This window comes from Rouxiella badensis (genome assembly GCF_026967515.2).
GTDB classification, from domain to species: Bacteria; Pseudomonadota; Gammaproteobacteria; order Enterobacterales; family Enterobacteriaceae; genus Rouxiella; species Rouxiella badensis.
Genome location: NZ_CP114062.1, coordinates 229,689 through 287,359 on the forward strand (window position 1 = coordinate 229,689; position 57,671 = coordinate 287,359).

Genomic DNA, 57,671 nt, shown 5'->3' on the forward strand with positions numbered 1-57,671 from the left:
TGATAAAATAGTGCTCGTTGTTGACGCGCGCCAGATCGATATCCGTCGCACGGCCCTGAACGGCGAGCTTCAGCGCCTGATCCATCTCAATTGGGATGCTGCAACTGGTGGCAAAGTCATTGGCGGTGCCAAGTGGAATAATCCCCAGGGCAGGGCGCGAATCCGTTGAATGGGTGATAAGGGCGCTCGCGACTTCGTTGATGGTGCCATCACCTCCGCCGGCAATCACCGTTTCAACGCCGAGCTCAATGGCTTCAATCACGTAGCGTGCGGCATCGCCGTGCTCCCAGGTGACGCGAACGGCAAGCTCTACGCCTTCTGCTCGCAGGTTGTACACCGCCTCGCGTAGGGCTTCATTGCTGGCACCTTTTCCATTTATTATCAGCATTGCCTGTGTCTGAACCTTCATTGCACCCTCCATGCTTAATTTTGCCTATGGCTATAAAGTAAATGATTATTGTTACTAATAGCCATAAGAATTTTCAAGGAAAAGCGCCAACAGGCCTGAGATTAATGGTAATGATTGCGCAGTAATTAAACAGCTGAGCCATTAACTATTAATATATTTTTAAATTAGCAAGGTGTTAATTAATTATTAATGAGGAGGGAAAAACGGGATAAGGTACAAATAAAATAGTGCCAGCTCAAGGGTGTTTGAGCCGGCGAAGAGGTGGTGACTGTTTTATACGGTTTTTTTCCATTCGGGTCTTGCTGCGGGAAATATATTAACCCGAAAGGCCGAAGCCGTATTGTGATCAAATTCTAGTTTTTGCATCTAAAGTGGAAATAAACACCGCATTGAAACGGTGTTTATTGATTTAATTAAAGGTTTGGATTACGGGTATTAGTATTATCCAGCAGATTCCTTAATAGAATCGCGAAGGCCAAAGGCATTTCCTGCGGCACCGGCAAATAAACAAAGTGGCCGTTTCCCGGTGCGACGTCGATGTCTTCCCCTTTCTTGTTATGCATCTGTTGTATGAAAAACTGCACGTTACCTTCGGGGGTCATGATTTCGATGCTGTCGCCGACCGAGAAACGATTTTTGACGTCAACCTCGGCCCAGCCTTCGTTACGCCCACTGCCGCGTTGTCCGGTGAATTCGCCGGCAAACTGCTGTCTGTTGCTGACGGAGAAACCATAGTCGTAATTCTGCTGCGCCTGATGCACGTGACGACGAAGAAAACCCTCGGTGTAGCCGCGATGGGCGAGGCCTTCTAGCGTGGTGAGCAGCGTCGGGTCAAAGGGCTTACCGGCGACGGCATCGTCAATGGCGCGGCGGTAGACCTGCGCCGTGCGGGCACAGTAATAAAACGACTTGGTGCGACCCTCAATTTTTAATGAATGCACGCCCATCTGCGTCAGGCTGGCAACGTGTTCGATGGCCCGCAAATCTTTGGAGTTCATAATATAGGTGCCGTGCTCGTCTTCGAACGCACTCATGTGCTCACCCGGATTGAGGGCTTCCTCGAGCATAAATACGCGGTCCGTTGGTTGCCCTGCGCCTAAGGTTGGCGTGACCGTTTCAATTTGCTTAATGGCGACAGGCGGGTGCTGGTGGACGATATTGCCGACCTCATCCTCTTTGCCTTCCTGAACCTTGTATTCCCAGCGGCAGGCGTTGGTGCAGGTCCCCTGATTCGGATCGCGTTTATTGATGTAGCCTGAAAGGAGACAACGGCCGGAATACGCCATGCAAAGCGCGCCATGCACAAACACCTCAAGCTCCATTTCAGGAACCTGCTTGCGGATCTCGGCTATCTCCTCCAGCGACAGTTCACGAGAGAGAATGACGCGGCCGAGCCCCATCTGCTGCCAGAATTTGACCGTTGCCCAGTTTACCGCATTGGCCTGCACCGACAGGTGTATCTCCATCTGTGGAAAAGCCTCTCTCACCATCATGATCAGGCCCGGATCTGACATGATCAATGCGTCAGGCTGCATGTCGATCACCGGCTGGAGATCGCGCAGAAAGGTTTTCAGCTTGGCATTGTGCGGCGCGATGTTGACGACTACGTAAAATCTCTTGCCCAGCGCATGCGCTTCGGCGATACCGAGCGCCAGATTCTGATGATTGAATTCGTTATTGCGGACCCGAAGGCTGTAGCGCGGCTGACCGGCGTACACGGCGTCGGCACCGTAGGCAAAGGCGTAACGCATATTCTTGAGCGTACCGGCGGGCGAGAGGAGTTCTGGGGTTAACATGGCGAGTCTCTATGGCTATTGTCTGATTTCAGGTCAGGGCCGCGACGATAGACGCTGCGGGGGAGAAAGGCCGGAATTGTAGCGATGAAAATAGCGAAGAGAAGTAGGGGATTAAGGCTATTTGCGGTTGGAATGATGCAGATCAACTTCTTTAAAACTATTGACGCTGCCTTTACGGGGCAGCGTCGTATTTCACACCGAGTTTCACACCAAGGTGCTCAAGTTTAGCTAGTGATGAGTCGTCAGATCGCGAATGTCCGTACTCGGACCATTTTGGACTACCGACTTCATGCCCTTTTGAGCAGCACTTGCAGCTGTGTACATTTCACTGACGCCAATGACCTGATGATTTTTTGCCCGCAGCACAAAATAGTGCTGCCCGTCTTTACTGGGCTTGATCTCATATTGTCCTTCGTCGGCGGCATTGATTTGCACAGAAGTAATTCCATTCTCAGCAGACGCTTTGCTGGCGTACATTTCGCTGCTAAGGATAACTTCTCCGTTACCGGCCTTCAGGTTAAAGTGAAACTGTCCGTTCTTCGCTTTTTTAAGATCATAGTGACCCGTCGCCATAAAGGTACCTCCAGTAGTTGAATAATCCATCACTCATTATAGCCAATGGTTAATTTTCAACCGCAGGAAAAACCCGTTACTTTAGATTTTCAGATGAATTTGTGACATATGCAGCAGACTTATGTTAACCGACAAGGATCTGCTTCCCATCGGTAGCCTACCCCATAGACGGCGCGGATAAACGCCTTGTCACCGTCGATAGACTCCAGCTTGCGGCGAAGATTTTTGATGTGGCTGTCGATGGTCCTGTCGGTCACCACGCGGTAATCATCGTACAGATTGTTTAGCAACGCTTCACGAGTGAACACGTAGCCCGGTTTTATCGACAGCGTCTTGAGCAGGCGGAATTCGGCGGGAGTCAGGTCCAGTTCAACGCCCTGATAATGTGCCTGGAAACAGCCTTCGTCGATGTGTAGCCCTACGCCGTCGGCCATCGGTTCGTTCGGGCGGTAGCAGCGACGCAAAATGGTTTTAACGCGTGCCACGACTTCGCGCGGGCTGTAAGGTTTGCAGATATAGTCATCGGCACCTATCTCAAGCCCGAGCAGGCGGTCGATCTCTTCGGTTTTCGCCGTCACCATCATGATTGGAATATCAGAAAACTGCCGGATATCACGGCAGATACTAAGCCCGCTGCTGCCGGGCAGCATCAGGTCAAGCAAGATCATGGTCGGTGGATTGCTCTGCACCAGCGGCACCACGTCGTTGCCGTTGGTCAGCCACTCGGTGGCATAGCCCGCAGCCTGTAGGTAATCCACCAGCAGTTGGCCGAGCTTGGGTTCATCTTCAACGATCAAAATTTTAAGCGGTTGTGCTTCCGCATGGGCGAATTCATTCATTACATTCTTTGTCCGCTAGGAAGTGAAAGTGGCAGCTGCAGGATAATCCTGATGCCACCCGTTGGAGAATGCTCGGCTCTGATTTTACCTCCGTGGGCCTCGACGATGTTCTGGCAGATAGCCAACCCGAGACCGGAACCGCCACTGGCGCGGTTACGCGATCCTTCTGTACGGTAAAAACGCTCAAATATCCGCAGAAGCTGCTCTTCGTTCAGCCCCGGTGCGCTGTCCTGAAAATAAACCTGTAGGCACTTGTCACGACGGGTGGCGATAATATCCAGACCGCCACCTGAATCAGTATAGCGCAGGCTATTTTCAAGCAGATTATTAAACAGTTGGGAAAGCCGATGCGGATCGCCAAATATCGGCGCCTTGTCGGGCAGCGTGCTGGTCAGATGCAGCTGCTTGGCGTGGAAGCGTTCGCGAAAGGCGGCCTCGGCCAGTTGAATCAGATGCACGGCGTCGGTCTCTTCCTTGCGGTAGGCCAACGCGCCCGCGTCGGACAGCGACAGCTGGTAGAGGTCGTCAACCAGCTTGGTCAGGATGGCGACCTCGGACTGTAGCGAGGCCAGCGACTCCATTGACATTTTCCTCACGCCGTCCTGTATTGCCTCGAGCTCACCGCGCAGCACCGCCAGCGGCGTGCGCAGCTCGTGCGAGATATCGGCCATAAAGGCGCGCCGCATCTGCTCATTTTTTTCCAGCGTCATCGCCAGTTGGTTAAAGTCTTGCGCCAGCTTGCCGAGTTCATCCTGAGTGCCCACCTCGACCCGGCTGCTGAAATCACCGGCGGCCAGCTGATGGGTGCCTTTGACCAGCCTTTTCACCGGCGCCAGCATGCCGCGCGAGAGCAGCCAGGTGACGGCGGCGGCAAGCAGCGTGGTGAAACCCATGATTATCCAGCTGGTGCGTCTCTGCTGCTGGTCAAAGTTGATGTCGGCATTGCGGGTCAGGCGCTCGGCGGGGGTGGAGACTACGGTGCCAATAAGCTCGCCTTTGACCCTCATTTGTCGCCCGGTGCCGACCAAATCGGGCGGGATATCCGACTCGGAACCGGCGATGCGCTGATTGCTGCTGTCGAGTATCCAGAATTTTGTCCGCCAGCCGACCGGTGGCAAAATCTGACTGTTTTCGTCGTTCTGGTCGAAGGTGTGCATCATCTGGTAGACGGCTTTATCGTTATTTTTAACGAAATCCCAGTTGCCGTGCTGCTCGTACTGCTGCTGAAGATAGTCGGCGATCATCTCCACCCGCTGCTCGTTGCCGTGGCGGATATAGTCGATGAAGCCCCGCTCGAAGCTCATTCGAACGCCCCAGTTCATGGTGACCATCACCAGACTGCTGGTGAGAAAGATGGCCAGAAACAGCTTGGCGGTGATACCTGGTTTCATGATTTTCTCGCTGGGTCGGAGGAGGCCGTGGCGTTGTGGCGGCGATCAAGGATGACGTTGGTTTGCGATTCGTCCGGTACGCGCAGGAAAATCCACGCTGGGAAGGCAATGATAAGCGTCATGCAGAAATAGCAATAAATGAAGGCGCTTTGCATCGCGTCGCTGCCGGGGTCTATCTGCTGATGGGCAAACAGGCCAATCAGAATGCCGGCTACGCTCACCCCCAGACTCATGGAAAGCTGCATAATCATCGACAGCAGGCTGTTACCGCTGCTGGCAAGACGCGGCGGTAAATCTTTGAGCGTCAGCGTATTCATCGATGAGAAGCGCAGAGAGTTGACCATGCCCTGGAAGAACAGCACCACCGGGATCATCCAATAGGCGCCGTAAATGGCGACCAGCGGCATGCAAAGGGTTATTACAGAAAGCAGCAGCGTGGCACTCACCAGCGCCCGGCGATAGCCGAGCTTATTGACCAGCCTGACGACAATACGTTTCATCCCCATGCTGCCGAGCACCATCGGGATCATCATTAGCCCCGCGTGGAACGGGGTAAAGCCCATTCCCAGTTGCAGGAATACCGGCGTCATAAACGGCAGCATGCCGCTGCCGATGCGGCCGAGGAAACTGCCGGTTAGCCCAATGGAAAAGGTTTTGGTGTGAAACAGGCGCAGCGAAAAAAGCGCCGAGAGATTGCCGCGCGCGTGCAGCCAATAAGCGCCGAGCGCCGCCGCACCGACGATGACCAGGGCGACCAGCGTCAGCGGCGAAAGGCCCAGGCCTTTGTTTCCTTCCAGCGCCAGCGTGAGGGTTGCCATGCAGACCGCCAGCATGACAAAGCCGCTGATGTCGAAGCGCCGCGTCTGCATCTTGTAGTTTGGCATCAGCGTGAGCGTGGCGATAGCGCCTGCCAGCCCCACGGGCAGGTTAATCAGGAAGATCCAGTGCCAGCTGGCGTACTGCACCAGAAAACCGCCGAGCGCCGGGCCCATCAGCGGGCCAATCTGTCCGGGCAGGGTGACGAAGGTCATGGCCGCCATGTATTCACTGCGTGGCACTATCTTGAGTACCGTCAGCCGCCCGACCGGCACCATCATCGCACCGCCGACTCCTTGCAGCACGCGCGACATCACCAGCTGTTGCAGCGTGGTCGACTGCGCGCAGAGCAGTGAGCCGAGGGTAAACAGCACGATGGCCGAGAAGAACACCCATTTGACGCCAACCTTGTCGGCCAGCCAGCCGCTGGCGGGCAGCATCACCGCCACGGTGAGCACGTAGGCAACCACCACGCTGTGCATGTGTAGCGGGTTCACGCCGAGGCTTAAGGCCATCGAAGGCAGGGCGGTGTTGACGATGGTGGTGTCGAGGGACTGCATAAAGAAGCCGAAGGCGACAATCCATAGCTGCCAGCGCACTGAAATAGGTAGGGTGGTTCCTGTAGCCTCAGTCATCGATTTGTCGTGCCCAATAATAAATAGTGCCTAAATTGAGGTTATTGCTCACTGCGTTGATTCAGCTTTTCTGGCTTACCGAATACCCGTGGAAATAGACAGAGAATAAAAGCATAAGCGGATAGAGCACCCGCGTCGACCCTAGAAATCCGGACTTTTACGTTAACGCCTTCCTTGGCGGACTTCATTCAACGTTCTGATTCGTTGATTTTTTATTTTAGCGAGCAGAAATCACCTTCACATCGTTGCACAGTTTAGCGAATCTCGGGGGTGAAAAAATGGAGGAAATAAGGAGTCCCTTTCATTCTGTGACAATAAAACCGGGTGATGATGACTGAGTATTATCGGCTCAAGGTGCTAAGGTTAGTACTGTGATTTGCAGGCTAATCAAATTCTTCATTCATAGTAAGTCATCAGAAAAAGGAGAGCATGATGAGTAAAAGAGAATTGGGTCGTTCCGGTATCCAGGTTCCTTTGCTGACCTTTGGCGGCAACGTATTTGGCTGGACTATCGACCAATCGACCTCTTTCAGCGTTCTTGATGCGCTTTTGGAACACCAACTTAATTTTATCGATACTGCCGACGTATACTCTCGCTGGGCCGAGGGTAATCAGGGCGGTGAGTCGGAGACCATCATCGGTAACTGGCTGAAGAAGAGCGGCAAGCGCGATAAAATTGTTCTGGCGACCAAGGTGGGCATGGAGATGGGCGACGGTCAAAAAGGCCTGTCCCCGAGCTACATTAGACAGTCGGTTGAAAACTCGCTCAAGCGTCTGCAAACGGACTACATCGACCTGTATCAGGCGCATAAAGATGACGAAGACACTCCGTTAGCCGACACGCTGGCCACTTTCGATGAACTGATCAAAGAAGGTAAGGTTCGTGCCATCGGCGGCTCCAACTATTCGGCGACCCGCTTCGCCGAGGCGCTGAAAGTTTCCAAAGAGCAGGGTCTGGCGCGTTACGAGACGCTGCAACCCGAGTACAACCTCTACGACCGCAAAGACTATGAGTCAGGTCTGGAGAAAGTGGTGACCGACAATGACGTTGGCGTGATCAACTACTATTCGCTGGCGAGCGGATTCCTGTCGGGTAAATACCGCAGCAAGGAAGACGCCACTAAGAGTAAGCGCGGCGGCGGTGTGGTTGAAAAGTACCTTAACGATCGCGGGCACAAAATCATTCAGGCGCTGGATGAAATTTCCGAGAAACACCGCGCGTCTCCGACGCAGGTTTCGCTGGCCTGGCTGATTGCGCGTCCGAGCATCACCGCGCCTATCGTGAGTGCCACCTCGTTGAAGCAGCTTGAGGATCTCTCTCTGGCCACCAAATTGAAACTCGACAAAGGCGACATCGAGGCTCTGGATAAGGCCAGTGCCTGGAAGTAATGCCTGGTTTTGACCGGTTAGCCGGTTAATAAACAAGAAAAGCGCCGACGTGAGTCTGGCGCTTTTCTTTTATCAGGCGGTCGGTCGCTGTTAACGGAACAGCGTTTGCGCCCAGCGCGCCAGACCGGCGGTAACCGAGCCAAAATCGTTGCCCCCGACCAGCGGGATACCCGGCAGCTGTTCCTGCAATGCTGTACGCAACAGAGGTGAGCGCGCACTACCGCCGGTCAGATAGATGACGTCCGGCTTGATGTCGCTGCTGGCAAGCGCAAGGCTGACCTGCTCCTGAATGCGTTCCAGCGGCTGCGCGATGGCTTCGCTGAGCTGCTGTTGGCTGATGCTTTCCGCCAGACCCGACTCGATAAAGTCCAATGCGGCGGTAACGCTCTGGCGTTCGGACAGCGCAATCTTGCTCTCCTCCGCCGCCCGCACCAGACGGTAGCTCAGGCGCTGCTGGTGGACCTTCAGCAGGCGTTTAACCTGATCGGGATTCGCCGCATCACGGATCATGTCGCGAAGCATACGGCCGTTTGCCACGCTGTAGAAATCTTGCTGCGCGGGAACGTCGTTGGTGGCAACCGCATTCCAGAAGGGCAATGACGGCATCGCGATGCCTTTCTGTGATTCGCTGCCCATGCCAAACTGCGGGGTCAGCTGTTTGAAAGCGGTCATGATGTCCAGATCGTTACCGCCTACGCGGCAGCCGCTATGGCCCAGCAGGCTGTGCTGACGCTCAGCCTTGCCGCGCCAGCTCGGTCCCATCAACAGCACGGAGCAGTCGGTGGTACCGCCGCCGATATCGACCACCAGCACGGTTTTGTCTTCGGTCAGCGTAGCCTCAAAGTCCAGACCCGCTGCGACCGGCTCGAACTGGAAGGCCACATCGCGGAAACCGGCACGCGCCGCGGCACGTTCAAGGATACCCTGCGCCTGACGGTTGGCTTCTTCGCCACCCATACCCTGGAAGTTGATCGGGCGACCAATCACGGTCTGCTCGATGGTCTGCTGTACCACCGATTCGGCCTGGCGCTTGATGTGGAACATCATGGCGCAGACCAGGTCTTCAAACAGAGCTATCTGCTGCGGCTTAAGGCCGTTGGCCCCGAGGAACGACTTCGGCGATCGCACGAAGTAAACGTCTTCCGGATCTTCCATATAGGTCGCCAGCGCCTGTAGACCGAAGTGCACGCTGTTGCTATTGACCTGAATATCTTCTTCACGGTTGAAGCTCATGCTGCGGCGCAACAGCTGCTGATTCTCATCGCTGCCCGTTGGTACCTGCCAGTGACGATGCAAGCATTCACTGACTGCTTCACGCGTCGGTGCACAAAGCATGGAAGGCAAATAAGCATCGCCATTTTCTAACGCCAAAAGTTCTGCGTCGTTGTCACGCATCACGGCGACGGAGCAATTCGCCGTACCGTAGTCAAATCCAATAAACATCACGGTTCCCCATGCCAAAGAAGGGGGGCGACTTTACCGGAGTCGTTGCCGGCAGGCAAGAAGGAAGTAGGAGATAAAGAGGGAAGAAGGGTTGTTAACAAATGACGGATAAAAAAGACCCCGGCTGCGAACAAATTAGCGGCATTTTTTATCGCCGATGATTTCATTGCTCAAATAAACCGCCTATATTATTTAACTTGATAAAACAAAATATTCACAATTAACGAATAACTCTAACCCTATCGTCCGGTCATATTTCATTAAAGGCTGTTGACTAAGACAATCTTTAGCTAATGATGACTCTACGGCGCTGATGCAGGCCTTCGCGCCGCGTAGGCTACATTTATTAATCTGTCTGATGTTAACCATTTATTAAGGACTTCCCGGTGGCCAACGCAAAATATCTCCTTCCTTATAATCCTCCTTATGACTGGGGCTGGATGACCGCCTTTCTCGGGGCGAGGGCGCTCGCAGGCATTGAACAGTTTGACGACCAGGGGCCCGAAGGTTTCAGCTATAAAAGAACGCTGGCAATAAAGGAAGAGGATTTAAGCGTCAGCGGCTGGCTCAGTTGGCGGCCCCGGGAAAGCCTGCACGCCGTTGAGCTGGAGGTCTCTCCTTCTCTCGTGCCACACATCGAGACGGTAAAACGAAGAGTGCGCAATCTGCTGGATTTGGACGCTGACCCACAGGCCATCGCGCAGGCACTGGGGCCATTAGCGGAAGAGGCGGCGGGGCTGCGCTTGCCCGGCTGTATCGACAGCTTCGAGCTTGCGGTCCGCGCCATTCTTGGCCAGCTGGTCAGCGTCAAGATGGCGGCAACCTTCTGCACCAGACTGGCCAGGCTGTGCGGCGAGACGGTTGATACGCCCTACGAAGCGTTGACGCACTTGTTTCCCACCCCGGCCCGCGTAGCAGCACTTGAAGTGGATGCGCTGCGCGCCCTCGGCGTGCAGGCCAAGCGTGCGGCATGCCTGATTAATCTGGCAAAATCGATAGAAAACGGGGAGTTGCCGCTCTACGGCATTACCGATGCACGGCAGGGGATGAAGCAGCTGCTGGCGATGCCGGGGATCGGCGGCTGGACCGCCAGCTACATTGCTATGCGCGCCTGGGGCGAGAGAGACCTCTTTTTACACAGCGACTATTTAATAAAGCAGCGGTTCCCAAATATGACGCCTGGAACAATAAATCGCTATGCCGAAATTTGGAAACCCTGGAGAAGTTACGCTACGTTACTTATTTGGAATAGCCCGAATTGGAAACCAGAATAATCAATTGTTAAATTTGATGGTAATAAATGTTATCCCATGATGTCTGTAAGGATGCAGTTATTAAATAAATGAAATCCTATTTACATCGTCAGGATTTGAAATCAAAAAACCGCACAAAGTGGCCGAAAGTTTTTTAACATTTTAAAGAAATACACGTACAATTCATACGAACCGAAATTGTCTCTACTGCATTAGGCTAAATGTGTCTTTAATCCTGATCAATTCTTCTCGAAGTTTCTCACCTGCGTGGTGGGGTATCTTCGCGATCCTCATATTAATGCTGACGCCAGCGATCTCCCGATCTCTGGACCACTTTAGTATGGGCGCTGCGAAAACGTCTGTCGCGACGGGTTCGGTAGAGAGCTTTGTATCAGGGGCAAATAGAGTCATTGCAACCGGTATGAAGGACCATCAGTCATCAATCTCAGAACAACTCAGCCGCATGCAAATGCAGTTGAACGCGTCGGCGAATGATGTCTCGGTGCATGAAGATTTACCTTGCTCTCATTGTGCATTAATTGACCAGTTGTCTATAATTAGCTTGGGAAATGTAATGCTTCAGTGGTCGGGTAATCTCAGTGCTTTCGTACCCAGAGAACATTTCGATTCTCCGCTGTTGAGCTTCTTTAAACAGTTGGAGTTTCAACCCCGCGCTCCACCGTTTTAACTGATCACCTGCGTTTATACATACAGACATCGTGTTTTACCCGTGGCTCGCCACAAAAATTTGATTTTATTTTAGTCTCTTGGTTATTGGGTGCTGCTTTGGCATCTGGACTGCTGTGACTTTTTTTCGAACAAACTGACTGTCTGTCTTATGAAACTTTCTATGCAATCTGAGGTAATGCCATGTTTGGCTTAACTGCACTGGATCTTGCAAGGACCCAGTTCGCCTTTACAGTGTCGTTTCACATTATTTTCCCGGCGATCACCATAGGTTTGGCGAGTTTTCTGGCTGTCCTTGAAGGGCTCTGGCTAAAAACTAAACAAGATTCCTATCGTGATCTGTATCATTTCTGGTCCAAAATCTTCGCCGTAAACTTCGGTATGGGCGTGGTTTCTGGTCTGGTCATGGCCTATCAATTTGGTACCAACTGGAGTGGATTCTCTGACTTCGCGGGTAACATCACCGGTCCCCTGTTGACCTATGAAGTACTGACCGCGTTCTTCCTGGAGGCTGGCTTCCTGGGCGTTATGCTGTTTGGTTGGAATCGTGTTGGACCTGGTCTGCACTTCTTCTCCACCTGCATGGTTGCTCTGGGAACTATCATCTCAACCTTCTGGATCCTGGCGTCGAACAGCTTCATGCACACGCCGCAGGGTTATAGCATCGTTAACGGCCTGATTGTTCCAGTTGACTGGCTGAAAGTTATTTTCAACCCGTCATTCCCGTACCGCTTGTTCCACATGAGTATTGCGGCGTTCCTGGCATCTGCATTCTTCGTGGCTTCTTCTGCTGCTTACCACCTGCTGCGCGGAAACAACACGCCTGCAACACGTAAAATGTTCTCCATGGCAATGTGGATGGCGCTGATCGTGTCTCCTATTCAGGCAGTGGTGGGCGATGCGCACGGACTGAACACCCTGAAATACGAACCTGCTAAAATCGCAGCGATTGAAGGCCACTGGGAAAATCCAGATGACAAGCCATCTCCGCTGGTGCTGGTAGGCTGGCCTGACATGACCGCCGAAGAGACTAAGTACAAGATTGAAATTCCCGATCTCGGAAGCATCATCCTGACGCACAGTCTGACCAAGCAGATCCCTGCGCTGAAGTCATTCCCGAAAGAAGACCGTCCTGACTCTACCATCATCTTCTGGACATTCCGCATCATGGCGGGTCTGGGTATGCTGATGATCCTGTCTGGCTTCGTCGGTCTGTGGATGCGTAAACGCGGTACCCTTTACACCAACAAAACCTTCCTGCGCTTCATGCTGTGCATGGGACCTTCTGGTCTGATTGCTCTGCTGGCGGGTTGGATCACCACTGAAGTGGGTCGTCAGCCTTGGGTTGTTTATGGTCTGCAACGTACCAAAGACGCTGTTTCAGCGCACGGTGTTGTACACATGAGCATTACCCTGATTGCCTTTGTTGTTATCTATTGCTCAGTATTTGGCGTCGGCTACGGCTACATGATGCGTCTGATCAAGAAAGGTCCTCAGGAGCACGAAGGCGAACATCATGAAGATGGTGGCCCGGGTAAACAACGTACCCCAGCTCGTCCTCTGTCTGCTGTAGATGAAAAATTAAGTTAAGGAGCTGATAATGGGTATCGATTTACCGTTGATCTGGTTCGTCATTATCGTATTCGGCATCATGATGTATGTCGTTATGGATGGTTTCGATTTAGGTATTGGTCTGCTGTATCCGTTCGTTAAAAAGAGCGAAGACCGTGACGTTATGATGAACACCGTTGCCCCTGTTTGGGACGGCAACGAAACCTGGCTGGTGCTGGGTGGTGCGGGCCTTTATGGTGCGTTCCCACTGGCTTACTCGGTCATCCTTGACGCGCTGGCCATGCCGCTGACTATCATGCTGTTTGGCCTGATCTTCCGTGGTGTTGCCTTTGAGTTCCGTTTCAAGGCGAGCGAAGAGAAGCGTCACATCTGGGACAAATCCTTCATTTGGGGTTCCGTAATAGCGACCTTCTGTCAGGGTGTGGTTCTGGGCGCCTTCATCGACGGTCTGCCGGTGGTTAACCGCGTCTACGCTGGCGGTGCGATGGACTGGCTGACGCCGTTTACCGTGTTCTGCGGGCTGGGCCTGATTGTTGCCTACGCTCTGCTGGGTTGTACCTGGCTTATCCTGAAAACTGAAGGCAGCCTGCAACAGCGTATGCATGACCTGGCTAAGCCACTGCTGTTCGTACTGCTTGCAGTATTGGCAGTCGTCAGTATCTGGACGCCAATGACTCACGCCGACATCGCACACCGTTGGTTCAGCACACCTAACTTGTTCTGGTTCCTGCCAGTGCCTGTTTTGGTTCTGCTGGTGTCCTTCTTTATTGTGAAAGCGGTTAACCGTAATGCACACTACTCGCCGTTTATTCTGACTCTGGTACTGGTATTCCTGGGTTATAGCGGTTTGGGTATCAGCGTATGGCCAAACATTATTCCACCGTCCATCACTTTCTGGCAGGCCGCTTCGCCACCAGCAAGTCAGGGCTTCATCCTGGTGGGTGCGCTGATCATTATCCCAATCATCCTGTTCTACACCTTCTGGGGCTACCATGTGTTCCGCGGCAAAGTCACGCCGGACCAGGGTTACCACTGATAACGTAGTGAAGTTATGATTAAAGGGGCAGGGCGAGCCTTGCCCCTTATGTTTAAAAGATTGGAGGACTGAATGAAAAGTCTTATTACAATTCAACAGATGGATGACAAAACCGTTCCGGCGAAAAGCGTCTCCTTCTGGAAAAAGATTTCCTGGTTAGTGCTTATCTACGGCGGCAGCGTTTTAGCCCTTTTAGTCGTGGCCAGTGCCTTCCACATCCTGATGTTCGCAGCCGGTATGAAAACCCACGGCTAACCCGCCCTGAGTGCGTGTTCGGGAAAGTTAGCTGCGAGTATGTTGGGATAGACCACATCGCTCCCTGAATTTCAGGGAGCGGCTTGTAAGCGAATTAAAGCAGGAAGATTGTCGCCAGTCCGAGGAAGATAAAGAATCCGCCGGTGTCAGTGAGTGCCGTAATCATCACGCTGGAGCCCAGCGCCGGGTCACGCCCGAGTCGCACCATCGTCAGCGGAATCAACACCCCCATCAGTGCAGCCACCAGTAAATTCAGCACCATTGCTAACGTCATGACTGCGCCCATCGCCATATTGCCGTACAGCAGCCAGGTGACGACACCCATCAAACCGCCCCAGATAAGCCCGTTTATCAAGGCTACGCCAAGTTCCCTCAACAGCAGGAACGGCATATTGCTTAACTGAACCTGATGCAGCGCCAGTCCGCGCACGATCATCGTAATGGTCTGATTACCGGTGTTGCCGCCGATACCGGCAACGATGGGCATCAGCGCCGCCAGCGCGACCAGCTCGGAAATCGTGTGCTCAAACAACCCAATCACCCTTGAGGCAACAAAGGCGGTACACAGGTTAATGGCGAGCCACGCCCAACGATTTTTCACCGCCTTGCCGACCGGGGAAAAGACGTCTTCCTCCCGGCTGATACCGCCCATACGGCGCAGGTTAGCGTCTGAATCTTCGTTAACGAAATCAACAATCGACTCGACCGTCAGGCGGCCCATCAGCTTGCCTTTCAGGTCTACGACCGGAGCGGTTATCAGGTCGTATCGTTCAAAAGCGCTGGCCGCGTCGTCGGCTTTGTCGTCTGGGCTGAAAGTGGTCGGATCGTCGTTCATGACCTCCTCAACCCGTTGCAGCGGCGCATTGAGCAGCACGGTGGTCAACGGCAGTTCACCCAGCAGCAGGTTATTGCGGTCGGTGACGAACAGTTTGTCGCTGCCTTTAGGAATGATTTTGCGAAAGCGCAGATAACGTTGCACGGCGGCAAGCGTGACGTCCGGGCGAATAGTCAACAGCTCGAAATCCATGATTCTGCCCACCGAGCTCTTGCCGAATTTCATCACCTCGCGGACTTTGTCACGCAGGCGGGGCTCCAGCGAGGTGAGGACGCGGCCGGTCAGGTCACGCGGCAGGTATTCGGCCAGATAAACCTGATCGTCGAGATCCAGATAGGCGATGGCGCGGAGCAGGTCTCTGTCGCTCATCTCCTCAATCAGGCTGTCCCATACGGTTTCCGAAACCTCGACCAGCGCCTTGCCGCGCACCGAGGGTTCGACCAGACTCCACAGCGCCAGACGCTGGTGTTCAGGCAGAGCTTCAAGAATATCGGCGAGGTCGGCGGCGTGCAGGGTGGCGACGCTGGCGCTAAGATCCGCGGTTTGGTCCATCAGCAAGGTGTTGCGCGGGTCTGTGGTTTTTTCGCCGAGAATACTGTCGGCTAAATCATCATTATTAAGCAGTAAATCAAGGATATGGTGACGAACTTCCGCCAATTTCTGAGAGTGGTTCTGCGGTTTTGCTGCTGACATTCAGAGTCCTTCTGCTATCTGTAAACAAAATTGCTGGGGCGAAATACCAACAAAATGACCAACAATTAGGGCGCTTTTTCTGACGAGTCTTGTGACGAAACGTGTGTCACGGGTTGTTCAATCTGGGCCTGCTGCTGATTTTTATGATGGGAATAGGACCCGATCGCGGCATAGATGAGGCGACCAAACAGGATAATAAAGCTGATCGTCAGAATAATTCTGGTCATCTTGATGTTGTATTTTTTACGCATAGTGGCTTCTTTAGTCTATCTGAAGTGGGCCGATGAGCTCCGAAATAGTAAAACAATGGTCTCTATAATGTATGTTTAATATATAGCAGAATGCCAGGATCATCTAGCTAAAACGGACCGTAGAGAGTGGTATTTAAAATATATATAAATAGCAGCCTTATTTTTCCCTTATATTTATTTTAAGGGGAATTTTACTCCTTAGCTTGATGAATCTTAGTTCTTTGTTTTTTAAACATAAAAAGTCTAAGGATTTTATTTAATTTAAATGAAATTATTTTTATTGATCGTCATCAAGAGGGAGGGGCTAGCTTGTATTTAAAATGAACAGATTATTACCTCTATAATACATGATTAATTCATTATGGCCCGACTGAGTAAAAAGTTAATAACGCCGAACGGGTCTTCCTGTCGCCGGTGGGGAATTTCCCTGCTTTGTGCTTTGGCCATTATTCCTCTTGCCTCTTGGCTTTCTGCCATGCTGTTGCTGGACGATGGGCGCACTTACCTGCTGTATTTACCGCTGGCGGCCTGCGTCGCACTGCTGATGATATTCGACTGGCGTGCGCTGCCGGGGATCGCTTTGGCACTTTTTTTACGCGACTTCTTTGATCTCGAGGCTAAGACAAGCCTCATTTTGACGCTGGTCTACCTGCTGCCCCTTTGTCTGGCCTGGGCTGGATATCGCTTTCATACCCGCAGGCGTGCAACCGCCTCCTTCGGCCTGCTGTATCATTCCTTCCCCAGACTAATCTGGCTAGTCATCATCCTGCCGACCCTATTTATTATCATTTTGCAAATGGTTGTCGAGAGCGGAAGACTGCCCGATTATTTAGGGCTGGCGGATAAAAATGTGATGACGCTGCGCACCTTGATAAATTATCAGGGAATAATGCTCGGTATTTCGCTGTGCGGACATCTTTTTTATATGCTGCTGCGCGTCGCCTGCAAGCCGTCTTATTGGCGCGTACTGTGGCAGAAATTTACCCGCCAGCGCGCGGTTGATATTCAGGTCACCGAATTTATTCTTTGGGCATCAACCCTGGTGTTACTGGTGATTTTACTTTGCACCCGCAGTTTACATGATGATCCTGCTGACATGTTGCTGGGTGATTACACACTGACCCTATTATTACCGGTTATGCTGTTGGGTGCGAAGCGATATGGCTATCATTTTATTACGCTGGTCTGGTCAATAGCGCTGATCATATTATTCAAACATTATCAGGGGTTTGTTGATAACAGCGATCTGCTTAATCATCTGACCTTTATTTCTGCTCTGATGTTTGGCTTTACGCTGTGTCTGCTGCTGGTCTCGGCAAGTGCGTCTCGTGAGCGTATTTTAATGCGCAAGGTGAGTCAATTAGCGTTGCTCGATCCGGTTGTCGGTCTGGCCAACCTGCGGGCGTTTAGCCGCGACGTGAAGCTTTTTCCGCGCTCCGTGCTCTGTTTCGTCCGCGTGGCGCAGATGGACGTGCTGAGCAAAAACTATGGCATGCGGTTACGCATTCAGTTTAAACAGCAGCTGGTCTTCGCTCTGCGTCCCTACCTGCAACCGGATGAAGGCATCTATCATTTACCGGGGCACGATCTGGTTCTGCGCCTCAATCCTGAAGGAGCACAAGACAAACTCGAACAGCTTCAGCAGTGCATCAAAAATTTCCGTTTGATCTGGAACGGTCTGCCGGTGCATCCCAATATTGGCCTCGCATGGTGCCTGATTTATCCGCCTGTGGTGCATTTGCATAGCCTGCTCGGCGAGCTGAGCGGCATCGCCGAGGTCTCACTGGTGACCGGTGAGCTGGAGCATAAAAAGAGCGAGTACAGTCAGATGCAGGCCGATATTGAAACTAAAGTCGAGCTGCTGCATTTGATTCAGCGCGCATTGGACGAGGACAGGTTTGTGCTGCTTGCCCAGCCGATTAACGGCGTCCGGGGGGATACTTATCAGGAGATTGTTCCAAGCCTGTTGGGTAACGATGGCCGGTCGATTCCCGACGACTTATTCCTGCCCGTTGTGCAGGAGTTTGGCCTAGACTATCAGCTGGATATCTGGGTCATTAAGCAGGCGCTGGCGTATATCGACCGTCAACGAGCGCAGTTGCCCAGCATGCGAATTGCGTTAAAAATTTCATCCTCTACGCTTTATCGTCCCTCATTTTGTCAGGAGTTCAAGCTACTGATGACCCAGCATCAGGTTGAGCCTTATCAGATTTTGCTGGAGATGAAAGAGTCCTGCCTGTTGCAGGATATTAGCTACGTGATGAAGGCCTTCAGAAATCTGCGCCAGTTTGGTTGCCGTATTGCGCTTGACGGCTTCGGCAAAGGTTACACTACCTACGATCGCCTGAAGCAGGTCGAGGCGGATGTGATTAAGGTAGACGGCAGCTTTGTCCGTCACATGCTCACCGACGCCTTAGACAAGTGCGTTATTACCTCAATCTGCCAGGTGGCGCGGGTTAAACGCATGGCGGTGGTGGCAGAACAGGTTGATAGCGAGGAACAGCAGGAGGCATTGCGCCAGATGGGCGTCGATTATATGCAGGGGGAGTGGGTGGGGCAACGACAGCCTTTGTCACAGCTTCTTGTGCCTGAGACGTGGGTCAATCCGTAGTGCGTCAGCCGTGCACGGCCACATCAATGGCACCGCGCACGGCCAGGAGAAGAGCGCTTACTTCTGCTCTTCTTTCTTGTCTTCTTCTTCGTCTGCCTCTTCTTCCTCGAGCATCAGCTTCCAGCCGGTTACGTCGCTCCAGTAGTTCTGTTCACGCTCAAAGTCTAACAGCACCAGGTTGTTCTGCGCCATGAATCCGGCAGGGAAACACAGCGTCCAGTGGTTGTCGTCGGTGTGCAGACGCAGGGTTTCAGGCTGCGTGGTGGACTGACGCTGGTTATTGAGCAACGCGCCCAGACGCAGCAGCTGAATCAGCGGCAGGTAGTGCTTTTTCTTGAACAGGTTCAGGCGCGGCAGGTCATCAAGGCGGATTGCCTTGCGCTGGAAGCGAACCAGCGTCGCCAGCAGCGTCTGCTGCTCCTGAGTGAAGCCCGGCAGGTTCGAGTTCTGCAGGATATAGGCAGAATGGCGATGCATGCCGCTGTGGTTGATACCCAACCCAACCTCATGCAGCATCGAAGCCCATTTGAGCAGCGACTCGAGCTGCGGCTGCGCCAGACTCGGGTTTTGCGCCAGCCATTGGGTGTACAGCGTTTCTGTCGTTTCCAGAACGCGACGAGCCTGTTCGCGGTCAATGTTATAGTGGTCGGCGAGGCTTTTCGCGGTCCGGCTGCGGATATCCTGATGACGGAAACGGCCTTCCATTTCATACAGCACGCCTTCTCGCAGCGCGCCGTCGGAGAGGCGCAGCTCTTTAATAGCCAGCGCATCGAACACGCCGCAGAGGATGGCCAGACCCGGTACAAATACCGACTGGCGGTCTTCCGACAGTCCCGGCAGGCTCAGGGCGCTGAAGTTTTTGTACTTCATCACTTCATCGGCCAGCATTTCCAGACGCTCGGCGGTGATAAGCCCGTCTTTTTCGCCCATCTCGACCAGCACTTCGTGAGTCGCTTTAATCGTCCCCGATGCGCCTAGCGCGTACTGCCAACCCTGCAGGCGGTACTGCCATGCCAGCGTCTCGAGCTTTTGCGCTGCCGCGAGGCGCGCACGCTTGAAGTTGCTGCGGTTAATCTCGCCGCCGCGGAAGAACAGCTGCGCGAAGCTGACACAGCCCATGCGGCGGCTCTCGGCCAGCAGGGGTTCGAAGTCTTCACCAATGACCAGCTCGGTTGAACCGCCGCCAATATCGATGACCAGCTTGCGCCCTTTTTCAGGCTGCGTGTGTTCCACGCCCATGAAGATCAGACGGGCTTCTTCCTGACCGGAAATAATTTCAATTGGATAAGGGATAACCTCGGCGGCGCGTTGCAGGAACTCTTCGGCGTTCACTGCCTGACGCAGTGAGTGTGTGCCTACGATGGTCACGTTGTCGCCGGGAAACCCCTGCAAACGTTCCGCAAACAGCGCAAGACAGTCGAGACCACGCTGAATAGCCTCCTCACTGAGAACGTTGTTGCTGTCTAGGCCATCGGCCAGATGGACGCGCTGCTTCAGTCGCCCTAATACCTGAAGTGCGCCGTTAACGACGCGGGCTATCACCATATGAAAACTGTTCGATCCCAGATCGATAGCGGCAATTTCCTGTGGCTTGGCGGTCATTGGGCTGTTTAACGGCATGGGTGTCTTGGCTCCAAAATCATCGGGCTTGCTCAGTGAGTGGTTTTTTGATTTTCATTTTCGAACGCGTGCAAATAGTCATAGATCGCCACCTGCGCACGCACTTTGCGACGATTTCCGCGTGGAACATAACGGTTACTGAGATCTTTATCAATAATTCTCGCTTTCACCGTGTCACTAAATTGGATTGCCAGCAGATCCAGCACGCGCTGCTTCAGACGAGGATCGAGCACGGCGACGGCAACCTCAATGCGGTAATCGATATTTCGCGTCATCCAGTCAGCGGATGAAATAAACACCTTCCGATCGCCTTTATTTTCAAAAACATAGACCCGGTCATGTTCAAGGTACCGGTCAACGATACTGGTGACCTGAATGTTTTCACTGACGCCGGGCAGATTCGGTACCAGAGAGCACATACCGCGGATCAACAGACGGATTTTGACCCCGAAATTAGAGGCAGCGTAGAGTCTGTCAACCAGGCCTTTATCGACCAGATTATTGATTTTTAGAGTGATCCCTGCTTTTTCACCGGCCTGCGCATTGGCAATTTCCTGATCGATAAGGCCGTACAGCATGCTGCGCGAGTTTTGCGGTGAAACCATCAGATGTTCAAAGGTGACCGGCCGATACGGATTCTCGATGAAGTTGAACACGCGGCGCACTTCATTGGTGATTCTTGAGTCGGCGGTCAGTAGCGAATAGTCGGTATACAAACGGGCCGTTTTTTCATTGAAATTACCGGTCCCAATATGAGCATAGCGGACAATTTCGTCATCTTCGCGTCGGGAGATAAGAAATAGTTTGGCGTGAATCTTCAGGCCCGGCGCGGAGAAAATAACGTGCACACCGGCTTCAGTCAGACGTTTGGCCCAGTGAATATTGGCCTCTTCATCAAAGCGCGCCTGCAGCTCAACCACCACGGTGACTTTCTTGCCGTTGTGAGCCGCGTGGATCATCGACTCGATGATGCGCGAGTCTTTAGCAACGCGGTAGATGTTTATCTTGATGGACAGCACGTTAGGATCGAAGGCCGCCTGACGCAGCAATTCGAGCACGTGTTCGAAGGTGTAATAAGGGTAGTAGAGCAGCACGTCCTGCTGGCGAATTGCGGCAAACCCGTTACGGAATTTGTCAAACCACAGATGACGCAGGCGCGGCATCGGGCGATAGACCATATTGGCCTTGCCGACGTTCGGGAAGCTGATGAAATCTTTGAAGTTGTGGTAACGACCGCCGGGTATGACTGAGTCGTAGTTCGAGATACCGAGTTTTTCACGCAGCAGCTCAACCATCTCGTCGGGCATATCGCGCTGATAAACAAATCGCACCGGCTCGGCGGTTAAACGCTGCTTCAGGCTCGACGACATCAGCTCGAGCAGGCTCGACTCCATTTCCGTCACCAAGTCATACTCGGCGTCGCGGGTCATCTTCATTGAATAGGCGTTGAGCGTGTCGTAGTCGAAGAAACCCTTGAAGATATCGTCCAGGCAGTAGCGCAGAATGTTGTCGAGCAGAATCATCGGTTTGCGGCGGCGCGGGGCTTCCGGCGGCAGGTTGACGAAACGTGGAACTTTGTCGGACGGGATTTCGAGCAGCGCGTAGTCAATCTTCTCGCCGCGAATAATCTCTACCGCCAGATAGGTGTAGTCGTCCTTCAGGAACTGCACCAGATTGGTTTCCTGATTGACCAGAATAGGGGTAATGTGCTGACGGAGATGATGCTTGAAGTACTGGCGTAGCCAGGCTTGCTGATTTTCGGAAACCTGGCGCTCGTTGATTAGAAATATTTGGTTGCGTGCCATTTCCAACAGCAGGTCGTTATAGAGGCTATCGAACTCTTGATCGATACGCATCACCTTGGCCTGGATTTTCTTCAGCAGATGGCGCGAGGCACCAATAAAACCCTGCTCTTCGCTAATCAGTATCCGGCGCTTCAAATCGGCAAAGCGGACCTTATAGAACTCATCGAGATTGTTCGAATAAATCCCCAGAAAACGCATTCGTTCAATCAGTGGATTAGTCTTGTCTGCCGCTTCCTGCAAAACTCGCTCGTTAAAAGATAACCAGCTCAATTCCTTGTCTATGTACAGTTTTTCCTGACCCATTTTCACTCCGTTCATTTAGCCTGAAACCTGGCCCATCAAGACGCATTTTGAGCCTGCGCTGCCTTTTGGGAGAGGGCCTAGTATCTTCTTGCATTATTGCGAGAGATTGACAAGAAAGTCCAAATAATTCCCAACAAATCCATATCGTTTGGAAATGTTGGGAACAGGAAAAGAAGGGCGGTGAGAGTTAGAGAACGCCGGCACCCAGCGCTTCAACAGCAGGTTTTTCTGCAGCTTTGGTTTTATAGCGAATTAAAAACTCAGGCTGGAAGATACACATGCGGATCACGCTGCGATATTCGCCGTTGACGAAGAATTCGTCCCTCAACTCAGCTTCGACTTCGAAACCCAGTTTTTTATAAATGTGGATCGCCTTTTCGTTCTCTTTATCAACAATCAGATAGAGCTTGTAGAGGTTGAGAACGGAAAACGCATAGTCCATCGCCAGACGGGCCGCTTCGCTGGCAAAGCCTTGCCCCTGATGATTGGGGTCGATGATTATCTGGAACTCAGCACGGCGGTGGATGTGGTTGATTTCAACCAGTTCGACCAACCCGACGCGGGTGTTCTCAAATTCGGTAATAAAGCGGCGTTCGCTTTGGTCATGGATATGTTTAGCGTAGAGATCTTCAAGTTCGACGTAGGCTTCGTAGGGTTCTTCGAACCAGTAGCGCATGACGTTGGCGTTATTATCAAGACGGTGTACAAACACCAGATCGTCTTTTTCCAATGGACGGAGTCTGATGCGGGAGGTGCTGAACATGGGATTCCTTAATGTTCTGTTTTTGGGAGTCTATCTATTATAAAAAGCTAAATTGTGCAGTTTAGGCGCGATTATAGCCGAGTTTTTGCACAATTTATAGGCGTAAAAAAACCGGCCATAAGCCGGTTCTAAGAAACACTCGATACAACAGCAGCAGAATCAATCGGCGGCGTGCCCTTCCACAGGCAAAATTTGCCCGTCCAGAATCGCCTGTCCCTCGCGCAGCGATAAGCGTCCGTCCACAAACCAGCTGATGACCAGCGGGTAAATGTTGTGCTCCTGAGTCTGTACGCGCTGATTTAAATCTTCAGCGGTATCGTCTTCAAAAACAGGGACTTTCGCCTGCAAAATCACCGGTCCACCGTCAAGCTCCTGCGTTACGAAATGCACTGAAGTCCCATGTTCGGCATCATTGTTGTCGATGGCCTTTTGATGGGTGTGCAGTCCGGGATATTTCGGCAGCAGAGAAGGGTGGATGTTCAGCATGCGCCCCGCGTAACGCGCTACGAAGTCATGGCTGAGGATACGCATGTATCCGGCCAAAACCACGAGATCGGGCTGATAGGCGTCGATCTCTTCGGCAAGCGCGGCGTCAAACGCCTCACGGTTGGCATAGGATTTTGGATCGAGCGAAAAGGCGGGGATCCCCGCCGCCTGCGCGCGTTCAAGACCATATGCCGACGCTTTATTACTGAAAACGGCACTGAGGGTTGCGTTGACTCTTCCCTGCTGGCAGGCGTCAATCACCGCCTGCAGGTTGCTTCCATTCCCGGAAACCAGAACTACTATCCTCTTCATCTCAGTACCCGTCGCTTCGAATATTACTTAATGATAACGCGTTCTTCTGAGTCGGAAGCCTTGATGCTACCGATAACCCAGGCCTGTTCGCCGTTGTCATTGAGCAGGGTCACGGCCTGTTCTGCCAATTCTGCAGGCAGGGCGACCAGCATGCCCACGCCGCAGTTGAACGTGCGGTACATTTCGTGGCTGCTGACGTTACCATTTTGCTGCAACCAGCCGAACACGTCCGGCCATTTCCAGCTTGATTCGTCGATAATCGCCTGGGTGTTGTCTGGCAGCACGCGTGGGATATTTTCCCAGAAGCCGCCGCCGGTCAGGTGGCAGATCGCGTGAACTTCTACGTTTTCAATCAGGTTAAGGATTGATTTTACATAGATTTTGGTCGGCTCAAGCAGGTGATCGGCCAGAGGTTTGCCCGCCAGATCGGTGGTCAAAGGATCGGCCTTGCTGACTTCGAGAATTTTGCGAACCAGAGAGTAGCCGTTTGAGTGCGGGCCACTTGATGCCAGCGCAACCAGAACGTCGCCGTCCTGCACTTTGCTGCCGTCAATAATTTCTGATTTTTCAACCACGCCGACGCAGAAACCTGCAACGTCGTAATCATCGCCGTGGTACATGCCCGGCATTTCTGCGGTCTCACCACCGACCAGTGCACAGCCAGACTGCTTACAGCCTTCGGCGATGCCGGTGATGACGCTGGCTGCGGTATCCACATCCAGTTTGCCCGTCGCATAATAGTCCAGGAAGAACAGGGGTTCTGCGCCCTGAACAACCAAGTCGTTAACACACATCGCGACCAAATCGATACCGATGGTATCGTGGCGTTTTAAATCCATTGCCAGACGCAGCTTAGTGCCAACGCCGTCGGTCCCCGAAACCAGTACGGGTTCACGATATTTTTGCGGCAGCGCGCACAGGGCACCAAAACCACCCAGTCCGCCCATGACTTCAGGACGACGAGTCTGTTTTACTACACCTTTAATGCGGTCTACCAATGCGTTACCTGCATCGATGTCCACACCTGCGTCTTTATAGCTGAGAGAGGTCTTTTCGGTCACTGCGGAATCCCCACGACGTATGCGTTTTGTGGTTGTTGAAAATGGAGCGGCCTAATTCTAACAGCGCAGGCAAACGTTTGCGAGGGGTCTCGTTATGTTTCTCTATCTATACTCAGATTACGGCAAAAAATGACATTCAACGTCTAATGCGCAAATCCATTGATCCACATCAGTCTATTGGCGCTGGCGTTGAAAATAAAAGGCGTTATAATCACGCGATTTTTTTGGTCAGCAGCCTTAGGAGAGAAAGAAAATGAAGATCGTTGAAGTGAAACACCCGCTGGTAAAACACAAGCTGGGACTGATGCGTGAAAATGATATCAGCACTAAACGCTTTCGCGAACTGGCTTCTGAGGTAGGGAGCTTACTGACCTACGAAGCGACCGCCGATCTTGAAACCGAGACAGTGACCATCGAAGGATGGAACGGCCCGGTTGAAGTTGATCAGATCAAAGGTAAAAAGATCACCGTTGTGCCAATCCTGCGCGCGGGTCTGGGCATGATGGAAGGCGTGCTGGAGCACGTACCGAGCGCACGCATCAGCGTGGTCGGCATTTACCGTGATGAAGAAACCCTGCAACCTGTTCCTTACTTCCAGAAGCTGGCTTCTAATATAGAAGAACGCCTGGCGCTGGTCGTTGACCCGATGCTGGCAACCGGGGGGTCGATGATTGCGACCATCGACCTGCTTAAGAAAGCGGGCTGCCAGAGCATTAAGGTGCTGGTGCTGGTTGCGGCCCCGGAAGGGATTGCCGCGCTTGAGAAAGCGCATCCAGACGTTGAGTTGTACACCGCCTCCGTAGATAAAGGATTGAATGACAAGGGATACATCATTCCTGGCCTCGGAGACGCGGGCGACAAGATATTTGGTACCAAGTAAGCAATAGCCGACTGAGAAGTCGGCTTTTTTTTACTCGTCATACTTCAGGCAGCAGATGCGCTGGCTGCAACCCGGAGTCTGGCGAGTAGAAATGCAATAATCATGAGATTAATTATTTCACAGAGGATCGGTCCATGACCCGTCGTGTTATTGGGGTAAGCGAACGCCTGCCTCTTTTGCAAACTATCCCCCTAAGTCTTCAGCATCTGTTTGCCATGTTTGGCGCAACCGTGCTGGTGCCCATTCTGTTTAAAATCAATCCGGCAACGGTGCTGCTGTTCAATGGCATCGGCACCTTGCTCTACCTGTTTATCTGTAAAGGTAAAATTCCCGCCTATCTTGGCTCGAGCTTCGCGTTTATTTCACCGGTACTGCTCCTGCTGCCGATGGGGTATGAGGCGGCGCTGGGGGGCTTTATCGTCTGTGGCCTGCTGTTCTGCCTGGTGGCGCTTATCGTTAAAAAGGCCGGTATCGGCTGGATCAACGTGATGTTCCCGCCGGCGGCGATGGGCGCGATTGTTTCAGTGATCGGGCTTGAACTGGCGGGCGTGGCGGCCAATATGGCGGGTCTGCTCCCGGCAGAGGGCACCTCGGCTGACAGCACCACCGTGCTTATCTCTATCGTGACGCTGTCGGTCACGGTGCTCGGCTCCGTGCTTTTCCGCGGCTTCCTGGCGATTATCCCGATTCTTATCGGTGTGCTGGTCGGCTATGCGCTGTCGTACTTCATGGGCATCGTCGACGTTTCCGCCATCGAGAAAGCCCACTGGTTTGCCCTGCCAACCTTCTATACGCCGCGTTTCGAGTGGGTTGCCATCCTGACCATTCTTCCTGCCGCGCTGGTGGTTATCGCCGAGCACGTCGGGCATCTGGTGGTCACCGCCAACATCGTCAAGAAGGATTTGCTGCGTGACCCGGGCCTGCACCGCTCGATGCTGGCAAACGGTCTGTCGACGGTGATTTCCGGCTTCTTCGGTTCGACGCCGAATACCACCTACGGTGAGAACATCGGCGTAATGGCGATTACCAAGGTTTACAGCACCTGGGTTATCGGCGGCGCGGCGGTTCTGGCTATCCTGCTTTCCTGCTGTGGCAAGCTGGCTGCGGCAATTCAGGCGGTGCCAGTGCCGGTCATGGGCGGCGTTTCTCTGCTGCTGTACGGCGTGATTGGCGCATCGGGGATCCGCGTGCTTATCGAGTCTAAAGTTGATTACAGCAAGCCTAAAAACCTGATCCTGACCTCGATTATCCTCATCATCGGCGTGAGCGGCGCGAAGATTCACATCGGCGCGGCAGAGCTGAAAGGCATGGCGTTGGCGACGATCGTCGGCGTATTCCTCAGCCTGCTGTTTAAAGTGATCGAAATCTATCGCGGCGAAGAAGAGATAATCGACGTGCCGGACGAGCGCGCACCGCCGTCTGTCTGATGTCGGTTTAATCGGCTAAACAGGCCGGGTAAAGGCTCTTTTACCCGGCCTGTCGTCTGATTAACCAGCGTTTAGCGCGCTGAAAGTTCAATTCTTCGCGGATCCTATGATAGAATTCTTCGATTAAATTTTTGTTCCGACATTTTTATCGAGACAGGTCGGGTCTCCACGCCAGTTATGGTTGAGGTACTTCTGAATACACCGGCACAGCTTTCCCTGCCACTTTATCTTCCCGACGACGAAACCTTTGCTAGTTTTTATCCGGGGGAGAACACCTCGCTGCTCTCCGCTATTCAAACTGCGTTGCAGCAGGAGCACGGCACTTACGTTTATTTCTGGTCGCGTGAAGGCGGTGGACGCAGCCATCTTCTGCATGCAGCCTGCGCCGAACTTTCTCTGCGCGGTGAGGCCGTCGGTTACGTTCCCCTCGATAAACGCGCCTATTTTGTGCCAGAGGTATTAGACGGCATGGAGCAACTGGCGCTGGTCTGTATCGATAATATCGAAGGGATCGCCGGTGACGAAGCCTGGGAAGCCGCGGTATTCCACCTCTATAATCGGATCCTTGAAACGGGGCGTACGCGACTGTTCATTACGGGCGATCGTCCTCCTCGCCAGCTTAATCTCGGCCTGCCGGATCTCGCGTCGCGTCTCGACTGGGGGCAAATCTATCGGCTTCAGCCACTCTCCGACGAAGAAAAACTTCAGGCGTTGCAGCTGCGATCCAAACTGCGTGGTTTTGAGCTACCGGAAGACGTGTGCCGTTTCCTGTTAAAGCGACTGGATCGCGAAATGCGTACGCTGTTTATGACGCTCGATCAGCTCGACCGAGCGTCGATTACCGCGCAGCGGAAACTGACCATCCCGTTTGTGAAAGAGACGCTCAATCTGTAGCGGGTCAAGATTGCGCGGTCGATAGCGTTACAGGATCTCAAGCACCTGCTCAGGTGGACGTCCAAGGCGCGCTTTGCCTTTCTTGACCACGATAGGGCGCTCAAGCAGGCGCGGACTGTCGGCAATCGCCTGTAACAGCTGCTCCTCGCTCAGACTTTTATCCCCCAGCTTCAACTCTTTATACAGATCTTCCTGGGTGCGCATCATCTCTCTGGCTGACGAAAAGCCCAGCTCATGCTGTAGCTTTTTCAGCGTATCGAGCGACGGTGGCGTCTCGAGATAGAGGATAACGTTGGGCTTGATGCCTTTCTCCTCAAGCAGTTTCAGCGTTTCGCGGCTCTTGCTACAGCGTGGGTTGTGGTAAATTGCGACATCGTGTTGCATAAACTTCTCCTTTATTGCTTCTCAGCCTTTCTCATACAGCTGAAAACGTTTTTGCAGCTGGCGCAGCTGATCGATGCGGGCATCATAGCGCGCTTGATCCAGGCTGCCGAGTTTGGACTGCGCGCTGGCGCTGCTCAGCATGCTTATCGATTGATCCAACCGGCCGACCAGCGCCATACTCTCGGCCCGAGCGGCCAGTTCCTGCGCCCTCAGGCCCTGTTCGGCGACCGACTTGGTCAGCAGATCCCAACCGTTCACATCGTCTGGATGAGCATAAGTGTAGCGGTACAGCAGACGACTGGCCTTGGCTAGCTCGCCGCCTTCTATATAAGCGTTGGCGATATTGAGCTGTAGCACCGCGTCTTTACTGGTTGCCGCATCGGCTTTTTCCAGTCGGGCTATTGCCTGAGGGACGTGTTTTTGGTCAATGTCGATATCGGTCAGCAAATCGAGATACCAGGCGTTGCCGGGTTCTTTTTTTAGCATCGGTTCGAGGATGTTTCGTGCCTGATTAAAACTTTTTGCTTTATAAAACTGCACTGCACGCCCATATTGTGCGGCGCTCTGCTGACGAATATTGCCGTCGCTCAGTTGTTTGAGATAATCGTCGGTCAGCGGATGATCTTCCGTGCCATACATGCCGAGGATACGCACCTTGGCAAAGTAAAAATCCTCTGATGATTGCACCACGATACGCGGCATCTGGTTGGCGCGGTTGCGGGCATCCGAAAGGCGGCTGTCGGGTAAAGGGTGGGTCAGCAGCATCTCGGGTGGCTTACTCGCATAACGTGACTGATCGGCCAGCTTTTGCAGAAAGTTTGGCATCGCCTCCGGGTCGAACCCCGAGCGTTGCAGCACCTGTAGGCCGATGCGGTCGGCCTCTTCTTCGTTGGCGCGCGTGAAGCTGATCATACCTTGCTGGGTGCCCGCTATCGTGCCGGTGAGTCCGGCCATACCGGCCTCTGGACTGGCCATCGCCAGCAGGATAGACCCCAATACGCCGACCCAGGTCAAAGGCGATTTGCTCTTTTGATCTTCCATGGCGCGCGCAAGATGGCGCTGCGTGACGTGAGAAATCTCATGGGACAGTACTGACGCGAGCTCGCTTTCATTATCGGTGAAACGGAAAATTGCCGAATGCAGCACCACGTTGCCGCCAAAGAAGGCGAAGGCATTGAGCTCATCGTTATTGACGATAAAGAAATGAAACGGAAAACGCACCGAATAGGCGTGCGCCACCAGGCGATTGCCGAGCTGATTGACATACTGGTCGAGCAGCGGATCGGTAATCAACGGCGCACTGCCGCGCAGCTGGCGGACGTAATAATCGCCCATCTGCAACTCCTGATCGATAGTCAGGGTACCGCCTGCGGTGGTGCCCATATCGGGAAGGAGGTCGGCGCTGTCGGCTGTGGCGTAAAGAGGCAGCAGGCTGGCGCTCAAGGTCGAGACCAGCAGGCCGGTGGTGACAAAGCGCGTTGCCATCGTGCTCAACTTCAGTTTTAGCCGCATAGCCATAAACCCTTTGTTAAATATGGAATATTTTCTATTAAAACAAGTGCTTACTACATATTTTGGATTTGCAAAAGACATTGCGTCGTTCAGACGTGTTAAGGTCTCGGCGACAGAACGGGTTATTCAGGGCAGCATCACGTTTCCCTATTGTAACGAAGCGAAACAACATTGGAACCACTGTGCCTGAACTATCTGCGACAAATGCGTCAGCGGCAGGGCGTAAAATTTAGGAGTTAACACTGATGCTAGAGATGCTACTGCAATGGTACCGTCGCCGATTTACCGACCCTCAGGCTATCGCACTGTTGGCGATTCTGGTGGCGGGTTTCTGTATCCTCTACTTTTTTAACGGTATTCTCGCGCCGCTGCTGGTGGCGATTGTGCTGGCCTACCTGCTCGAATGGCCCACGGTGCGGCTCCAGAGTTTCGGTTTCTCGCGCACTCTGTCGGTGTGCATCGTGTTCTTCATTTTTACCGGTATTGTCATGGTGCTGGTGTTTGTTATCGCACCGCTGAGCTGGCAGCAGGGGCTGAATCTGATGGCCGACCTGCCGAGCATGCTCAACCGATCTTACACGCTGGCCGCGACCTTGCCCAAACGTTATCCGGCGCTGGTCGATGCCGGTATTCTCGACATGATGACCGACAACCTGCGCGCCAGAATCTCCGGCGTGGGCGAATCGGTGGTGCGCTATTCTCTGGCCTCGCTGGTGGGCCTGCTGACGCTGGCTATCTATCTGGTTATTGTGCCGCTGATGGTGTTTTTCCTGCTTAAGGACAAAGAGCTGATGCTCAGAGCGTTGCGCCGGGTATTGCCGCGAGATAGTGGGTTGGCGGGCAAGGTGTGGGCCGAAATGCACCAGCAGATCAGTAACTACATTCGCGGCAAAGTGCTGGAGATGGTGGTCGTCGGGATTGCCACCTACCTGGTGTTCTTCTTCCTGAACATGCGCTATTCGCTGCTGCTGGCGGTGTTGGTCGGGCTGTCGGTGCTTATCCCGTATATTGGCGCGATGCTGGTGAGTATTCCGGTGGTGGTAGTGGCGCTGTTCCAGTGGGGAATTGGCACCGACTTCTGGACGCTTATCATTGCTTATTTGGTGGTGCAGGGACTGGACGGTAACCTGTTGGTTCCGCTGCTTTTCTCGGAGGCGGTCAACCTGCACCCGCTGGTCATTATTCTGGCCGTGGTCATCTTCGGTGGGCTATGGGGATTCTGGGGCGTATTCTTTGCTATTCCGCTCGCCACGCTGGTGAAAGCCGTTTATCACGCCTGGCCGAATGAGCCTTTTATTGAAGAAACGCAGAACGAACGGTGAAGAAATCTTCCCCCGCACTGATGCGGGGGAAGGCTGTAAAACGTTATTGACCCGTCACATAAGCCAGCACGATGTCGTGGTGGTTGCTGGTCTTGAAGTCATCAAAGACTTTTTCAACTTTACCGTTACCGTCAAGCAGGAAGCTGATGCGGTGAATGCCGTCATAGGTTTTCCCCATGAAAGACTTCTCCCCCCAGACGCCGAATGCCTGAGAGACCTGATGATCTTCATCTGACAACAGCGTGAAGTTCAGCAGCTCTTTTTCAGCAAATCGAGACAGTTTCTCCGGTTTATCGGTGCTTATCCCCAGCACTTCAACGCCAGCCTCTTTCAGCTGATCCATGTTGTCACGCAGGCCACAGGCTTGAACGGTACAGCCTGGCGTCATGGCCTTAGGGTAAAAATAGACCAGGACTTTTTGTCCCTGGAAGTCGGCCAGATTAATTTGTTCACCGTCTTGGTCCGGTAAACTAAATTGCGGCGCAGAATCTCCGGCTTTCAGTGGGCTCATTACTCTTCTCCATTAATGCTGTGATGAAACCTATTGGGTAGAACTGATGACGTTAATACTGCCTTGTGCATTCAATTCTGTACATAGCTGGTGAAACGCTTGCTCAATAATTGCTGCATCCGTATTCGCCGGGCTGTGAGCAGTAATCTGAATCGATAATTGCGCCTCACGAGAGCCTTCAGGCGGCGTTGTTTTCGACGCAAGTTCGGCAATGTTCATTTGGTGCGTATCAAACAGGTCGGTAAATCGTTCAATCAGATGCGGTGAGTCTTTGACTTCAACCTTGACCCAAACGGTGGCCGGCATCGGTGGACGTTCATGAGCGCTGGTTCTTTTCATCACAATCAGCAGCTCAAGCTCTGCGCCTTTTTGCGGCAGCGTAGATTCGATAAGCGTGATGGCATTCCAACTGCCCGAGAGGAACATAATAAAGGTAAATTCCTCGCCAAGCATGGCGAGTCGGCTGTCCTCAATATTACAACCGCAGCTGCTCACCTGGCGCGTGATGGTATTGACGATGCCAGGCCTGTCGGCACCCAGTGCGGTGATAACCAAATAATGTTGTTGTGGTTGTGACAAAATCGCTCTTCCCGTCATGCCCTGTTGTAAGACTTACTATCGCAGACATGAAAACTATCGCAAACAGAAAAACCATTTCAACTGTAAAAACGCCTTACAGCTAAAATCCCGCGGTGTGCGAAAAATCGTTCATGTCGCAAAATTGTCTACCAACAGAAAAAAAACCGTTTAGCAGGCGCTTACAACACGTTGTTTACTTGCTTTGCCCATGTGTCAAAAGTACCATGAGTGACCTGTTTGTGGAGGGGAAGGTCAATGTTTACGGGAAGTATTGTTGCACTGGTTACGCCGATGGACGACAAAGGTGCCGTCTGCCGCGCGAGTCTGAAAAAACTGATTGATTATCATGTGTCCAGTGGTACTGCGGCGATCGTTTCCGTAGGCACGACCGGCGAATCTGCAACATTGAACCACGACGAGCACGCAGACGTGGTTTTGCAGACGTTGGAACTGGCAGATGGCCGTATCCCGGTGATTGCCGGAACGGGCGCAAACGCTACCGCCGAAGCCATCGCGTTGACCCAACGCTTTGAAAATAGTGGCGTTGTTGGCTGCCTGACTGTCACGCCATACTACAACCGTCCGACTCAGGAAGGTCTGTATCAGCATTTTAAAGCCATTGCCGAAAGCACTGCGCTGCCGCAAATTCTCTACAACGTACCGTCTCGCACCGGCTGCGATATGCTGCCTGCGACCATCGCGCGTTTAGCAAAAATTAAAAATATTGTTGCCTGCAAAGAGGCAACGGGGAACTTAAGTCGCGTTAGCCAGATCCAAGTGCTGGTTGATGATGAAGATTTCATTCTGTTGAGCGGTGATGACTTCAGCGGTCTGGACTTCATGCAACTGGGTGGCAAGGGCGTTATTTCCGTTACTGCGAACATCGCGGCGGCAGAAATGGTTGAGCTTTGCCGTCTGGCAGCAGAAGGCAAATTTGCCGAAGCGCGCCGTTTAAATCAGCGCTTGATGCCGTTGCATCAGCATTTGTTTGTAGAAGCAAACCCAATCCCTGTGAAATGGGCCTGTAAGGCGCTGGGATTGATAGCAACCGATACAGTGCGTCTGCCAATGACGCCGCTGACCGATGCTGCTCGTCCAATAGTGGAAGACGCACTAATTAAGGCCGGTTTGCTATAACCCGCAGCCGTTGTCGTGGTCGCGTCAACGGCGCTGGGGATAACACTTTTAGGGATATTTGATGACCTATTCATTTACAAAACCACGTTTTCAAAAGTCGACGGTAGCAAAAGTTGTGGGTCTTTCCCTGATCATGCTTCTCGCGGCCTGTTCTAATGATTCTCGCTATAAGCGTGAAGTCAGCGGTAATGAAGATTATCTGAAAGCCGCACCGTTGAAAGAGCTGCAAACGCCAAACGGTATGATTCTGCCGCTGCAAAACGGGACCTATGATGTGCCAGCCGGTAACCTGCAGGGTGCAGTAGGTAAAGGTCTGGACATTCGTCCACCATTGCAGCCTCTGGCCGTCCTTGACGGTTCACGCGCGCAATACACCAGCGATACCGGGACTGTGATGCTCGACAGCAACGCGCAGGGCAGTGGCCTGTGGGCGCACGTGGTGACCATCGTTGAACAGAACGGCTACAAGATTGCCAGCCGTGATGACGCCAATCAGACGCTGAATACCGATACCGTGCAGTGGAACCGCAAAGACGAAGACTTCCAGTATCAGGGACGTTACCAGATTAGCGTGAAGCCTCAGGGTTATCAGACGGCGCTGTCGGTGAAAACCCTCGAGCTGACCCAGCAGGGCAAACCGGTTACCTCAGCGGTTGAGCAACAGCGCTATACCAGCCAGATGCTGAACACCATCACTGCCGGTCTTGGCCGTCTGCAGCAGGATGAGCAAAACCGTATCGACAACCGTAAACTCGGCGAAGTCGACGTACAAAGCGGTGCCGACGATACCGGTCTGCCGGTGCTGATTATTCGCGCACCTTACGGCCCAGTCTGGGATCGTCTGCCGAATGCGTTGGCCAAAGCGGGCATGAAAGTGACCGACAGCAGCCGTCCGCAGGGGACGTTGAGCGTGAAATATTCACCGCCGAGCAGCGATGCCTGGGACGCACTGGGTGCCAGGGATCCGCAGCTCAGCTCCGGCAACTATAAGCTGCAGCTGGGTGACCTGAACAACCGCAGTAGCCTGCAATTCATTGATCCAAATGGACATGTGCTAACGCAGTCGCAGAACGACGCGATGGTAGCGGTGATGCAGGCGGCGTTTAACCAAAGTAGTGCAGTAACCAAGTAATACGTGAAGGGGCTCCGGCCCCTTTTTGCATTTGCCGATTTTTGGCGAATAATTAGATGTTATGTATCACCAAACACGTCATATCACTGGAGTAAGTTAAGATGCAAAAGTTAGCTGAGTTGTATCGCGGAAAGGCGAAAACCGTCTATACCACCGAAAACCCAGACCTGCTGGTTTTGGAGTTCCGTAATGATACGTCAGCACTGGATGGCGAACGTATTGAGCAGTTCGACCGTAAAGGCATGATCAATAACAAATTCAATCATTTCATCATGGAAAAGTTGGAACAAGCGGGCATTCCTACCCAAATGGAACGTTTGCTGTCAGACAACGAAGTACTGGTGAAAAAGCTGGATATGGTTCCGGTTGAATGTGTTATCCGTAACCGTGCTGCGGGTTCACTGGTTAAGCGTTTAGGTGTGGAAGAAGGTCTGGTGCTGAATCCACCGCTGTTCGACTTGTTCCTGAAAGACGATGCCAAGCATGACCCAATGGTCAACGAATCCTACTGCAAGACCTTTGGTTGGGTTAACGAAGAGAATCTGGCACGCATGAAAGAGCTGAGCTACAAGGCTAACGACGTGCTGAGCAAGATCTTTGGTGACGCGGGTCTGATCCTGGTTGATTTCAAGCTGGAATTCGGTTTGTTCAAAGGTGAAGTGGTGCTGGGTGACGAGTTCTCTCCAGACGGCAGCCGCCTGTGGGACACCCAGTCTCTTGAAAAAATGGACAAAGACCGTTTCCGTCAAAGCCTGGGTGGCCTGATTGAAGCGTACGAAGAAGTCGCAAAACGTATCGGCGTAAAATTAGACTAATCTTTTTTTAGCCGCACCGCGCAAACGATTACGCCTCCTTGTGTTGATGACCCGCTTAACGCTGTCGTCCGAGGAGGCTTTTTTTCGCCCCGCAAATCTTGTCTGAGCAAGTGGTATTCCTGCACCTTGTTAACTAGGATTAGAAAAAAACAGCGGAGGTGAATTATGCGTTGGCAAGGGCGTCGGGAGAGCGACAATGTTGAAGATCGCCGCAATGAAAGCGGTGGGCAAGGCGGCAACGGTTTGGGCGGCATGCGCATTCCCATTCGCGGCAAAAGCGGTATCGTCATCGTTATTGTGGTACTGGTGGCCGGTTACTATGGTATCGACCTTTCACCGCTTATCACCGGCGGTCAATCACAGAACCCTTCGCAGTATCAGCAGCGGCAAACCTCTGGCTCTATCAGCCCCAACGACGATCGGCAGGCCAAATTCACTTCCGTGATCCTGGCTTCTACGGAAGACGTCTGGACCCAGATTTTTAAGCAAAACGGCATGAGCTATCGCGACCCTAAACTGGTGATGTACCGTGGCGCAACCCGCACCGGCTGTGGAACGGGGCAATCGGTGATGGGGCCGTTCTACTGCCCTGCCGACAGTACAGTGTATATCGACTTGTCCTTCTATCAGGAACTGCGCGACAAGCTTGGCGCGGGCGGTGATTTTGCGCAGGGATATGTTGTCGCGCATGAGGTCGGGCATCACGTGCAAAACCTGCTGGGCATTGAGCGCAAGGTGCGCCAGATGCAGCAGGGTGCCTCACAAACCGAGGTTAATCGCCTGTCGGTCAAGATGGAACTGCAGGCCGACTGTTTTGCCGGTATCTGGGGTCATGCTATGCAGCAAGAGCAGGTCCTGGAGGACGGCGACCTCAAGCAGGCGCTGGATGCCGCAAGGGCAATCGGCGATGACAAACTGCAACAGCAGAGTCAAGGGAGAGTGGTCCCCGACAGTTTCACCCACGGCACCTCAGCGCAGCGCTATGAATGGTTCAAGCGCGGGTACGACTCGGGCAAAATGGATCAATGCAACACCTTTGCCAGTCGGTAGGGCTGGTCTCCATCGTCAAAATAATAAATAATCTTATCCTTCATCTTTCATGCCGCAGCGGTGTTGGCTACGCATGCTTACCCCGGTCACTGACGAGTGTCAGCTCCCGGGGATGCGCCTGCTTGCCGCCTGGCTGCAACGTGAAAGATTTTGGGTCATGCGTTTTACTATTCTGGGAATATTATGGCTTTTCTCGATCCAACCTTGCTTATTCTGCTGGTGTTCGCCGGTTTAGGGATCCTCAGCCACAATTCTGCCGTAACAATCGCGATGTTCTTCCTGCTGACCGTGCGCATCACGCCGCTCAATCACTTTTTTCCGTGGATTGAAAAATATGGCCTGACGCTGGGCATCATTATTCTGACTATTGGCGTGATGGTGCCGATTGCCAACGGCAAACTCAGTGCGAGCACCCTTATTCACTCCTTCTTTCACTGGAAATCGATTGTCGCGATCCTGGTGGGCGTTGGCGTTTCCTGGCTCGGTGGGCGTGGTCTGACGCTGATGGGCACGCAGCCGCAGCTGGTTGCCGGGCTTCTGGTGGGCACCGTACTGGGCGTTGCGTTCTTCAAAGGCGTGCCGGTCGGGCCGTTGATTGCCGCAGGCATTCTTTCGCTGATGGTTGGAAAAACCTGAGATGATCGACAATGACGCATCTGACGCTACGATAATTTCGCGGCTAGACGCCTGTCAGCGGCAGATGTTGCGTCAGGGCATGCGGCGTATTCTGGTGCTGAGCGGCGAGTTTGACTGGTGCGGGCAGACCGCACAACAGGTTAGCCGCCATTTTAGCGGCGACTGGCTGTGGGTAAGCCCTAATGAGCAGGATACGTCACCTAGGGTAAAACCCGAGGCGGTGAATCAGCTGCTGGGGCAGGAATTCCTGAATGGCGTCTTCGATGCTCGGGAAGGGTTGAACGTTGAGGCACTGGCCGCCTTCAGCGGCGTGCTGCGGGCGGGAAGCTGGCTGATACTGCTGGTGCCCAAATGGCAGGAATGGCCGACGTTGCCGGATGCCGACAGCATACGCTGGACCGAACGGTCTGAGGCCATTGCCACGCCGCGCTTTATTAGCCGTTTTTGCCAATCTATCGAGGCCGATACTCAGGCGTTGCTTTGGCGCCAGAACAGTGCTTTTTCCCCTCAACTTCTTAGTTCCGCACCCGATTGGACAACGCCGCAGGGCGAGCCGACGCCCGGACAGCGCGCGATCCTCGACCAGTTATTGCAGGCCGAGGACGGTATCTGGGTGCTGACCGCCGCGCGTGGCCGGGGAAAATCCACCCTCGCTGGCATGCTGGTGCAGCACTGGCAGGGCGCCTGCTGGATGACTGCGCCGAGCAAGGCGGCGGGACAGCGCCTCAGTGAGCAGGGGGAGGAGGCGGTGCAGTTCTGGGCGCCCGACGCGCTGCTTGCCCATTGTGAAAGCGGTGCCGCAGTTAACGCCGACTGGTTGCTTATTGACGAGGCGGCGGCTATTCCCGCGCCGTTGCTCCAGAGACTTATCCCCTTTTTCCCCCGTGTTTTGCTGACCACCACCGTGCAGGGATACGAGGGCACCGGACGGGGCTTTTTACTGAAGTTCTGTGCGTCGCTAACGGACTGGCAAGATCTTCGGCTCACAGCGCCGATCCGCTGGGCCCAGCAGGATCCGCTAGAGCGGCTGCTTGACGACATCCTTCTGTTCGACGAGCCGGACTACAGCGCCGTAAGCCCAAACGGTGCCTCAGCGCCGGTTCAGGTTAAAAATTTCGATGCCGCAGCCTGGGAGCAGTCGCCTGATTTATTGGCAGATTTTTATCATCTGCTGACCAGCGCGCATTACCGCACTTCGCCGCTGGACCTGCGGCGGATGATGGATGCGCCCGGTATGTCGTTCGCCGCCGGATATTGCGACAACGCGCTGTCGGCAGCGCTCTGGCTGGTGGACGAGGGCGGTCTGCAGCCTGACTTAGCCCATGAAATCTGGGCCGGAAGGCGCAGGCCGAGAGGCAATCTGGTGGCGCAGTCATTGGCGGCGCACGCCGGATTCCCTGAAGCGGCGGTGATGCTGTCGCGACGAATCACCCGCATCGCGGTGTCTCCGGCCCAGCGTCGCAGAGGGGTTGCGCAGGCGCTTGTTAGCGAACAGCAGCAGTTTGCCGCTGCGCAGGGCCTGGACTTTCTCTCAGTGAGCTTTGGTTTTACCGACCCGCTGTGGCGCTTCTGGCAGCGCTGTGGCTTTGAGACAGTCCGCGTCGGTGGTCAGCGTGAGGCCAGCAGCGGGTGCTTTGCGGCTATGGCCGTGCTGCCTCTCAGTCCGCAGGGACAAAGCCTCTGCCAGCAGGCAAAACGGCGGTTATCGAAGAACCGGCGGCAGGTCCCCGTTGAGGTGGCCGAGGTTATCTGGCCTCAGAAGACAGTCGCAGAAGACGCGCTGCTTGACGATGGCGATTGGCGCGAGCTGGCGGGATTCGCCTTTGCCAGCCGTTCGCTGGACAGCAGCCGGAGCGCGTTGCTGCGTCTGCTGGCGCGGTCTACCGAGCCGCTTCCGGCCCTGCGCGCCATCCTGCAACAAGGGAATACGCTGCCTGAGGTGGTGAGTACGCTGCGGCTAAGCGGCAAGAAGGCGCTGCTTGCCTGCTGGCGTGAGGAAACCCGACGGGCGATGCAAAGCATTGACCCGACTCGCTGTGCCCGCGCGAAGCAGTTTGCCGAATAACGCCTTGTTCTGCTGGCGCGCCTTTTGTATGTTATTAATTCATCAACGAAATATAACAGGGAGCAACCGGCATGAATCAGACCCCGCTTTATATGCAAAATACCTATTGTTTCAATCTAGACACTCAGGCCATTGCGCAAGGCACTGACGAACACGGTGAGTGGATAGCGTTGGAGCAGAACATCTTTCATCCGCAGGGCGGCGGGCAGCCTGCCGACACTGGCTGGGTGAACGATATTCCGGTAAAGGTGCGCAAGCATCCGTCCGGCCAGGTGGTGGTCTATCCGCAGGAGCCGTTGCAGTTTGAGCAAAACGCCACGCTGAGAACGGCGATTTCCGCGACCGAACGCCTGCAAAATGCCGCACTGCACACCGCCGGACACCTGATGAATATCGTGCTGAAGCCTTACGGCTGGCTGGCTACCTCGGGCCACCATTTTCCTGGAGAGTCACGCGTGGAGTTCTCGAGGATGGGCGATGAAGCCGTGCCGGTCGAAGAATTACCTATTGTCGAGATACAAAAGGACATTCACGCCAGACTGCGCGCGGGCGCGGCGGTCACCGCCTGGATGGAAGGTGAGACTCGCCTCACGCTGATTGAAAACACCGAGCCGATTCTGTGCGGCGGCACGCACGTTGAAAATATCAGCGAAATCACCGATTTCTTCCTCAAGTCCGCCAAGGTCAAGAAAGGTACGCTCCGCATCAGCTATCACGCAGCCTATTCCAATCGATAAAAAGAACGCACCCGCAGATTGAAAAAATCAGTACGACTTATTCAATAAAACCCGGTTTTCCTGAATGAGCAGCCGCGTATAGTTAAGGCATTGGCAACCGGTATTTTCCGGCTGTAAACATTTAGAAAGTCACAGGAGTTTGCGTTATGAGTCCGGAAAACGTTGTCGTTCAACAGCCGCAGGGGCAGGCGGAACAGCTGGTATTACTTTTCCACGGCGTGGGTGACAATCCCGTTTCAATGGGCGAAATTGGGCGTTATTTTATCGCCAGTTTTCCTCATGCGCTGATAGTCAGCATCGGCAGTCCGTTCGCCTGCGACCTTGGGCAGGGGCGTCAGTGGTTCTCCGTGCAAGGCGTGACCGAGCATAATCGCCATCAGCGTATCGCCGAATCGATGCCGCTGTTTGTTAAAACCGTGCGCGACTGGCAGCAGAGAAGCGGCGTAAAACCCGCCGATACCGTGTTGATTGGCTTCTCGCAGGGATCCATTATGTCGCTCGAGTCCACCAAGGTTGAGCAGAATCTTGCCGGCCGCATCGTCTCTTTCAGCGGTCGTTTTGCCAGTTTGCCGGAGACCGCTATCGGTGCTGAGACAAAAATTCATTTTATCCACGGCCAAAGCGACCCGGTGATCGCGGCGAATAACGCCGTCATCGCAGCAAAGAGGCTGCAAGAGCTGGGCAATGCCTGCACTTTGGATCTTGCCCCTAAAGTGGCACACGGTATCAGTCCACAGATGATTGATGCGGCGATTAGCAGACTAAAGGCGGATTAACGTTTCGTTGAAGGCGCGGCAGGCTGATACCTGCCGCAGGTTTGACGTGTTAGAGGTAGGGTTAAAAGTTAATACGCGACGGTTACTTTTTCTTGTCCTTTGGCCAGTCGTCGTCATCGTCCCATTCGGCGTTGTTATCGCGATGCGGTGGGATCTCCGGTTTATCCTTCAGATAGGCTTTGACATCAACCCGATTCAATTCTTTAATGCCGCTGATGATGATGCCGGCCAGAACGATCAGCACTATCCACCAGTAATCTTTAATCCATTCCATAATATGACTCCCTTACTGGTTAATGTGTTTTTCTAGAACACGTTACTGCATTGCTGCGGCCCTTTTACTGACTGCTTTTACTCGTTTGAACATACTGGGCAAAGATGCGCTCGAGCTCACTGAGTATCCACGCGTGGCCGCCAAGATTCTGACCCTGCCAAGCCTGTTGGAGCACCTGTGGCGTCAGCAGTTTTTCACACTCTTGCGCCAGAGGACGGTAGCTTAAATGCCAAGGCTCAACGGCGACGCCGCCGGTATCTTCGCTAAACGGCCTGTAAAAGCCAAACGACGCCATGTTCTGGGTTAACCATTGAGTCAACGGATAAAAATAGCCGCCTTCCTCGTATTCCCAGGGTTCCAGCTGAAGTTTTGCACCTTCGGGCAGCAAGTCGGGCGCATAAATATCCAACTCGCTGCCCCAGTGGTGGCGGCTCGCGCCCGGCAGTGCCGACCATCGCAGTATCAGTTCGCCGCGCTCGCCGTCATCAAGCTGGCTAATATCCACCGGACGGCTGTCACTATCTAATACTGGTCGTTCTCCGTGGAATTTGCCATTCCAGATAGCCAATTGTCTGGCGAAGTCACGAAAAGTGCTGGCAGGTTGCAGATTGAATCCCGCCTGCGACGCCGCGGTCTGTAGGGCGGAAAACGCCCTTGCTGCCTCGGGTTGCAGGCGATGGCCACTACCGATATCGATCAGATGCCCGGTCGACTGGCCGGTGAGCATGGCGTGGTCAATCATCCGACCAACTGCTCCATGATGCGCTGATACATGCGGGCCAGCAGCTGTAAATCGGACGCCTGGACGCATTCATTGATTTTATGGATTGAGGCGTTGACCGGACCTAACTCAACGACCTGTGCTCCCATCAATGCGATAAAACGACCGTCAGAGGTGCCGCCGGTGGTTTGCAGGTCCGGGGTGATTTCGCTGTAGTGCTGCACCGCGTTGATCACCGCATCAACCAGACTGCCGCGCGGCGTCAGGAACGGCTGACCGGAAACGACCCAGTTCAGCGTGTAATTCAACTGATGCTTGTCGAGCAATGCCTTCACTCGCTCTTTGATGGTAGCGTCGGTCAACTCGGTGCTGAAACGGAAGTTGAACTGTACATACAGCTCACCCGGGATCACGTTGTTGCTGCCGGTACCGGCGTTGATATTAGCAATCTGCATGCTGGTCGGCGGGAAGAACTCATTGCCCTGATCCCACTCGATGGAAACCAGCTCGTTCAGCGCAGGCATGGCGCGATGCACCGGATTGTCGGCCAGATGTGGATAGGCAACGTGGCCCTGAACGCCGTGAATTTGCAGGTTGGCGGTCATCGAGCCGCGACGGCCATTCTTGACGATATCCCCCACCCGCGTGGTGCTTGAGGGTTCGCCAACCAGACAGTAATCCATACGCTCGTTGCGCGCCATCAGTGCTTCGACCACCTTCACGGTGCCGTTGACCGCGCTGGCCTCTTCATCGGAGGTAATCAAAAACGCCAAACGACCCTGATGATTCGGATTGGCGGCCACGAAGCGTTCTGCGGCGACCACCATCGACGCCAGCGAACCTTTCATGTCTGCGGCACCGCGGCCAAACAGCATGCCGTCGCGCAGGGCAGGTTCGAACGGTGGGGTTATCCACAGCGTAGGATCACCGGTTGGCACGACGTCGGTGTGACCGGCAAACGCCAGCGTCTTGCCTTCGCCGCGCGTGGCCCAGAAATTAAGCGTGTCGCCAAAGTTCATCGGCTCGATGTGGAAACCGATGGCCTTTAGGCGGGCAATCAGGATCTCCTGACAGCCGGCGTCATCGGGGCTGAGGGACGGGCGGCGGATAAGCTGCTGTGCAAGATCTAAAACCGGACAAATCATTTACTTCACCTCTGCAACAAATTGCGCATAGCTTTCAGGTTTGAAGCCAAGCAGCGATTGTCCGCTGGCGGCAAGCAGGAAAGGGCGTTTAATAACGGCGGGATGTTCCAGCATCACGGCCTTGGCGGCCTCGACATTATCACAGGCAGTGCGCACGGATTCGTCAAGCTTACGCCAGGTAGTACCGCGCGTATTGAGCAGCGCTTCCCAACCCTGTTTATCGATAAGTGACTGAATCAGTGACTCATCGAGCCCGTCAACGCGATAATCATGAAAGCGTGCGTCAACGTGATTTTCTTCCAGCCAGCGGCGCGCTTTTTTAACGGTATCGCAATTTTTGATGCCGTAGAGGATAAATGAGGATGTCTCTGCCATGTGCAAACGTACCCTAAATGTGAAATCGTCAGATTAAGGCAACAAATCAGACGAGAAAATAGCCAATTTTGAGCCGTAAGCCGCATTCTGACAGCGTTTTTGGCCCAAAAAAATGATGCTTACATAATGCTGTAAAACATCTTCAGGATCCATCCCCCATGACTCTTCACGCTAACGGCGGAATGTAGCCATTGCTGCTAAGGCGCGTCAGTGCATCGCCTTCGGCATAGGTCATGGCGGTCAGCAGCGGGTGAAAGCTAAAGCGTTTATAGAATTCGATTTTATCGGGCACCGCATAGATGATGACTTTACCGAACGGCGCGAGGTCTTGCATGATGCGCTGCATAAGGAGTTTGCCGAAGCCGCGCCCCTGGTAGTCTGGATGAATGGCCACGTCGCTGAGATAAGACGCCGAGGTAAGATCGCTAATCGCCCGTGCGGTGGCAATCAGTTTACCGTCGCAGTAGCCGAGGTAGCGAAACTGGCTGTGTTCGAATCCACGTTGCAGACTCTGTAGGTCGCGTTTATTAAGTCCGCTCAGCTCCAGAATATCGGCCAGACGCTGCCAGTCGACCGAACCAATGCTGTCATTACTGTAAATCTTAAAGCTCATGGTTATTATTCCCTCAAGGTTATCGGTTAATTCTTATTCATCAAAGATTAACCTTTCGGCTACTTCCAGGCAATGTGCCGCTAAGCTGATAATTCGGCGTAATTAATTACGCAGCACGATTCCATTACCGGTTTGAATTGCGTGATCGCCGTTTCATTATCGGAATAAACTGTTTGTCTGCTCAAATATTGCTCGTATAATCCCCAGCGTTAATCAAGGGGAGTAAAATGGTCGAGCAAGAATTAGTGAACTGGAAAGACTTTATTGACGCAATGCTGCGTGGCTAATAACCGCAGACTGCCGTGATAAAGATAATAACAAGATCCTGTCGTTGCATCAGTTTTCACCCGTGGGAACCCGATATAAACATCATCATCTTGTATAAGACTTGCTTTTAAAGAGTTGTTTAAAATACAACAAGCAGGTGATGAGAACGTTATGTGTAACTTTTTATTTTACCTGCCAAGGGAAGTAAATAAATAATCTCACTGAGAATCGTTCAATAATAAAAGGCGCTAATATTCTTAGCGCCTTTTTCATTTTTATTAATTGCCTCGGCTGAGGCAATTAATCATGTCGAGCTGATTATCCCTTTAATAAATCTCAGGATTCTGGTGCGGTGTCGATAATCTCGTTAATCAAGGTCGGTTGTTCGCCTTTCCCCGGGAAACGGCGGCGCACCAGCACGAAGAACAGCGGTACGAAGAACACGGCCAGCACCGTGGCCGAAATCATCCCACCGATAACGCCGGTACCGACCGCATGCTGACTGCCGGAGCCTGCACCTTGACTGGTCGCCATCGGCAGTACGCCGAAGATAAACGCCAGCGAGGTCATCAGGATAGGGCGCAAACGCATTCTTGAGGCTTCCAGCGTTGCCTCAAGCAGCGCCTTGCCGCGCACGTTGAGGTCGTTGGCAAATTCGACGATAAGAATGGCGTTCTTGGCCGACAGACCGATGATGGTCAGCATCCCGACCTGGAAATAAACGTCGTTTTCCAGCCCGCGCAGATAAGTCGCGATAACCGCGCCGATCACCCCGAGCGGCACGACCAGCATAACCGAGAACGGAATTGACCAGCTCTCATACAGCGCAGCCAGACACAGGAACACCACTAGCAGCGAAATCGCATACAGGGCAGGGGCCTGAGAGCCTGACAGACGCTCCTGATACGACATCCCGGTCCATTCCAGACCAATGCCGGAAGGCAGTTTAGCGACCAGCCTTTCCATTTCGTCCATCGAAGCACCGCTGCTGACGCCGTTGGCCGCCTCGCCGACAATCTCGAGCGACGAGCTGCCATTGTAACGTTCCAGACGCGGCGAACCCGTTTCCCAATGTGAGGTGGTGAAGGCCGAGAACGGCACCATGGTGCCCGCCGAGTTGCGTACAAACCATTTGTTCACGTCGTCAGGCAGCATGCGGAACGGCGCGTCGGCCTGCACGTAAACTTTTTTAACGCGGCCACGGTCAACGAAGTCATTCACGTAGGTCGAGCCCCAGGCGGTGCTGAGCGTGCTGTTGATATCAGCGATGCTCAGACCCAGCGCCTGCGCCTTGTGTTGGTCGATATCGATTTGCAGCTGTGGGCTATCGTCGAGGCCATTGTGGCGCACGCGTGAGAGCAGCGGACTCTTTGCCGCCATGTCGAGCAGCGAATCTCGCGCCGCCATGAGCTTGGCGTGGCCGAGACCCGCGTGGTCCTCAAGCTCCATATCGAAACCGGAGGAGTTACCGAGACCGTTAATCGACGGCGGGCTGCTGGCGATAATGCGTGCGTCATTGTATTTATTCTTGCTGAACTCCTTGGTCGCCCTGTCGATGATATCGAATGAGGTATTCTTGCCGGAGGTACGGTCGTCCCAGTCGGCCAGACGGACGAACATACGCGCCACGTTTTGGCCGTTACCGCCCGGTCCCGAACCCAGGGTTGAGAACACCGACAGCACGTCTTTCTTCTCTTTGGTCAGGAAGTACTGCTCGACGCGTGAGACCACATTGGTGGTTTGCTGCAGGGTCGCACCCGGCGGCAGCTGAATTTGCACGGTGAACACGCCACGGTCTTCCTGCGGCAGGAACGAGGTTGGCAGCTTGACGAACATAAAGCCGAGCGCGATAACCAGCAGCAGATATACCAGCATATAGCGGAAACCGTGATGGAGGATGCGCCCGACGCCACGCTCGTAGCGACGAGTATTCTTGTCAAACATCCGGTTAAACCAGCCAAAGAAACCGCGCTTGCTGTGGTGAAGTCCCTGCGGGATTGGCTTCAGAATAGTGGAGCACAGCGCGGGCGTGAGAGTAAGGGCGACGAATACCGAAAGTACCATCGCGGCGACAATCGTCACCGAGAACTGGCGATAGATGGCACCGGTCGTACCACCGAAGAAGGCCATTGGCACAAAAACGGCGGACAGCACCATGGTAATCCCCACCAGCGCACTCTGGATTTGCCCCATCGACTTGCGGGTGGCTTCTCGTGGCGCCAGCCCCTCTTCACTCATTACCCGTTCGACGTTTTCGACCACCACGATGGCGTCATCGACCAGAAGCCCGATAGCCAGCACCATCGCGAACATCGTCAGCGTGTTGATACTGTAGCCGAACTGATGCAGCACCACGAAGGTGCCGAGCAGTACGACCGGTACCGCGATTGTCGGGATAAGCGTGGCGCGGAAATTTTGCAGAAACAGGTACATGACCAGGAACACCAGGACTATTGCTTCAAACAGCGTTTTCACCACGTCGGTGATAGCCGCTTTAACAAAAGGCGTGGTTTCGTAGGCAATTTCGGTTTTCAGACCGTGCGGGAAATACTGCGATAGCTCTTTTATCTTGGCGCGAACCAGCGTGTCAGTCTGCACTTCGTTAGCGCCTGAGGCGAGCTGTACGCCCATCCCCGAGGCGGGTTGGCCGTTGTAGCGACTGTCGAAGTTGTAGTTCTCTGCGCCGAGCCCGACGGTCGCAACCTGCCCGAGGGTTACGTCAGAACCGTCAGCGTTGACGCGCAGCGTAATATCCCGGAACTGCTGCGGCGTTTGCAGCTGCGACTGCGCGTTGACCGTGGCGTTCAGGGCCTGCTGATCGACCGCTGGCGTGCCGCCGAGTTGGCCGACTGCCACCTGACTGTTCTGGTTTTCAATGGCAGTGACGACGTCGGCGGTAGTGAGATTGTAGTTGTTGAGCTTGTTCGGATCGAGCCAGATGCGCATCGCATACTGGGTACCATAGGCGTTGATGGTACCTACTCCGCTCACGCGGCTGATCGGGTCCTGAATATTCGAGGCAACATAGTCGGAGATATCCTGCTTGCTCATGCTGCCGTCGGTGGAGACGAAGGCCACCATCATCAGGTTGGTATCACCGGTTTTCGACACGGTCACGCCCTGAGTCTGCACCGTTTGCGGCAGACGCTTCAACGCCTGCTGTAGTTGGTTTTGTACCTGTTGGAGAGCCTCGTTAGGGTCAGTTCCGGCTTCAAAACTTAGCGTAATCTGTGACTTGCCATCGTTACTACTCTGCGACGACATGTACATCAGGTTGTCGAGGCCCGTCATGTTTTGCTCGATGATCTGGGTGACGGTATTTTCAACAATTGACGCAGAGGCCCCAGGATACTGGGCGGTGATGCGCACGTTGGGAGGCGCAAGCGCAGGATATTGTTCAACCGGCAGACTGTGGATTGAAAGCATCCCCGCCAGAGAGATAATGATCGCCAGCACCCAGGCAAAAATTGGGCGATCGATAAAAAAGTTAGCCATGTCAAAACCTCGTTACCACGCGCATCTCGATTAATAAGGCCGTGCGTGATTAACATCAGGAAAGATTAATAAATTAGCCTATTTTTATGTCATCGGTTTCAAACGTTGTGCAATTTTTTGCAACACTCGTTAGCGAATTGATGTTGCGTTAGGGGGTGAAATCAACCTCTACGCTCAAGCACTTTACCTGTAATAGCCATAGAAAACGTGGAGAAAAAAAGGAGATGGTGTAAAAAAGACATGAAGATATTGAGGTTAGCGCTTTTGTGGCCTACCGCGACTGCGCTATTTTAGAAAGTAACAATTTATTTACATGTTAGAGATGCAAAGAGGGAACCTATGCTGAATTCAGTTTTCGCCCGTCGGCTCTACCTGTGCTGGCTGATTGCAAATAATGAACGCCCTAACGTACCCAAACTGATGGCGCTCAGCGGCTGGCCCCGTCGCACGTTACAGGACGTACTAAAAGCTCTGCCGGGAATGGGCCTGGAGCTGGCCTTCGTTCAGCAGGGAGTCCGTAATAACGACGGTTACTATCAGATTGAAAGCTGGGGGCCGTTAAATCCGCAGTGGATTGACAGTCACCGCCAGCAGATTATTGGGGCTATCGAGTAAAGCGTGTCTTATGCCCTGTTTTCCAGAAACATCACGGTTGCCGCGACGCGTGAACGCACGTCGAGCTTTCTCAAAACATTGCGAATATGGACCTTTACCGTTTCTTCCGAGATAGCCAGTTCGCGCGCCACCTCTTTATTTGACTGGCCTTTGGCAACCTCATTCAGCACGCAGGTTTCGCGATCGGTCAGTTTTTCCAGCGGGTTGGTTTTATTGTTTTCCTCATCGAGGGAATTTTGGATATCCTCGCTGAGGAAGTTATTGCCGTCAGCCGTTAACAGGATTTGCTCGAGCAAGTCTTCAGGTTCGCTGTCTTTCAGCAGATAGGCGTCCGCGCCTGCGTTGATCAGGTTGGCGATATCGCAAGGGGAATCGGACACCGTCAGGATAATGATTTTGGCCCGACAGCCTTCAGCACGCAGTGCGACCAGTGTTTCAAGACCGGACATGCCGCGCATGTTTAAATCGAGAACGATCGCGTCGATGTCGGCCATACGTGCCGCGGCCAGCGCCTCTTCGCCGCTGTTGGCCTTGGCGACCACGTGCAGGCGGGGTGATTTGCTCAACAGCTGCTCTACGGCGCGGATCATCAGCGGGTGATCGTCAACAATCATCACGCTGTAGTTTTTGGCAGACGCCGTTGCGATAGCCGGGTGACTCAGCGACGTGTGCTGCGACGAGACGCCGCCTACTGAGGAGGGGAAAACGGTTAACGATTTTTCTGAATAGGGGAAATTTTGGTCTGCCATGCGACTGCTCCATTTTGCATGCTACTTTCATCCATCCCTATGAGCATACTGCCTATGCAATTTTTATCAATGTTAGGAACATTGGTACCTAACTATTCTTTCTCATTTTTTACCTGCATTTTACGATGAGTAAATTGTTGTAACTTAATCAGAGGCGATATGTCCGCTAAAATTGAAATCATCAATAACAAACTGCTCTCAGACAATTGGTTCACGCTGCGCAACTACACCTATGATTTAGTCAGGAAAGATGGAAGCACAGTCCGCCATAAGCGCGAAGTTTACGATCGCGGCAATGGTGCCACTATTTTGCTTTACAACCGCCCTAAACAAAGCGTGCTGCTGGTTAAGCAGTTCCGCATTCCAACCTATCTCAACGATAATAATCACGGCATGCTGATCGAGACCTGCGCTGGGCTGCTCGACGAGGACTCACCCGAGGACTGCATCCGTAAAGAGGCTATCGAAGAGACTGGTTTTCAGGTTCGTGAGGTGGAGAAGCTGTTCGAGCTGTATATGTCTCCCGGTGGCGTGACCGAGTTGATTCACTTCTTTGCCGCCGAGTATGACGAGGAAAGCCGCAGTAACCACGGCGGTGGCGTGGAGGACGAAGACATCGAGGTGCTGGAAGTGCCGTTTACCCAGGCGCTGGAGATGGTTAAAAACGGCGAAATTAAAGATGGAAAAGCGGTCATTCTGCTGCAATACGCGAAGATTAACGGACTGCTGGATTGAGACCGGCTCTGACCGCAGGCCGCTTGGGCCTCGGTCAGAGGTAAAATCGCGACGTTATTGTGGCAGGGTAAGCGGAACGCCCCCCTGATGCTGGGTTCGCACCGCCCAAGGCAGCACAGACCAGCTGGTTCCTTCGCAGTCGCGCATCGCACGTGCAAACGACGGCCCAAAATGGATCCCCTTGGGGGTTAAATACCACGACGGGTAATACCAGATTTCAGCATCACTATAGTCACAGTCATCGTTACCCTTAGGTTTTTGCATCTCGCTCGGATAAAGCTGTTTAAACTGTGAAATCAGCCACGGGGCAAAATTCTTTTCACGATAGGTCGAGTAATCGTCAAAACTGACGCCATTATTGCCACGTTCGTCATGATCTTCGGCGTACATGTAGTGAAAGGGCTTCTCTTTGCCAATCCACAAAATATCTTCCAGCGACAGCGGTGCGCCCGTTTTAGCATTGAGATTAAGCGGGGAGTCACCAAAGTCCGGATGCGCGCCGCCGCAGCTGTAGCTGGTGGAAATCTTAACGCTGACCACCGTCGATGAGAGTAGCTCCGGGGTCACGCTCTGTTCAAATTCACCGCTGCCAAACTGGCTTGCACCGAGCATACAGCTATGATAATCAATCACTTCCTGCCACAGTCTGGCCATCAGACGCTGGTTGATTTCTTTGAGCTGAGCCTCGGGATACCCAGAGGCGAGGGTGAACAAAGACACGCCGGACTGCGGTTCATGCCACCACTGCAACGGATAATCCATAAAAGTCTGCTCTTTGCCTTTCTCCAGCTGTAGATTGCTCAGGCGTAGATATTCGTAAGGAGAGTCGTGGATGAGCTTGGTCAGGAAAGGATCTGCATTTGTTTCGGGTAACTGCGCCGGGGTCAACTCTATCGGCATGATTTTTCCCTGAGGATTAGACCAGGTTCCCTGCCAGCCTGATTTTCCGTCTGACTGTAATCTGAGAGTCGGGCGCGGCGTATCGTTAAAGTCGTCGGTACCTTCCTGCAAACTCAGCTCACCGTCTTCTTCTGTGCCGTTTAGCGGCAGGTCAAGATGATATTTCTCGTAGAAATAACGTCCCGTAATGGCTTCAGGCTTGTTGAGGTCGAGTTCCATGACCACGGCGGAGCGGCCAATGGTTCCTGTCAGCACAACGGGAGGTTCTTCCGCCATGGCTGAGGCAGACAGCAGAGAGAGCATAAGCAGGATTATCTTTGTTTTTATTGTCAGTAAACTAAAGTCGTTACCTTTCGCCATCCCTAAATATACCTTTTGAAAATATGACCGATGCTAACGGATAGAATATCAGCTTAGGGTGTTCTTAAGCGTATAACACCGCAACAAAACGTGTTTATTACCTCATCTGTGAAACTATTTCACTGCTTTACCACAATGTTTGAGGCTTTTTATGACGTAATCAAGTCTATCCATTTCTATTTACTGGTAAAAAAATGATGCTTTTCGGGCAGAGTCTTTGCACAGCTTAGGTTAATATCTAAAGGTTTACTTCGTAAAAGAGCTTAAATGTAATGATACCCAATTGGATGGCTACGCCGCTGCTGTTAATGGCAACCTTGATGACCGGCTACGTTCACGCTGATCCGCTGCAGCGAATTTACAACGATTGGCAGGTCAGTTGCGACAACCTGAACCACTGCTCTGCGAGAAGCTCGCAGGACAGCCAGGGACTTGTGCTGCAACTCACTCGCGATGCCGGACCGGAAGGACGGGCCAGCGTCAGTATCGATTATCAACGCAACAGTGACGAGCAGAGTTCGGATATTGCGATAGCCAACCGCTTGACGCTTAACGGCAAAACGCTCAATTTTAACCGCCGCGAATGGGACGTGAGCAAGAAGCATATTGCCAGCATCAACCGGGTGGTGGTGAACGAATTCGTCAATTCAATCCGCGACGGCAGTAGCATTCAGCTGAGCGGCAAGCTGGACTCTCAGCAGAGCACGCGCCCGAGCATCTCACTGAATGGTTTAAAGGCTGCGCTGTTAGCCATTGACCAGCAGCAGTCGCGCGAAGGCACCAAAACCGCCTGGGCCAGCCGGGGCAACAAAGCGGCCTCTACGGTACCGCCTGCGCCTGCCGCGCCTTTGCTACCGCATTTCAACGAGCCGCATCCGCTGACTGACGGAGAAATCTCGGCCATTACGCAAAATACTGCGACCAATATCGAGAATAACGACTGTAGCCTCGATCCCTCCGAACGCGAGGTTCACCTGTTCCCGCTCAGCAATGAAAAGGCGCTAATGACGGTGAATTGCGATATGGGGGCCTATAACCTTTACGTGCTGGGCTATATCGTGTCGCGTCAGGCACCGTATAAGTCAGACAATCTGGTACTGAACATGCCGTTCAAATCGGGTGACGACGACCAGCCGCCGGAGTTGATCAACGCCGATTTTGACGAGAAGACCGGCATCCTCTCCATCTTTGACAAGGGCAGAGGACTCGGCGACTGCGGTGTGTCCTCACGCTGGCTATTTGACGGCAAAGCCTTCCGCCTTGCGGCGTATGCGTCAGAGCCAAGCTGTGACGGATACAGTAAGAGTGGCCAGTGGCCGGTGCTGTGGGTGACGAGATCCCAGTAAATACGGGGGGGATTTCTGGGTTGCGACCCAGAGGCGCTTTTTGGGTCAAGGTTTTAAGATCTCAACGTCTTTAAGGTCAAAAGCACGCGCTTTGTCTTTAAGGTCAAAAGCACGTGCCTTGCACGCTGGGCGCTGGCCCAGACCAGCCAAGGGGCCTTCCCAGGCCAAGGCCCCTTGGAACCCCACGCCTTGTTATTTTTGCATGTGTCTTGCCAGCCGATGAGTTTGTTTCAGATGCTTGCGCACGTGGCGTAGGCCGCGCCGCTTCGCGGTTCCGAGCCAAACGCGTCTCGTCACGCTTCGCCCGGCGCAGCCCCGAATCCGCCAACAATCCTCTTAAATAAAAACCGGCAACCTTGCGGTCAAATCCACGCACGGTCAGACCAAAATTCTTTGTGTTTTTCAAATCGGAAAAGCGCCTCGGAGTTAAAGGGCGTTGACCTCAAGGCAGGTTAGGCAGCCGCCCGATCACCGCCGTCCCCCCCAGGCCGTGCGCCCAGCACAAAAAAAGCCCCGGTTTTCACCGAGGCCTTTATCACTGCCTTAAAAAGCAATTTTGCAATAAAAAGTAATTACTTAAGAAGGGATTGCGCCTTCGCAACAATATTATCCACCGTGAACCCGAACTCTTTAAACAGCAGGTCCGCAGGCGCTGACTCACCGAAGGTGGTCATACCGACGATTGCGCCGTTCAGGCCAACGTATTTGTACCAGTAGTCCGCGATACCCGCCTCAACCGCAACGCGCGCGGCAACGGCTTTCGGCAGCACTGATTCGCGGTAAGCGGCGTCCTGCTTGTCGAACGCGTCGGTGGACGGCAGAGAGACCACGCGCACTTTGGTGCCCGCCGCGGCCAGCTTGTCGGCCGCTTCTACAGTGATACCCACTTCAGAACCGGTCGCAATCAGGATAACCTCTGGCGTACCTTCGCTGTCCTTCAGGATATACCCCCCGCGCGCCACGTTCGCCAGCTGCTCGGCGGTACGCGGTTGCTGGGTCAGGTTCTGACGGGAGAAGATCAGGGTCGTCGGACCGTCGTTGCGCTCGATAGCGTATTTCCACGCTACCGCGGACTCAACCTGGTCGGCTGGACGCCACAGGCTCATGTTCGGGGTCACACGCAGGCTGGCCAGCTGTTCAACCGGCTGGTGCGTCGGGCCGTCTTCGCCCAGACCGATAGAGTCGTGGGTGTAAACGAAGATGTTGCGGATTTTCATCAGCGCGGCCATACGTACGGCGTTACGCGCGTATTCCACGAACATCAGGAAGGTTGCGGTGTAAGGCAGGAAACCGCCGTGCAGCGCAATACCGTTGCTGATCGCGGTCATGCCGAACTCGCGCACGCCGTAGTGAATGTAGTTACCGGCCAAATCCTCACCGATGGACTTCGAGCCAGACCACATGGTCAGGTTGCTCGGTGCCAGGTCAGCGGAGCCGCCCAGGAATTCCGGTAGGATCTTACCGAAAGCTTCCAGCGTATTTTGCGAGGCTTTACGGCTGGCGATGTTAGCGGGCTTGGCCTGCAAACCTTCAATGAATTTCTGCGATTCAGCCTGCCAGTCGGTTGGCAGCTTGCCATTCACGCGGCGTTCGAACTCGGCAGCCAGTTCTGGATGCGCTTTCGCATAGGCGGCGAACTTGTCGTTCCACGCGGCTTCTTTTGCTTTACCGGCTTCTTTCGCGTCCCACTGAGCGTAGATGTCCTGTGGAATTTCAAATGGTGGATAGTTCCAGCCAATCGCTTTACGGGTTGCCGCGACTTCGTCTGCACCCAGCGCAGCGCCGTGCACTTCATGTGTACCGGCCTTGTTCGGTGAACCGAAACCGATGATGGTTTTGCACAGGATCAGTGTCGGCTTATCAGTCACCTTGTGGGATTCTTCGATAGCTGCCTTAATAGCCTCTGGGTTGTGACCATCAACGTGGCGGATCACATGCCAGCCATAGGCTTCAAAACGTGCCGCGGTATCGTCGGTGAACCAGCCTTCTACGTGGCCGTCGATGGAGATGCCGTTGTCATCGTAGAACGCGGTCAGTTTGCCGAGCTTCATGGTACCGGCGAGTGAACAGGCTTCGTGCGAGATACCTTCCATCATACAGCCGTCGCCCAGGAAGGCGTAGGTGTGGTGGTTGACGATATCGTGGTTTTCACGGTTGAACTGCGCCGCCAGGGTGCGTTCTGCAATCGCAAAGCCCACGGCGTTCGCAATACCCTGACCCAGCGGGCCGGTGGTGGTTTCAACGCCTGGGGTGTAGCCGTACTCCGGGTGACCTGGGGTCTTGGAGTGCAGCTGACGGAAGTTTTCCAACTCGGTGATAGGCAGGTCATAGCCGGTGAGGTGAAGCAGGCTGTAAATCAGCATCGACCCGTGACCGTTTGACAGCACGAAGCGGTCGCGGTCGGCCCAGTGTGGGTTGGTCGGGTTGTGGTTCAGGTAATCACGCCACAGGACTTCGGCGATGTCGGCCATGCCCATAGGGGCACCAGGGTGGCCGGAATTCGCTTTCTGCACGGCGTCCATGCTGAGTGCGCGGATAGCGTTCGCAAGCTCTTTACGAGAGGACATGTTCTACTCCAGTTAATTACAGTTGAGCGGACAGCATATCTTCCAGCTTCTGCTGGTCGACAGCGAACAAACGAATGCCTTCAGACAGCTTCTCAACCGCCATTGGGTCTTGGTTATGCTGCCAGCGAAACTCTTCTTCGGCCAATGGCGCTGGCTGATGGAATGCTTCGGTAGACGGGGTTAATTTACGTTCAACCGGACCGGTGGCATTTTTCAGTTCTTCCAGCAGGTTCGGGGAAATAGTCAGACGATCGCAACCGGCCAGAGCCAGGATCTGCTCAACTTTACGGAAGCTGGCACCCATGATCACGGTCTGATAGCGGTGTTCTTTATAGTACTTGTAGATGTCGGTCACGGACTTCACGCCCGGATCTTTCGCCACGTCGTAGGCTGCGTTTGGCTCTTTGGCTTTGTACCAGTCGTAGATACGGCCCACGAAAGGAGAAATCAGATAAACGCCGGCTTCAGCACAGGCGCGGGCCTGAGCAAACGAAAATAGCAGCGTCAGGTTACAGTTGATGCCTTCTTTTTCCAGCTCTTCCGCCGCTTTGATGCCTTCCCAGGTCGAGGCAAGCTTGATCAGAATACGCGATTTATCAATGCCATGATCGGCATACATGCCGATAAGCTTACGTGCTTTCGCTACGCACATGCCGCGGTCGAACGACAGACGGGCATCGACTTCGGTAGAGATACGGCCCGGAACGCTTTTAAGGATCTCGAGACCGATGTTCACGGCCAGTTTGTCCGACGCATTGATAATTTGCGTTTCCTTGCTTCCGCCTTGCTTGCGGGCGTATTCAAGGGCTTCTTTGATAAGAGGTTGGTATTGAGGGATGTCGGCAGCTTTGAGAATCAGCGAAGGGTTGGTGGTAGCGTCTTGAGGTTCAAAATGGCGAATGGATTCGATGTCGCCGCTGTCCGCTACTACGGTCGTTAGCTGTTTAAGTGCGTCTAACTGGTTCATCTCTAGCTCCTTAAGAAGAATCGATACAGCAAAATGTCGTTACGTTTTAATTAGAGTACATAGACTGCATCATTTTATTAACACATTGAATGCGCTTTTTCTGATTGTTGTGATGGGCCAGAACTATGGCTTTAGAATTCAACAGGTTATAATTACCTGTCGGCGGACCCCAGAAAGGACAAACGGTTGGGGCCCGCTGAATGCAGAAATATTACGCGTTCTTCAATCCTTCATAATAGCCAATTTTCTCAACTTTGCTGGTAGAGCCGCCGCCCTCGAAGTTCGAGGCCAGCCAGGCGGCAACGATCGATTTTGCTAATTCCGGCCCGATCACGCGCGCGCCAAGGGTTATCACCTGCGCATCGTTGCTCTTGCGGGCGCGCTCGGCCGAATAGGTGTCGTGGCACTGAGCGGCGCGAATGCCGGGAACCTTGTTGGCCACGATGCTCATCCCGATGCCGGTACCGCAGAGCAAAATGCCGCGCTCAAATTTTCCTTCTTTAATAGCCGTTGCCACGGTGAAGGCAATATCCGGATAAAGCGGGTTATTGGCATCCTGACTGTAATCGACGACTTCTATTCCTTGCTGCTGAACAAAAGCTTTCACGATGTTTTTCAATTCAATAGCCGCATCATCGGCTCCAATCGCGATAGGTAACATAATTTCTCCTTCCTAATTAATAGGTTATGACTGGTGAAGGGCTTCAGGGCATCTAACGCGACGTCCAATCCCGCGCTGTGACAGCCGGTGCTTTTCAGCAGCGCGCAGCGAGTAAAGGCACAATATCGCAAATTCAATCATATGTTCAATAGATGTTCATTTGTTTTGTGATGAATGATCTAAATCATCGTCTGCGAAGTAAATGTATTGAACAAAAACCTGAGTAAACTCTGAGTTAAGGGGTTTTGAACGCCTTTTTGAGTCGCGTCACACTTTTAACACGGCGAGATAGGCAAGTTCACATGAAGAGGGTAGTGTTCATATGTTCACATAATGAATTAATGAACAATGCGAGCCAGGCGCTTCTCAGATAAAGCTTTGCCTGCCTAAGGGCAGAAGGAGTCAGAAAAATGATAACGATTTCACCAACAATACCAGGGGCCGCCGAGAAGTCGGCTATCCGCAAGATTTGCTTGCGTTTAGTGCCGTTCGTGGCGCTGATGTTCTTTATTAACTTCCTTGACCGCACCGCCATTTCCTTTGCAGGCCCGAACGGCATGATTAGCGATCTGGGGATCCAGGTGGCTCAGTTTGGTCTGGCCTCTGGCGTTTTCTTTATCGGTTATATCCTGCTTGAAGTCCCGAGCAATCTGGCGCTGCACCGCTACGGCGCTCGTCGCTGGCTGGCACGCATTATGGTGTCTTGGGGTATCGTCTCTCTGCTGTTTACCTGGGTGAGCAGCGTTCAGGGACTTTACGGACTGCGCCTGCTGCTCGGCGTGGCCGAAGCGGGTTTCTTCCCTGGTGCTATCTTTTTCCTCAGCGCCTGGGTTCCTGCACGCTATCGCAGCAAAATTCTTGCTCTGTTTTACCTCGCACAACCGTTAACCGTGGTATTCGGCGCACCGCTGGCAGCATGGCTCATCAACCAGCATGGACTGTTTGGTCTGGCAGGCTGGCGGGTGATGTTCCTCGGCGTCTCGATTCCGGCCATTTTGGCGGGTATCGTGGCGTGGTTTTATCTGGTGGATAAACCTAAAGACGCGAAATGGCTGACCTCCGAAGAACGGCTATGGCTCGAAACCGAACTCCAGAAAGAAGAGTCTGGTAAGAAAAATATTCATGGCCATCAGGGGCTGAAAGCTGCCTTCACCAGCGGTCGCGTGTGGATGCTGTGCATGATTTACTTC

53 protein-coding genes (2 of these 53 cut by a window edge) are annotated in these 57,671 nt (G+C 53.4%); 24 read left to right on the top strand and 29 right to left on the bottom strand.

Going from position 1 to position 57,671, the window contains the following annotated elements:
• The 6 genes from yegS to mdtD form a co-directional block, all read right to left on the bottom strand.
• Nucleotides 1-409 carry the 5' portion of a lipid kinase YegS gene (yegS, locus tag O1V65_RS01260; protein WP_269130100.1) on the bottom strand. It extends 491 nt beyond the left edge of the window, so the window shows 409 of its 900 coding nt (coding positions 1-409); its start codon is at nt 407-409; the stop codon falls past the left edge of the window.
• A gap of 413 nt (nt 410-822) precedes the next feature.
• Nucleotides 823-2,205: a prephenate-dependent tRNA uridine(34) hydroxylase TrhP gene (gene trhP, locus O1V65_RS01265; protein WP_017492398.1), complete on the bottom strand. Its 1,383-nt coding sequence runs from the start codon at nt 2,203-2,205 to the stop codon at nt 823-825.
• Nucleotides 2,206-2,433: 228 nt separating this feature from the next.
• Nucleotides 2,434-2,778 (bottom strand): YegP family protein, encoded by a 345-nt coding sequence (locus O1V65_RS01270; protein WP_017492400.1) that lies wholly within the window; start codon nt 2,776-2,778, stop codon nt 2,434-2,436.
• Nucleotides 2,779-2,897: 119 nt separating this feature from the next.
• A complete protein-coding gene (gene baeR / locus O1V65_RS01275; RefSeq protein ID WP_017492401.1) occupies nt 2,898-3,617 on the bottom strand; it encodes an envelope stress response regulator BaeR in 720 nt (239 codons plus the stop codon).
• Nucleotides 3,617-5,008: an envelope stress sensor histidine kinase BaeS gene (baeS, locus tag O1V65_RS01280; RefSeq protein ID WP_084912113.1), complete on the bottom strand. Its 1,392-nt coding sequence runs from the start codon at nt 5,006-5,008 to the stop codon at nt 3,617-3,619. Before baeS ends, baeR begins: the two co-directional genes overlap by 1 nt.
• Nucleotides 5,005-6,459, bottom strand: coding sequence for a multidrug transporter subunit MdtD (mdtD, locus tag O1V65_RS01285; protein ID WP_269130101.1), 1,455 nt, complete (start codon nt 6,457-6,459; stop codon nt 5,005-5,007). Before mdtD ends, baeS begins: the two co-directional genes overlap by 4 nt.
• A gap of 432 nt (nt 6,460-6,891) precedes the next feature.
• Here mdtD and O1V65_RS01290 point away from each other — a divergent pair, with 432 nt between their 5' ends.
• A complete protein-coding gene (locus tag O1V65_RS01290; protein WP_017492403.1) occupies nt 6,892-7,848 on the top strand; it encodes an aldo/keto reductase in 957 nt (318 codons plus the stop codon).
• Nucleotides 7,849-7,938: 90 nt separating this feature from the next.
• Here the strand turns inward: O1V65_RS01290 and yegD are convergent, their stop codons facing one another.
• Nucleotides 7,939-9,291: a molecular chaperone gene (gene yegD, locus O1V65_RS01295; RefSeq protein ID WP_017492404.1), complete on the bottom strand. Its 1,353-nt coding sequence runs from the start codon at nt 9,289-9,291 to the stop codon at nt 7,939-7,941.
• A gap of 386 nt (nt 9,292-9,677) precedes the next feature.
• On the opposite strand from yegD, the gene alkA reads away from it, so the two are divergent.
• From alkA to O1V65_RS01315, 5 genes are all read left to right on the top strand, one after another.
• The gene (alkA, locus tag O1V65_RS01300; RefSeq protein ID WP_269130102.1) at nt 9,678-10,565 is read left to right on the top strand and encodes a DNA-3-methyladenine glycosylase 2; all 888 of its coding nucleotides are present in this window, start codon (nt 9,678-9,680) and stop codon (nt 10,563-10,565) included.
• A gap of 277 nt (nt 10,566-10,842) precedes the next feature.
• Entirely contained in the window at nt 10,843-11,232 is a 390-nt protein-coding gene (locus tag O1V65_RS23110) for a hypothetical protein (RefSeq protein WP_420066649.1), read from the top strand.
• 182 nt (nt 11,233-11,414) lie between these two features.
• Nucleotides 11,415-12,821: a cytochrome ubiquinol oxidase subunit I gene (locus O1V65_RS01305; protein WP_084912110.1), complete on the top strand. Its 1,407-nt coding sequence runs from the start codon at nt 11,415-11,417 to the stop codon at nt 12,819-12,821.
• Nucleotides 12,822-12,831: 10 nt separating this feature from the next.
• Nucleotides 12,832-13,839, top strand: coding sequence for a cytochrome d ubiquinol oxidase subunit II (cydB, locus tag O1V65_RS01310; protein WP_084912109.1), 1,008 nt, complete (start codon nt 12,832-12,834; stop codon nt 13,837-13,839).
• Between the two features lie 72 nt (nt 13,840-13,911).
• On the top strand, nt 13,912-14,094 hold the full coding sequence (locus tag O1V65_RS01315; RefSeq protein WP_017493834.1) for a DUF2474 domain-containing protein: 183 nt from the start codon (nt 13,912-13,914) through the stop codon (nt 14,092-14,094).
• 94 nt (nt 14,095-14,188) lie between these two features.
• On the opposite strand, the gene mgtE is transcribed toward O1V65_RS01315, so the two are convergent.
• Both mgtE and O1V65_RS01325 read right to left on the bottom strand, forming a co-directional pair.
• Nucleotides 14,189-15,622 carry a magnesium transporter gene (mgtE, locus tag O1V65_RS01320; protein ID WP_269130103.1) on the bottom strand — a complete coding sequence of 478 codons (1,434 nt, stop codon included), beginning with the start codon at nt 15,620-15,622 and terminating at the stop codon, nt 14,189-14,191.
• Between the two features lie 65 nt (nt 15,623-15,687).
• Nucleotides 15,688-15,873 (bottom strand): YfgG family protein, encoded by a 186-nt coding sequence (locus O1V65_RS01325; RefSeq protein ID WP_017493836.1) that lies wholly within the window; start codon nt 15,871-15,873, stop codon nt 15,688-15,690.
• A gap of 361 nt (nt 15,874-16,234) precedes the next feature.
• Between O1V65_RS01325 and O1V65_RS01330 the strand changes: the two genes are divergently transcribed.
• Entirely contained in the window at nt 16,235-18,484 is a 2,250-nt protein-coding gene (locus tag O1V65_RS01330; protein ID WP_038328333.1) for a sensor domain-containing phosphodiesterase, read from the top strand.
• 57 nt (nt 18,485-18,541) lie between these two features.
• On the opposite strand, the gene ppx is transcribed toward O1V65_RS01330, so the two are convergent.
• The 5 genes from ppx to purM all read right to left on the bottom strand — a co-directional run bounded on the left by ppx (nt 18,542) and on the right by purM (nt 24,834).
• Nucleotides 18,542-20,104 carry an exopolyphosphatase gene (gene ppx / locus O1V65_RS01335; RefSeq protein WP_017493838.1) on the bottom strand — a complete coding sequence of 521 codons (1,563 nt, stop codon included), beginning with the start codon at nt 20,102-20,104 and terminating at the stop codon, nt 18,542-18,544.
• Nucleotides 20,105-20,136: 32 nt separating this feature from the next.
• On the bottom strand, nt 20,137-22,212 hold the full coding sequence (ppk1, locus tag O1V65_RS01340) for a polyphosphate kinase 1 (protein WP_084913233.1): 2,076 nt from the start codon (nt 22,210-22,212) through the stop codon (nt 20,137-20,139).
• Nucleotides 22,213-22,399: 187 nt separating this feature from the next.
• On the bottom strand, nt 22,400-22,975 hold the full coding sequence (gene speG / locus O1V65_RS01345; RefSeq protein ID WP_017493840.1) for a spermidine N1-acetyltransferase: 576 nt from the start codon (nt 22,973-22,975) through the stop codon (nt 22,400-22,402).
• A 159-nt stretch (nt 22,976-23,134) separates the two neighbouring features.
• Entirely contained in the window at nt 23,135-23,773 is a 639-nt protein-coding gene (gene purN / locus O1V65_RS01350; protein WP_084913232.1) for a phosphoribosylglycinamide formyltransferase, read from the bottom strand.
• A gap of 23 nt (nt 23,774-23,796) precedes the next feature.
• Nucleotides 23,797-24,834 (bottom strand): phosphoribosylformylglycinamidine cyclo-ligase, encoded by a 1,038-nt coding sequence (purM, locus tag O1V65_RS01355; protein ID WP_017493842.1) that lies wholly within the window; start codon nt 24,832-24,834, stop codon nt 23,797-23,799.
• 253 nt (nt 24,835-25,087) lie between these two features.
• Between purM and upp the strand changes: the two genes are divergently transcribed.
• From upp to hda, 3 genes are all read left to right on the top strand, one after another.
• Nucleotides 25,088-25,714: a uracil phosphoribosyltransferase gene (upp, locus tag O1V65_RS01360; RefSeq protein WP_017493843.1), complete on the top strand. Its 627-nt coding sequence runs from the start codon at nt 25,088-25,090 to the stop codon at nt 25,712-25,714.
• Nucleotides 25,715-25,848: 134 nt separating this feature from the next.
• Nucleotides 25,849-27,141 (top strand): uracil permease, encoded by a 1,293-nt coding sequence (gene uraA / locus O1V65_RS01365; protein ID WP_084913231.1) that lies wholly within the window; start codon nt 25,849-25,851, stop codon nt 27,139-27,141.
• 177 nt (nt 27,142-27,318) lie between these two features.
• The gene (gene hda / locus O1V65_RS01370; RefSeq protein ID WP_017493205.1) at nt 27,319-28,035 is read left to right on the top strand and encodes a DnaA inactivator Hda; all 717 of its coding nucleotides are present in this window, start codon (nt 27,319-27,321) and stop codon (nt 28,033-28,035) included.
• Nucleotides 28,036-28,062: 27 nt separating this feature from the next.
• On the opposite strand, the gene arsC is transcribed toward hda, so the two are convergent.
• On the bottom strand, nt 28,063-28,419 hold the full coding sequence (gene arsC, locus O1V65_RS01375) for an arsenate reductase (glutaredoxin) (RefSeq protein ID WP_017493204.1): 357 nt from the start codon (nt 28,417-28,419) through the stop codon (nt 28,063-28,065).
• Between the two features lie 21 nt (nt 28,420-28,440).
• Nucleotides 28,441-29,904 (bottom strand): beta-barrel assembly-enhancing protease, encoded by a 1,464-nt coding sequence (bepA, locus tag O1V65_RS01380; protein WP_420066650.1) that lies wholly within the window; start codon nt 29,902-29,904, stop codon nt 28,441-28,443.
• Nucleotides 29,905-30,176: 272 nt separating this feature from the next.
• Here bepA and O1V65_RS01385 point away from each other — a divergent pair, with 272 nt between their 5' ends.
• The gene (locus O1V65_RS01385) at nt 30,177-31,253 is read left to right on the top strand and encodes an AI-2E family transporter (RefSeq protein ID WP_017493202.1); all 1,077 of its coding nucleotides are present in this window, start codon (nt 30,177-30,179) and stop codon (nt 31,251-31,253) included.
• A gap of 43 nt (nt 31,254-31,296) precedes the next feature.
• Here O1V65_RS01385 and bcp read toward each other — a convergent pair whose 3' ends face one another.
• A complete protein-coding gene (bcp, locus tag O1V65_RS01390) occupies nt 31,297-31,764 on the bottom strand; it encodes a thioredoxin-dependent thiol peroxidase (RefSeq protein WP_017493201.1) in 468 nt (155 codons plus the stop codon).
• A gap of 30 nt (nt 31,765-31,794) precedes the next feature.
• Nucleotides 31,795-32,361 carry a glycine cleavage system transcriptional repressor gene (locus O1V65_RS01395; protein ID WP_376783548.1) on the bottom strand — a complete coding sequence of 189 codons (567 nt, stop codon included), beginning with the start codon at nt 32,359-32,361 and terminating at the stop codon, nt 31,795-31,797.
• A 237-nt stretch (nt 32,362-32,598) separates the two neighbouring features.
• Here O1V65_RS01395 and dapA point away from each other — a divergent pair, with 237 nt between their 5' ends.
• From dapA to ypfH, 8 genes are all read left to right on the top strand, one after another.
• Entirely contained in the window at nt 32,599-33,480 is an 882-nt protein-coding gene (gene dapA, locus O1V65_RS01400) for a 4-hydroxy-tetrahydrodipicolinate synthase (RefSeq protein WP_017493199.1), read from the top strand.
• A 61-nt stretch (nt 33,481-33,541) separates the two neighbouring features.
• Nucleotides 33,542-34,612, top strand: a complete 1,071-nt coding sequence (gene bamC / locus O1V65_RS01405; RefSeq protein WP_084913230.1) for an outer membrane protein assembly factor BamC — start codon at nt 33,542-33,544, stop codon at nt 34,610-34,612.
• Nucleotides 34,613-34,713: 101 nt separating this feature from the next.
• Entirely contained in the window at nt 34,714-35,427 is a 714-nt protein-coding gene (gene purC / locus O1V65_RS01410; RefSeq protein WP_017493197.1) for a phosphoribosylaminoimidazolesuccinocarboxamide synthase, read from the top strand.
• A gap of 165 nt (nt 35,428-35,592) precedes the next feature.
• A complete protein-coding gene (ypfJ, locus tag O1V65_RS01415) occupies nt 35,593-36,477 on the top strand; it encodes a KPN_02809 family neutral zinc metallopeptidase (RefSeq protein ID WP_017493196.1) in 885 nt (294 codons plus the stop codon).
• A 183-nt stretch (nt 36,478-36,660) separates the two neighbouring features.
• Nucleotides 36,661-37,113, top strand: a complete 453-nt coding sequence (locus O1V65_RS01420; protein WP_017493195.1) for a DUF441 domain-containing protein — start codon at nt 36,661-36,663, stop codon at nt 37,111-37,113.
• A gap of 1 nt (nt 37,114) precedes the next feature.
• Nucleotides 37,115-39,178 carry a tRNA(Met) cytidine acetyltransferase TmcA gene (locus tag O1V65_RS01425; RefSeq protein ID WP_269130105.1) on the top strand — a complete coding sequence of 688 codons (2,064 nt, stop codon included), beginning with the start codon at nt 37,115-37,117 and terminating at the stop codon, nt 39,176-39,178.
• A 71-nt stretch (nt 39,179-39,249) separates the two neighbouring features.
• The gene (locus O1V65_RS01430; protein WP_017493193.1) at nt 39,250-39,915 is read left to right on the top strand and encodes an alanyl-tRNA editing protein; all 666 of its coding nucleotides are present in this window, start codon (nt 39,250-39,252) and stop codon (nt 39,913-39,915) included.
• Nucleotides 39,916-40,061: 146 nt separating this feature from the next.
• Nucleotides 40,062-40,691 carry an esterase gene (gene ypfH / locus O1V65_RS01435; protein WP_269130106.1) on the top strand — a complete coding sequence of 210 codons (630 nt, stop codon included), beginning with the start codon at nt 40,062-40,064 and terminating at the stop codon, nt 40,689-40,691.
• A gap of 82 nt (nt 40,692-40,773) precedes the next feature.
• Here ypfH and O1V65_RS01440 read toward each other — a convergent pair whose 3' ends face one another.
• The 5 genes from O1V65_RS01440 to O1V65_RS01460 all read right to left on the bottom strand — a co-directional run bounded on the left by O1V65_RS01440 (nt 40,774) and on the right by O1V65_RS01460 (nt 43,819).
• The gene (locus O1V65_RS01440; protein WP_017493191.1) at nt 40,774-40,965 is read right to left on the bottom strand and encodes a YpfN family protein; all 192 of its coding nucleotides are present in this window, start codon (nt 40,963-40,965) and stop codon (nt 40,774-40,776) included.
• A 64-nt stretch (nt 40,966-41,029) separates the two neighbouring features.
• Nucleotides 41,030-41,707 carry a M15 family metallopeptidase gene (locus O1V65_RS01445; protein ID WP_227953707.1) on the bottom strand — a complete coding sequence of 226 codons (678 nt, stop codon included), beginning with the start codon at nt 41,705-41,707 and terminating at the stop codon, nt 41,030-41,032.
• Nucleotides 41,704-42,831 (bottom strand): succinyl-diaminopimelate desuccinylase, encoded by a 1,128-nt coding sequence (gene dapE / locus O1V65_RS01450; RefSeq protein ID WP_017493189.1) that lies wholly within the window; start codon nt 42,829-42,831, stop codon nt 41,704-41,706. The genes O1V65_RS01445 and dapE overlap by 4 nt, the downstream gene beginning before the upstream one ends.
• On the bottom strand, nt 42,832-43,206 hold the full coding sequence (locus tag O1V65_RS01455; RefSeq protein WP_017493188.1) for an ArsC family reductase: 375 nt from the start codon (nt 43,204-43,206) through the stop codon (nt 42,832-42,834). It lies immediately after the preceding gene.
• Nucleotides 43,207-43,372: 166 nt separating this feature from the next.
• On the bottom strand, nt 43,373-43,819 hold the full coding sequence (locus O1V65_RS01460; RefSeq protein ID WP_017493186.1) for a GNAT family N-acetyltransferase: 447 nt from the start codon (nt 43,817-43,819) through the stop codon (nt 43,373-43,375).
• A gap of 227 nt (nt 43,820-44,046) precedes the next feature.
• Here O1V65_RS01460 and ypfM point away from each other — a divergent pair, with 227 nt between their 5' ends.
• On the top strand, nt 44,047-44,106 hold the full coding sequence (ypfM, locus tag O1V65_RS23115) for a protein YpfM (RefSeq protein WP_139802851.1): 60 nt from the start codon (nt 44,047-44,049) through the stop codon (nt 44,104-44,106).
• A gap of 316 nt (nt 44,107-44,422) precedes the next feature.
• On the opposite strand, the gene acrD is transcribed toward ypfM, so the two are convergent.
• Nucleotides 44,423-47,581 carry a multidrug efflux RND transporter permease AcrD gene (gene acrD, locus O1V65_RS01465; RefSeq protein ID WP_084913227.1) on the bottom strand — a complete coding sequence of 1,053 codons (3,159 nt, stop codon included), beginning with the start codon at nt 47,579-47,581 and terminating at the stop codon, nt 44,423-44,425.
• 339 nt (nt 47,582-47,920) lie between these two features.
• On the opposite strand from acrD, the gene O1V65_RS01470 reads away from it, so the two are divergent.
• Entirely contained in the window at nt 47,921-48,196 is a 276-nt protein-coding gene (locus O1V65_RS01470) for a winged helix-turn-helix domain-containing protein (RefSeq protein WP_017494458.1), read from the top strand.
• A gap of 8 nt (nt 48,197-48,204) precedes the next feature.
• Here O1V65_RS01470 and O1V65_RS01475 read toward each other — a convergent pair whose 3' ends face one another.
• Entirely contained in the window at nt 48,205-48,810 is a 606-nt protein-coding gene (locus tag O1V65_RS01475) for a response regulator (RefSeq protein ID WP_038328654.1), read from the bottom strand.
• Nucleotides 48,811-49,104: 294 nt separating this feature from the next.
• On the opposite strand from O1V65_RS01475, the gene nudK reads away from it, so the two are divergent.
• Complete coding sequence (gene nudK, locus O1V65_RS01480) at nt 49,105-49,680, top strand: GDP-mannose pyrophosphatase NudK (protein ID WP_017494456.1); 576 nt, start codon at nt 49,105-49,107, stop codon at nt 49,678-49,680.
• A 54-nt stretch (nt 49,681-49,734) separates the two neighbouring features.
• Here nudK and O1V65_RS01485 read toward each other — a convergent pair whose 3' ends face one another.
• Complete coding sequence (locus O1V65_RS01485) at nt 49,735-50,940, bottom strand: hypothetical protein (protein ID WP_084913226.1); 1,206 nt, start codon at nt 50,938-50,940, stop codon at nt 49,735-49,737.
• A 272-nt stretch (nt 50,941-51,212) separates the two neighbouring features.
• On the opposite strand from O1V65_RS01485, the gene O1V65_RS01490 reads away from it, so the two are divergent.
• On the top strand, nt 51,213-52,286 hold the full coding sequence (locus O1V65_RS01490) for a DUF1176 domain-containing protein (protein WP_192503991.1): 1,074 nt from the start codon (nt 51,213-51,215) through the stop codon (nt 52,284-52,286).
• 572 nt (nt 52,287-52,858) lie between these two features.
• Here the strand turns inward: O1V65_RS01490 and tkt are convergent.
• The 3 genes from tkt to rpiB form a co-directional block, all read right to left on the bottom strand.
• Entirely contained in the window at nt 52,859-54,853 is a 1,995-nt protein-coding gene (gene tkt / locus O1V65_RS01495; RefSeq protein ID WP_269130107.1) for a transketolase, read from the bottom strand.
• 16 nt (nt 54,854-54,869) lie between these two features.
• The gene (tal, locus tag O1V65_RS01500; protein WP_017490662.1) at nt 54,870-55,820 is read right to left on the bottom strand and encodes a transaldolase; all 951 of its coding nucleotides are present in this window, start codon (nt 55,818-55,820) and stop codon (nt 54,870-54,872) included.
• A 211-nt stretch (nt 55,821-56,031) separates the two neighbouring features.
• Nucleotides 56,032-56,481: a ribose 5-phosphate isomerase B gene (gene rpiB, locus O1V65_RS01505; RefSeq protein WP_017490663.1), complete on the bottom strand. Its 450-nt coding sequence runs from the start codon at nt 56,479-56,481 to the stop codon at nt 56,032-56,034.
• 410 nt (nt 56,482-56,891) lie between these two features.
• Between rpiB and O1V65_RS01510 the strand changes: the two genes are divergently transcribed.
• Nucleotides 56,892-57,671 carry the 5' portion of an MFS transporter gene (locus tag O1V65_RS01510; protein ID WP_017490664.1) on the top strand. 588 nt of this gene lie beyond the right edge of the window, so 780 of the gene's 1,368 nt are visible here — the first part of the coding sequence; it begins with the start codon at nt 56,892-56,894; the stop codon falls past the right edge of the window.

Bases quoted from the DNA above. Each gene is read 5' to 3' on its own strand.
- O1V65_RS01270 (WP_017492400.1), bottom strand. From the start codon at position 2,778: ATGGCGACGGGTCACTATGATCTTAAAAAAGCGAAGAACGGACAGTTT.
- dapE (WP_017493189.1), bottom strand. From the start codon at position 42,831: ATGATTTGTCCGGTTTTAGATCTTGCACAGCAGCTTATCCGCCGCCCG.
- O1V65_RS01425 (WP_269130105.1), top strand. From the start codon at position 37,115: ATGATCGACAATGACGCATCTGACGCTACGATAATTTCGCGGCTAGAC.
- bcp (WP_017493201.1), bottom strand. From the start codon at position 31,764: ATGAGCCCACTGAAAGCCGGAGATTCTGCGCCGCAATTTAGTTTACCG.
- O1V65_RS01440 (WP_017493191.1), bottom strand. From the start codon at position 40,965: ATGGAATGGATTAAAGATTACTGGTGGATAGTGCTGATCGTTCTGGCC.
- O1V65_RS23110 (WP_420066649.1), top strand. From the start codon at position 10,843: ATGCTGACGCCAGCGATCTCCCGATCTCTGGACCACTTTAGTATGGGC.
- mdtD (WP_269130101.1), bottom strand. From the start codon at position 6,459: ATGACTGAGGCTACAGGAACCACCCTACCTATTTCAGTGCGCTGGCAG.
- tkt (WP_269130107.1), bottom strand. From the start codon at position 54,853: ATGTCCTCTCGTAAAGAGCTTGCGAACGCTATCCGCGCACTCAGCATG.
- trhP (WP_017492398.1), bottom strand. From the start codon at position 2,205: ATGTTAACCCCAGAACTCCTCTCGCCCGCCGGTACGCTCAAGAATATG.
- O1V65_RS01430 (WP_017493193.1), top strand. From the start codon at position 39,250: ATGAATCAGACCCCGCTTTATATGCAAAATACCTATTGTTTCAATCTA.
- mgtE (WP_269130103.1), bottom strand. From the start codon at position 15,622: ATGTCAGCAGCAAAACCGCAGAACCACTCTCAGAAATTGGCGGAAGTT.
- O1V65_RS01325 (WP_017493836.1), bottom strand. From the start codon at position 15,873: ATGCGTAAAAAATACAACATCAAGATGACCAGAATTATTCTGACGATC.
- rpiB (WP_017490663.1), bottom strand. From the start codon at position 56,481: ATGTTACCTATCGCGATTGGAGCCGATGATGCGGCTATTGAATTGAAA.
- yegD (WP_017492404.1), bottom strand. From the start codon at position 9,291: ATGTTTATTGGATTTGACTACGGTACGGCGAATTGCTCCGTCGCCGTG.
- ppk1 (WP_084913233.1), bottom strand. From the start codon at position 22,212: ATGGGTCAGGAAAAACTGTACATAGACAAGGAATTGAGCTGGTTATCT.
- O1V65_RS01455 (WP_017493188.1), bottom strand. From the start codon at position 43,206: ATGGCAGAGACATCCTCATTTATCCTCTACGGCATCAAAAATTGCGAT.
- cydB (WP_084912109.1), top strand. From the start codon at position 12,832: ATGGGTATCGATTTACCGTTGATCTGGTTCGTCATTATCGTATTCGGC.
- acrD (WP_084913227.1), bottom strand. From the start codon at position 47,581: ATGGCTAACTTTTTTATCGATCGCCCAATTTTTGCCTGGGTGCTGGCG.
- O1V65_RS01385 (WP_017493202.1), top strand. From the start codon at position 30,177: ATGCTAGAGATGCTACTGCAATGGTACCGTCGCCGATTTACCGACCCT.
- nudK (WP_017494456.1), top strand. From the start codon at position 49,105: ATGTCCGCTAAAATTGAAATCATCAATAACAAACTGCTCTCAGACAAT.
- O1V65_RS01290 (WP_017492403.1), top strand. From the start codon at position 6,892: ATGAGTAAAAGAGAATTGGGTCGTTCCGGTATCCAGGTTCCTTTGCTG.
- purN (WP_084913232.1), bottom strand. From the start codon at position 23,773: ATGAAGAGGATAGTAGTTCTGGTTTCCGGGAATGGAAGCAACCTGCAG.
- O1V65_RS01330 (WP_038328333.1), top strand. From the start codon at position 16,235: ATGGCCCGACTGAGTAAAAAGTTAATAACGCCGAACGGGTCTTCCTGT.
- speG (WP_017493840.1), bottom strand. From the start codon at position 22,975: ATGTTCAGCACCTCCCGCATCAGACTCCGTCCATTGGAAAAAGACGAT.
- bamC (WP_084913230.1), top strand. From the start codon at position 33,542: ATGACCTATTCATTTACAAAACCACGTTTTCAAAAGTCGACGGTAGCA.
- O1V65_RS01470 (WP_017494458.1), top strand. From the start codon at position 47,921: ATGCTGAATTCAGTTTTCGCCCGTCGGCTCTACCTGTGCTGGCTGATT.
- O1V65_RS01395 (WP_376783548.1), bottom strand. From the start codon at position 32,361: ATGACGGGAAGAGCGATTTTGTCACAACCACAACAACATTATTTGGTT.
- O1V65_RS01475 (WP_038328654.1), bottom strand. From the start codon at position 48,810: ATGATTGTTGACGATCACCCGCTGATGATCCGCGCCGTAGAGCAGCTG.
- O1V65_RS01315 (WP_017493834.1), top strand. From the start codon at position 13,912: ATGAAAAGTCTTATTACAATTCAACAGATGGATGACAAAACCGTTCCG.
- O1V65_RS01485 (WP_084913226.1), bottom strand. From the start codon at position 50,940: ATGGCGAAAGGTAACGACTTTAGTTTACTGACAATAAAAACAAAGATA.
- ypfH (WP_269130106.1), top strand. From the start codon at position 40,062: ATGAGTCCGGAAAACGTTGTCGTTCAACAGCCGCAGGGGCAGGCGGAA.
- purC (WP_017493197.1), top strand. From the start codon at position 34,714: ATGCAAAAGTTAGCTGAGTTGTATCGCGGAAAGGCGAAAACCGTCTAT.
- baeR (WP_017492401.1), bottom strand. From the start codon at position 3,617: ATGAATGAATTCGCCCATGCGGAAGCACAACCGCTTAAAATTTTGATC.
- baeS (WP_084912113.1), bottom strand. From the start codon at position 5,008: ATGAAACCAGGTATCACCGCCAAGCTGTTTCTGGCCATCTTTCTCACC.
- O1V65_RS01420 (WP_017493195.1), top strand. From the start codon at position 36,661: ATGGCTTTTCTCGATCCAACCTTGCTTATTCTGCTGGTGTTCGCCGGT.
- O1V65_RS01305 (WP_084912110.1), top strand. From the start codon at position 11,415: ATGTTTGGCTTAACTGCACTGGATCTTGCAAGGACCCAGTTCGCCTTT.
- uraA (WP_084913231.1), top strand. From the start codon at position 25,849: ATGACCCGTCGTGTTATTGGGGTAAGCGAACGCCTGCCTCTTTTGCAA.
- arsC (WP_017493204.1), bottom strand. From the start codon at position 28,419: ATGCAACACGATGTCGCAATTTACCACAACCCACGCTGTAGCAAGAGC.
- O1V65_RS01460 (WP_017493186.1), bottom strand. From the start codon at position 43,819: ATGAGCTTTAAGATTTACAGTAATGACAGCATTGGTTCGGTCGACTGG.
- O1V65_RS01490 (WP_192503991.1), top strand. From the start codon at position 51,213: ATGATACCCAATTGGATGGCTACGCCGCTGCTGTTAATGGCAACCTTG.
- bepA (WP_420066650.1), bottom strand. From the start codon at position 29,904: ATGGCAACGCGCTTTGTCACCACCGGCCTGCTGGTCTCGACCTTGAGC.
- ppx (WP_017493838.1), bottom strand. From the start codon at position 20,104: ATGCCGTTAAACAGCCCAATGACCGCCAAGCCACAGGAAATTGCCGCT.
- hda (WP_017493205.1), top strand. From the start codon at position 27,319: ATGGTTGAGGTACTTCTGAATACACCGGCACAGCTTTCCCTGCCACTT.
- upp (WP_017493843.1), top strand. From the start codon at position 25,088: ATGAAGATCGTTGAAGTGAAACACCCGCTGGTAAAACACAAGCTGGGA.
- ypfJ (WP_017493196.1), top strand. From the start codon at position 35,593: ATGCGTTGGCAAGGGCGTCGGGAGAGCGACAATGTTGAAGATCGCCGC.
- dapA (WP_017493199.1), top strand. From the start codon at position 32,599: ATGTTTACGGGAAGTATTGTTGCACTGGTTACGCCGATGGACGACAAA.
- tal (WP_017490662.1), bottom strand. From the start codon at position 55,820: ATGAACCAGTTAGACGCACTTAAACAGCTAACGACCGTAGTAGCGGAC.
- O1V65_RS01445 (WP_227953707.1), bottom strand. From the start codon at position 41,707: ATGATTGACCACGCCATGCTCACCGGCCAGTCGACCGGGCATCTGATC.